This is a genomic window from Inquilinus sp. YAF38, assembly GCF_052113205.1.
Lineage (GTDB): Bacteria > Pseudomonadota > Alphaproteobacteria > DSM-16000 > Inquilinaceae > Inquilinus.
The window spans coordinates 1-56,959 of sequence record NZ_JBFRCU010000043.1 but is presented as its reverse complement, the minus strand read 5'-3'; the positions used below and the strand labels follow the sequence as shown (position 1 = coordinate 56,959).

Below are 56,959 nucleotides of genomic sequence, written 5' to 3'. Positions count from 1 at the left end.
ATGCGGATCTCGCCGCCGTCGATCTCCTCCAGCCCCGCGATCATGCGCAGCGTGGTCGACTTGCCGCAGCCGGACGGGCCGACCAGCACGACGAATTCGCCATCGGCGATGTCCAGGTCGAGGCCATGGATGACCGGGGTCTTGCCGTAGCTCTTGACGATGCGGCGCAGCGAGACGTCGGCCATGTCAGCCCTGACCCTTCAGCACGATGTCGAAACAGGAATCGAGCATGGCGGACGCCCCCTTCTCGCGATCGGCCGCGGTGGCGGCGTTGGCCGCGAACGTCTCCAGCACCGCGGCGTAGCCGGCGAAGGCCTTGTCCAGCGGCTCCGGCGCCGGGCCGCCGAAGCGGGCGCGAACGGCGACGAAATGCTCCGGCGAGACGATCTCGCGGAACTGGGTCTCGTCCACGGTGGACGGCTGCCCGCAGGTCGCGGCGAAGGCCTGCGCGAAGGGCGCGAAGCCGGCCTCGGCCAGGCTGGCGCCGGCGGCGACCACCGCCTTCGCCGTGGCCGCGGCGATCTCATGCGCCTGGCGGAAGGACAGGCCTTCGATCCGCACCAGGCTGTCCGCCAGCTCGGTCACGGTGATGCAGCTACGGTCGACGTTGCGGCGGACCTTGTCGCCGTCGATCGACACGGCGGCGACCAGGCCGGACAGCAGGTCCAGCACGCGGCCGGCGAGGTCGAAGGCGGCATAACCCTGGCCCTGGGTCTCGCCCTCGCTGTCGTTCATGTCGGTGAAGGGCGTGTTGTGCATCACCGTCAGCATCGACCGCGCCCGGGTCATGGCGTGCGATGCCAGGAGGCGGAGATGCTCGATCGGCACCGGGTTGCGCTTCTGCGGCATGATCGAGCTGATCTGCACGAAGGCGTTCGGCACGTAGAGCTGCCCGACCTCGAAGCTGGACCAGAACTGGAGGTCCTGCACCAGCCGGCCGAGATGCAGCATCATCAGCTCCAGCGCGGCATAGGTCGAGGTGACGTAGTCGACCGCGGCGATGCAGCTGTAGGAGTTCTGCAGCGGTGCCGAGAAGCCCAGCAGCTCCGCCATGCGGTGCCGGGCGATCGGGAAGCCGGTGGTGGTGATCGCGGCCGCCCCCATCGGGCAGAGGTCGACGATGGCGCGCGCCGCCTGCAGCCGTGCCAGGTCGCGCAGCAGCACCTCGATCGCCGCCGCCAGGTAGTGACCGAAGGTGGTCGGCTGCGCCGGCTGACCGTGGGTGTAGGCGACGATCAGCGTCGCCCGTTCCCGCCGGGCGGTGTCCAGCAGGCTTTGCGCCAGGCCGCGCGTCTTGGCCGCCAGCGTGTCGATCCGCCCCTTCAGCGCCAGCTTGAACAGGGTGTGGTCGATGTCGTTGCGCGACCGGCCGGTGTGCAGCCGGCCGGCGATGTCGGCGCCCAGCCGGCGCTTCAGCTCGGCCTCGATCAGGAAGAAGAAGTCCTCGACCTCGCCGGTATAGGTCAGCGCCTCGACATCGAGGTCGCGCTCGATGTCGACCAACGCCCCGCCGATGGCGGCGGCGGTGGCGGCGTCGAGCACGCCGGTCTCGGCCAGCATCACCAGATGGGCGCGGTCGACGCGCTGGAAATGGTCGCGATAGTGCCGCTTCGCCCCCTCGAACAGCGGCGCCAGCACCGTCTCGGCATAGACCGGCGCCGGGAAGCGGCTTTCGTCCTTGATCGCCATGATCACCCCTTCAGCCCGGCGAGAACCACGCCGCGGACGATGTAGCGCTGGAACACCAGGAACACGATCAGGGTCGGCAGCGTCGCGATGGCGGCGCCGGTCATGATCACTTCCCACTGGACGCCCTGCTCGAACGAGAAGCTCGTGAGGCCGACGGGAACGGTATAGTGCTCCTTGCTGGTGGTCACGATCAGCGGCCAGATGAAGGCGGTCCAGTTGCCCAGGAAGGTGAAGATCGCCAGCGCCGACAGGGCCGGCGTCACCAGCGGCATGGCGATCTGCCACCAGATCTGGAGCTCGTTCAGCCCGTCGATCCGCGCCGCCTCCAGGAAGTCGTCCGGCACCGTCTCGAAGAACTGCTTCATCAGGAAGGTGCCGAAGGCCGTCATCAGGCCGGGGAACATGATGCCCCAGTAGCTGTCCAGCCAGCCGAAGGTCTTCGCCATCACGTACCAGGGGATCACCAGCATCTCGGTCGGGATCATCAGGGTCGACAGGATGGCGATGAAAACCACGTAGCGGCCGCGGAAGCGGAACTTGGCCAGGGTGTAGCCGACCAGGCTGTCGAAGAAGACGTTCGATAGGGTGACGATGACGGCGATGCCGAGCGAATTGAGGAACCAGCGGAAGAAGCGCCCGTCCCCGAGGACATAGATGTAGTTCTCGAGCGTCGGCTCCTTGGGGATCAGCGACAGCTCGCCGACCTCATGCGGGAATTTGAACGAGGTGGCGAACATGTAGAGGATCGGCATCACCATGACGATCCCGCCCATCAGCAGCAGCGTCCAGGCCACCACCCGGCCGGGCCGGATCCGCCGCCCCATGATCAGGGTCGCGGTCGCCATCAGCGGCTCCTCAGGATGCGGAGCTGCACGATGGAGATGGCGAGCAGGACCAGGAACAGGATCACGGTCTGCGCCGCGGCATAGCCCATGTCGAAGGAGCGGAACGCGGTCTGGTAGATCATCAGCACCAGCGGCTTGGTCGAATTCAGCGGGCCGCCCGGATCGTTCAGGGTGATGTTGTAGACCTGGTCGAAGATGCGCAGGAACCCGATCGAGCTGAACACCACCAGGAACACGAAGGTCGGCTTGAGCAATGGCAGCGTGATCTCCCACAGGATGGTCCAGCGCGACACGCCGTCGACCCGCGCGGCCTCGTAGTAGCTGATCGGGATCGCCCGCAGCCCGGCCATGAAGATCACCACCTGGAAGCCGAGGCCGGCCCAGATCGCCGGCGCCAGCACCGCCGGCAGCGCCTGGACGGTGGAGCGCAGGAAGGGCTGCTGCGGCAGGCCGATGCTGGCCAGGGCGTTGTTGAACACGCCGATCGGCACCGGCTGGTAGAACCAGCGCCACACCCAGGCCATCGCCACCGCCGTGGTCAGGAACGGCAGGAAGTACAGCGCCCGGATGAAGCCGTGCATGACGCGGACCTTGTCGAGCTGGTAGGCCACGACGAAAGCGATCACCAGGCTGAGCGGCGTGCCGATCAGCAGGTACAGGAAGGTGTTGCCGAACACCTTCCAGAACAGCGGGTCCTGGACCAGCCGGATATAGTTCCGGAACCCGACGAAATTCGGGGTGCCGAGCAGGTTCCAGTCGGTGAAGGACAGCCAGAAGGCGTCCAGCGTTGGCCAGAACCGGATGACGGCGTAGAACAGCACCGGCACGGCCAGGAAGCTCCAGGCCCAGACCACCTGCTTGGCCCTCACCGACAGGCCCGCGACGGGGGATCTCATGCCGGCCCCCATGCCGTTTCCCGCATCGTCACGCTCCGCGTCCCGATCCGGTCACTTGGCCAGGTAATGGCGGTCGAGGATCTCCTGCTCGGCCTTGGCGGCCTCGGCCAGGGCGGCGTCGACCGGCTGGTTCTGCAGCACCACGCGATTGACCATGTCCATCGACACCTGCCGCTCCGCCGACTCATCCACGAACAGCGTGGTGTGGGCGTAGTCGAGGCCCTTGATGAAGGGGGCATAGACCGGGTTGGCGATGTTCTTGTCGCTGAGCGCGACCGACCGGCGGGCCGGCAGCTCGCCCACCGTCTCGAGCCAGATCTGCATGGCTTCGGGCGAGGTCAGGAAGGCCAGGAACTTCTTCGACGCCTCCAGCTTCTCGCCCTGGGCCTTGGTGGTGATCGCGTTCACCCAGTAGCTGGCGTAGTTCGAGCGCGTGCCGTCCGGCCCGGCCGGCAGCTCGGCGACGCCGTATTTCAGCCCACGCACGGCGTCGAAGGAGCCGAGGCGGAACGAGCCATCGATGGTCATGCCGGCGCGGCCGGCCTTGAAGGCGGCCTGACCCTCATCCATGAAGCCGAGCTGGCTGACGCCCCACTTGGTCTGGAAGTCGAGATAGTATTGCAGCGCCTTGGCGCCGGCCGCATCGGCGTAGTTCACCGTCTTGTAGTCGTTCAGATACGGCTCGCCGCCGAACTGGCGGACCAGCACCTCGCGCCACCACTGGTGGTCCTGGCCGTTCATGTCCATGGTGATGCCGACCTGGGTGAGGTTGCCGCCGTCGTCCTTCTTGGTCAGCTTCTGGGCGAACTGGACCAACTCGTCGAGATTGGCCGGGGCCTTCTCGGGGTCGAGCCCAGCGTCCTCGAACAGCCGCTTGTTCCAGAAGATGGCGAGCGAGCGGACCGCCGTCGGCAGGCCGTAATAGTCGTCGCCGCGCTTCATCGCCTTCACCATCGGGAAGAAATCGGCCTCGATGGCGTCATGCGGGAAGGTGTCGGTCGGCAGCGGCTGGATCAGCTTGGCCGCCACGAAATTGTCGAGCCAGCCGTAGAACAGCTGCACCACGTCCGGCCCTTCGCCGGCCGGGATCGCGGCCGCGACCTTGGTCTGGTAGTCGGCATAGGGGAAGTTGGTGTGCTTGACCGTGATGCCGGGATTGTCGGCCTCGAACTTCGCGATCAGCGTATCGATCGCCTTGACCCGGGAATCGTAGAAGTACTGCCAGTATTCGATCTCGACCGCCTGCGCCGCCGAAGCCGCGCCGCACAGGCCGAGCGCGAAGGCCGTCGCCAGCGCCATGCGCCGGATGCCGCCGAACCGTGCCATCTCCCCTCCTCCATCCCTGTCTTGTTCGGGGACCGAAGCCCCATTGGTCTCGTTCCCAGTCGAACACGGGCCGAAAGTCCGAGTCAATAACTCAACACAGTTGAATTATTGTAATGGCCGCAGCACCCTGTACCGGAGACTCCGGGGAGACGGGCCGCATGGCGATCGGCAACAATTCGGGCAAGACCCGATCCTACAACCGCCGGGTGGTGCTGGAGACCGTGCGGCTGCAGGGCACGGTCAGCCGCACCGAGATCGCGCGCCGCACCGCCCTGACCACGCAGGCCGTGTCGAACATCACGGCCGCGCTGCTGGCCGAAGGGCTGCTGCGCGATGCCGGCCGCCGGCGCAGCGGGCGGGGCCAGCCGCCGATCGAGTACGAGGTCAATCCGGATGGCGGCTTCACCATCGGCGTCGAGATCGCGCCGCGGTTCCAGCAATCCATCCTGGTCAATCTGGCCGGGCGCGTCCTGGCGAGCCGCACGTCTGCGCTCGACGACCCCACCCCCGCCGCCATCGGCCCGTGCCTGCGGCGCGAGATCGATGCGCTGCTGAGCTCGGCCGGCGTCGACCGCGCCGCTATCCTCGGCGCCGGGGTGGTCATGCCGGGCCCTTTCGGGATCGAGGGGCTGAGCTCGGTCGGCCCGACCGCCATGCCCGGCTGGCTGGCAATCGATGCCGCCGCCTTCCTCGGCGAGGCGATCGGGCTGCCGGTCCTGGTCGAGAACGACGCCACGGCGGCGGCGGTGGGCGAACGGCTGCACGGCGCCGCGCGCGAGCTGCGGGATTTCTGCCTGGTCCATTTCGGCACCGGCATCGGCCTCGGGCTGGTGCTGGGGGGGCAGCCATACACCGGCGCCTTCGGCAATGCCGGGGAGCTGGGCCATGTCACGGTCGAGCCGCGCGGCCGCCCCTGCCCTTGCGGCGGGCATGGCTGTCTCGAACGCTACGCCTCGCTGCATTCACTGGCCGAGCAGCTGGGCGGCGCGGCCGATGTCGACGCCCTGATCCGCGACGGGGACCCGCGGCTCRATGCCTGGATCGAGATCGCCGCCGAGAAGCTGCTGATCATCATCGGCATGCTCGAGAACCTGTTCGATCCCGAGGCCATCGTGTTCGGCGGACGCCTGCCGGATGCCGTGCTGGACCGGCTGATCACCAGGATCGGGCCGTTGCCGAACACCGTGTCGCATCGCTCCGGCCGGACGGTCCCGCGCCTGCTGCGGGGCACCACCGGCGGGCTGACGCCGGCGCTGGGCGCCGCGGCGCTGCCCGTGTTCGAAACCCTGACACCCGATTTCGGCGCCGTGCTTCGCGCCCGTGACACCGCCCGAGACTCTGGAGGATCGTCCCATGCCCGCCGATGAGGCCCTCATCCGCCGCCAGATGGCCGAGCCGAGCGTGCTGCAGCTCCATCGCGCCCTGTCGCGGCTGAAGAGCACCGTCACCCTGCTCGACACCGGCGCCCATCCGGACGACGAGAGCAGCGCCATGCTGGCCGCCCTGTCGCTGCGCGACGGCGTTCGCGTGGCGCTGCTGTGCTCGACCCGCGGCGAGGGCGGCCAGAACGCGACCGGGCCGGAGCGCGGCAGCGACCTGGCGGCGCTGCGCAGCCGGGAGATGGAGGAAGCGGCCCGCGTTCTCGATGCCGGCGTCACCTGGATCGGCCACGGGCCGGACGATCCGGTACATGATTTCGGCTTCTCCAAGAGCGGCATCGACACGCTGCGCCGCTGGGGCCATGAGCGGGTGGTGGAGCGGCTGGTTCGCGCCATCCGGACCGAGCGGCCCGACATCGTCATTCCGACCTTCCTCGACGTTCCGGGCCAGCACGGGCACCACCGCGCGATGACGCAGGCGAGCCGGGAGGCCGTCGAGCTGGCCGGCGATCCCGCCGCCTTCCCGGAGCACCTGGCCGCCGGCCTGTCGCCGTGGACCGTCGCGAAATTCTATCTGCCCGCCTGGTCGGGCAAGAGCGCGTCCTATGACGATGACCTGCCGCCGCCGAATGCGACCGTGGCGGTGCAGGCCGGCGATCGCGATCCGGTCACCGGCGCCACCTACGCCCAGATCGGCCAGTGGTCGCGGCTGGCGCACCGCACCCAGGGCATGGGGGTGTGGCGCGAGKCAGGCCCCTCCCCCTGGCCGCTGCATCGGGCCCATGCCGTGCCCGGAATGCCGGCGGCGGAGGCTTCCATCGTGGATGGGCTGCCCGCCACGGTCGCTGCCCTGGCCGACGCCGTCGACGACATCGCGTGCAAGACATGGCTGCGGACCGCCCAGGCCGCGATCGACCGGGCCATCGCTGCCTGGCCGGACAGCGATGCCGTCGCTGCGGCGGCGGCCCAGGCCCTGACCGCGACCCGCGCGGCCCTGGCATCCCGCCCCGAACACGCCGCGTCCGTCCTGGACCATCGGCTGCGTCGCAAGGAACGCGAGCTCGGACAGGTCCTGTTCGTGACGTCAGGGCTGGATGCTCGCGCCTTTGCCGAGCCTGTCGAGATCGAGCCCGGCGGGACTGTCGGCATCACGGCACTGCATGCCGCCGAGACAGGCGCCACGGAGATTGTGACGTCGCCGCAGCTCCCGAGCGGCTGGGCCTGGGAGACCGGCAGTGCAGCGGGCCAATTCCGGATCCGCGTTCCCGACGACGCCCCGATCACCCTGCCCTTCGCGCCGGGCTTCGATCCGCTGGGCGGCAATGGCCTGGTCTCGGTCGAGATCGCCTTCACCCTGGCCGGGGTCCGGGCGACGGCGATCATCGATCTCGACGAGCCGGTCCGGGTCCTGCCCGCCGCCGCCGTGTCCCCGGCATCCGATGCCATCGTCGTCAACCTGGCCCGGCCGTCGGCCCCACGATCCCTGGGCCTGACGCTGCAGAGCCTTCGCGGGACGGCAGCGGCGCAGCGGAGGGTCGGCGTCATGGCACCTAGGGGCTGGGAGACGTCGGCGGCCGTTTCGATCGCTGTGCCCGGGAATGCCGGAGTCGCATCGATCGAGGCGGTTCTGACCCCGCCCGTCACTGCCGGCCTTCACGAGGCCGTTATCACCGTCGACGGCCAGCCGGGCTGGAGCGTCCGGCGCATGAACCACCCCCATCATGGGGCAGTGGTTCGCGCGGCCCCGGCGATCCTGCGGCTGCGCACGCTCGAGGTCGGGCTGCCGGACGATGTTCGCGTCGGTGTGGTCGGCGGCGGCAGCGACCGCGCCGATGCCTGGCTGCGCCAAGTCGGCCTTGTCGTCGACCCGCTCGATGCCGCAACCCTGACGGGCGGCGACCTCGGCGCCTGGGACACCATCCTGGTCGGCGTCTTCGCGTTCCGCACCCGGCCGGACCTGGCCGCCGCGACCGCGCGCCTGCATCGCTGGGTCCGGGACGGCGGCCACCTCGTCACGTTGTATCATCGCCCGATCGACGCCTGGACTCCGCAGTCGACGCCGTTGGCGCCCTTGACCATCGGCCACCCCTCCTATCGCTGGCGGGTGACCGATCCGGGAGCCCCGGTCCGGGTGCTGCGACCGGATCACCCGCTGCTGACCGGTCCCAATCCGATCGGGGAGGCGGACTGGGCCGGCTGGGAGAAGGAGCGCGGGCTGTATTTCGCCAGCGGGTGGGACCCCGCTTACGAGGCGCTGCTCGCCATGGCCGATCCGGGCGAGGCACCGCTGGAAGGCGGACTGCTGTCGGGCCGCTTCGGGCGGGGGCGTCACACTCATGCCGCCCTGGCCCTGCATCACCAGCTGGATCGGCTGGTGCCCGGCGCCTTCCGGCTGATGGCCAACCTGATGCAGCGGGCGTGACCGTCGCAGCCAGGCGCTCGGTGAAGCTGCTGTCTGGCATGAGGCGGCGGCGGATGTGCCACCGGGCCGGCCACAGAACAGCCGGTCTAGCGATCAGTGCGAACCCAGGATGATGCTGCAGAGATCGCCCCGCCGGAAGGTCGGGTCCTTGAACGCGAGAATGTCGTCGTTGAAGGTGCCGAACGTGCTGTCGGGCCGATGCTTCATCCCCTGGTAGAACGCCTCGATCATCTCGTGCTTGAACCCGCGGCCGCGGGGATGGGCGGCCATCACAGCCTCGCGCTGCTCCTCCGCAAGCTCGTGATAGCCGCGGCCCACGACATCCATCGCCGCGCCTGCCTGCACCAGGGCGATCTCCGGATGCATGTGCTCCGGGATGCCCGGTGTGGTGTGTAGGGCGACGGCGGCCCAGACCCTCTCGATGTCGGGCTCGGAGATGCCGTGGCCTCGCAGAAAGTCGCGCGCGGCATTCGCGCCGTCCACTTCGAAGCGAAGCTGGCTGTCCCGATAGCGCGGCGTCAGGCCGATGTCGTGGAACATGGCCGCGACGTAGAGCAGCTCAGGATCGAACGCCAAGCCCTTCCGCGTCCCGACCAAGGCCCCCCAGAAATAGACCCGGGTGGAATGGTGGAACAGCAGGTCGCTCTCGGTGTCGCGGACAAGCTGCGTCGCCTCGCGCGCCAGTCTGCTGTCGGGAATCCCAATGCCGGCAATGGGGGTCGCTGTCGCCAATTCGTCCTCCGTTGCCGGAGCCTCCGATGCGCGACCGCGCGGCCCCGGCTGATGATCGTGGCGGAGAGATGCGCATCGCCCTCCGCCCGGAACAGCACCAAGACCGGCGTTTCCGGCTGCACCATCGGGTGACGGCTCTCTGCACCGGCCTCGCCGGCGCCCGGGCTCCGTCACGCAAAGCGCGCGATGACCTGGCGCAGCTGGTCGCACGACCTCTCGAGCTGCTTCTGCGGCGCCGTCGCGATGCCCAGCAGCAATCCGGATCGCGCGGAAGCCGGCGACGAGTACCAGAGCGACAGCGGGACCGGCGCCAGCCCGAAGGCCTGCGCCTCGCGGGCGATGGCCAGGTCCGGTGCGCCGTCCGGAAGCCGCATCAGCGCGGCCAGCCCGGCGACCGTGATGCTGTCGGTGTGCGGCTGCAGGCATGTCAGCAACGCGTCCCGCTGTGCGGAGTAGGCGCGCTTGGTGCGGCGGAGATGCCGCATGTAGTGCCCGTCCCGCATGAACGCCGCGGTCGCGAGCTGCAGCGACGGCCCGGGCGCCGGGGCCAGGCACGCGGCGGCTTCGGCAAACCGGGACGCCAGCGGCGCGGGCGCGACCAGAAAGCCCAGGCGCAGCGTCGGGCTGATGGTCTTGCTGAACGAGCCGATATGGATGACCCGCCCGGCGCGGTCGAGCGCGGCGAGCGCCGGCGTCGCCCGCCCCTTCAGCTGCAGCTCGCTCAGATAATCGTCCTCGATGATCCAGGCGCCTGCCTGGGCGGCCCAGTCGAGCAGGCGCAGGCGCCTGGCCAGCGACAGCGTCGACCCGAGCGGCGCCTGCTGGCCCGGGGTCACGACGGCCAGCGCCGCATCCGGGGCGTGCCGCAGTCCGTGGTCGACGTCGATGCCGTCGTCATCGACCGGGACCGGAACCAGCGCCAATCGCGCGAGCTCCAGGCCGCGCCGGGTGAAGAAGAAACCGGGCTCCTCCATCCAGGCCCTCCGCCCCTCGACGCCGAGCACCCGGAGCGCCAGGCCGAGGCCGCCGCCGAAGCCGCCGGTGATGATGACCTGTGTGGGCGAGCATTCGACCCCGCGCGCGATGGCAAGATAGGCGGCGATCTCCCGCCGCAGCTCCGACTCTCCCCGCGGATCGGGATACAGGGCCGGCGCGCCCGATTCCGCACGGACGGCCTGTGAGCGGATCCGGGCGAACAGCTTGGCGGGAAAGGTCGACCGGGCCGGCACGCCCATCTGGAAGATCGCCGGCCCGGCGGTCAGCTCCCGGTACATCTCCATGAACGACCCGGGGTCGGGCGGCGCTTCCTGGCGAACGGCCAGGGGCGGCCGATCCGCCACATGGGTCCCGGCGGCGCGGGAAGCGACGATCAGCTGGGCCGCGGTCAGCTTCTCGTAGGCCGACCGCACCGTGCCCCGGGCGACGCCGAGCTGCGCCGCGAGGTCGACCCAGGAGGGCAGGCGTGCCCCCGGCGCCAGCGCGCCGTTCTCGATCGCGGCGCCGATGCCGTTGCGGATCTGCTCGGCCAATGGCGCCTTGGCGGACCGGTCGAGGTCCAGCGGCAGAAGCTTGGTCATGCCCCTTGGTACACGAGTTTTATCGATTCCTGGTGCTTATCTTTGAACCATCGAAGGGTCAATTCAGCGGCGAAGGAGAACAGCCGCCATGATCGTCAGATCCCTCATCGCCGCCATTTTCGTCGCCATTGCAGCACCGGCCGCGGCCCATGGCCCGGGAGAGACCGTCAGCCCGAATTTCGAGCATGCGATCCCCAACATCCCGGGCAAGTCGCTGATCGCCGTCGTCGTCGACTATCCGCCGGGCGCGGCGTCGTCCCCGCACACCCATGCGAAATCGGCGTTCATCTACGGCTATGTCGTCTCGGGCGCGATCGAATCGCAGGTGAATGACGGGCCCAGGCAGGTCTACCGCGCGGGCGAGAGCTTCTATGAGCCGCCCGGGGCCAGCCACCTCGTCAGCCGGAATGCGAGTGCCACCGAGCCCGCGAAACTGCTGGCGGTGTTCGTCGTCGATACCGGCGACAAGGCCCTGACGAGCCCCCTCAACTAGCCCGTCTGTCCAGGAGTACGCTCACATGAGCATCGCCGCGCCATCAGRGAATCGTCCGATGACCTCCACCGCGTCCCCCGCCTCGCTGCCCCGCACCATCAAGGCCGCGCGAGTCCACCGCTTCGGCCCGCCGGAAGCGATCCTCCTCGAGGACATCGACCTGCCCGAGCCGGGCGAAGGCGAAGTGCTGATTCGCGTCGCCGCGGCCGGCGTCGGCCCCTGGGACGGCTGGATCCGGGCCGGCAAGAGCGTGTTGCCGCAACCTCTGCCGCTGACCCTCGGCTCGGACCTGTCCGGCACCGTCGCGGCGGTCGGCCCCGGCGTCACCGGCTTCGCCCCGGGCGACGAGGTGTTCGGCGTGACCAACGCCCGCTTCACCGACGCCTATGCCGAATACGCCGTCGCCGCGGCCGGCATGATCGCCCGCAAGCCCGCCCGGATCGGCCATGTCGACGCCGCCTCGCTGCCGGTGGTGGCGGTCACCGCCTGGCAGGCGCTGTTCGGGCAGGCCCGGATCGGCCGCGGCCAGACCGTGCTCGTCCTCGGCGGCGCCGGCAGTGTCGGCGCCTATGCGGTGCAGATCGCCCACCGCGCCGGGGCGCGGGTGATCGCCACCGCCAGCGCCGGCGACCTCGATTACGTCCGCAGCCTGGGGGCCGATGAGGCGGTGGACCGCAACGAGCGGCTCGAGGACCGGGTCACGGCGGTCGATGCCGTGGTCGACCTCGTCGGCGGCGAGGCGCAGGCCGGCTCCTTCGCTGTGCTCAAGCGCGGCGGTGTCCTGGTCTCGGCGGTGTCGCAGCCGGATCAGGAGGAGGCCGCGCACCGCGGCGTGACGGCGGGCTTCTTCCTGGTGCAGGTGAACACCGCGGATCTCGAGCGGATCGCCGCCATGGTCGACGCCGGGGAGTTGCTCACCCGGATCGGCACGGTCCTGCCGCTGGCCGAGGCGCGGGCCGCGCATGAGATGCTGGACGGCACCCGACCGCATCCGGGTGGTAAGATCGTGCTGCGCATCGGCTTATAGGCGGCGACCAGCGCGGCCGGGGTGCCGACGCGAAGGACTGCCGCGCTCCTGACGAGGCAGTTCGGCACGAAGCGACCCCGCTGCAATGCCAAATGCCGCCTGACCCTGTCAGGATGCCAAGTTCATCACGCTTGGGCTTGCGTGCCTATGCCGCCACGGTGCCCTTGCGGATGATGACATTGCCGTAGAAGAGCCGCTCGCCGGTGGCGATCACCAGCGAGGCCTGCTTCGCCCGATCGTAGAAGGCGAAGCGCTCCAGCAGCGTCAGCCGATGGTTGCCGGCCACCCGGCCGAGCGCCTCGCGGATCAAGGTGTGCGCCGGCATCACCTCGGCCGGGTTGCCGATCACCTCCATCCCCATCACCGGGTCGGGCTCGGACTCGTCGATCGGCAGCACGCTGAGCACGGCGCCGAGCATGCGCCGCAGGTCGGCCGCCTCCATCCGCACCAGGCGTCGGGCCATGGTCTCGGCCGGGAAGCTGCCATCGGCGATGACGACCTCGTCGCCATGCCCCATCGCCCGCAGGCCGTGCAAGATGTCGGGGCCGAGGATGGGGTCGATACCGATCAGCATGGCGCGGGTCCTTCGTATCGGTGATGGCGAGGCAGGATGGGAATCACGGGGTCGGCGCCGCCCGGGCGATCAGCCCCTCGGCGCGCAGCTCGGCCCACAGACCGGCCGGGATCGGGTGGCGGAAAAGCGCCTCATTCTCCTCCAGCTCCGCCGGCGTGCGGGCGCCGGTCAGGATCGAGGCGACGGCCGGATGCGCCGTCGGGAACTGGATCGCCGCGGCCTTCAGCGGCACGCCGTGGCGCCGGCACACCACGTCCAGCGCCTGGGCCCGGGCGATCAGCGCCGGGTCCGCGTCCTGGTAATTGAACTTGGCGCCGGCATTCGGGTTGGCCAGGATGCCGCTGTTGTAGACGCCGCCGATGATCACGCCGACGCCGCGTGCCTCGCACAGCGGCATGAAGTCGTCGAGCGAGTTCTGCTCCAGCAGCGTGTAGCGGCCGGCCAGCAGGAAGCAGTCGAACACGCCGTCGCGGGCGAAGCGGGCCAGCATCTCGGCCTGGTTCATGCCGGCGCCGACCGCGCCGATCACCCCGTCGGCGCGCAGCCGGTCGAGGGCGCGATAGGCGCCGGAGACGGCGGCGTCGTAATGGTCGTCCGGGTCGTGGATGTGCAGCACATCGACCCGGTCCAGCCCCAGCCGCTCCAGGCTCTCCTCCAGCGACCGCATCACCCCGTCATAGGAGAAGTCGAAGACCGGCCGCTCCGGCGGGGTGCCCTTGTAGAACGCATCCTCCTGCGCCTCGGGCTGCGGCGGCACGCGCAGCAGGCGGCCGACCTTGGTCGCCAGCACGTAGCTGTCGCGCGGCTTGCCGCCCAGGAACCGGCCCAGCCGCCGCTCCGACAGGCCGTTGCCGTATTGCGGCGCGGTGTCGAAGAAGCGCAGGCCCAGGTCCCAGGCCCGGGCGATCGTGGTTTCGGCCTGCCCCTCCTCCACCGGCGCGTAGAGCCCGCCGAGCGGCGCGGTGCCGAGGCCGAGCCGCGTGACCTTGAGGCGCGTCGGGCCGAGCCCGGCCATGTCCGTCGCTGAAACCATTGTGCATCCCTGTTCGGTCGTCTGACGCCGGCCCTTCGCGGGGGCTTGGCAGCTGTGGCAGAGGATGTGTCGCCGATTTCCAAAGATCAATATAAAATTCGTATACGAAATTTCTATTGCCAATGAGAGATTCGTTGCGCATCCTGCAGGCCAATCCGGACAACACGGGACCGGCCGAAGGGCCGCGCAGACGGGGACGGCGCATGACCGCGAGCCAGCAGGACTACTCGGCCGGGGCGGCCTTTGTCGGCGGCGCCTATGTGCCGATCGCCGAGGCCAAGATCTCGGTGCTGGACTGGGGCTTCACCCGGTCCGACGTCACCTATGACGTGGTGCATGTGCGCGACGGCGGCTTCTTCCGTCTGGGCGACCATCTCGACCGGTTCGAGCGGTCGCTGGCCGGGATGCGGCTGGCGCCGCCGCACGACCGGGCGGAGATCGCAGCGATCCTGGCCCGCTGCGTCGCCCTGACCGGGCTGCGCGACGCCTATGTGGCGATGATCTGCACCCGCGGCCGTCCGCGCATCTTCGGGTCGCGCCGGCCGGCCGATTGCGACAACGCCTTCGTCGCCTATGCCATCCCCTGGATCGATGTGATCCCGCACGCGGTGCAGGAGCGCGGGGCGCATCTGCATGTCGCCTCCACCCCGCGCGTCGCCAGCGCCTCGGTCGACCCGACGATCAAGAACTACCAGTGGGGCGACCTGACCCGCGGCCTGCTGGAGGCGCATGACCGCGGCGCCGACACCGCCGTGCTGCTGGATGCGGAGGGCTTCGTCACCGAGGGGCCGGGCTTCAACGTCTTCGTGGTCCGCGACGGCCAGGTGCTGACGCCGGACCGCGGGTCGCTGGAGGGCATCACCCGCCGGTCGGTGATCGAGCTGTGCGAAGAGATCGGCGTGCCGGCCCGGATCGCGCCGCTACGGCACGAGGATCTGCTGCAGGCCGACGAGATGTTCTGCACCACCACCGCCGGCGGCGTCATGCCGGTGTCGCGCGTCGACGGCCATGTCATGGGCAACGACCGGCCGGGCCCGGTCAGCGCCCGGCTGAAGGCGCTGTATTGGGACAAGCACGCAGCCGGCTGGCACCGCACGCCGGTCGACTATGCCGACCCGGACCGCCCCCTGGGCGGACCCGTGGTCTGAACCGACAAGAACATAGAGATAACAGGAGGCTGAGATGGTGAGACGGCGTGAGTTCGTCATGGGCGCCTGCATCCTGGCGGCGCTGAGTTCGGCCCTGCCCGCCGCGGCGGCAGAGAAGGAACTGCGGGTGCTGACCTGGGAGGGCTATGCCGACGAGCCCTGGGTCAAGGCGTTCGAGGAGAGGACCGGCGCCAAGGCCAAGATCAGCTACACCGGCAGTGTCGACGAGATCTTCGCCAAGATGACCGCCAGCAAGGGCGAGGATTACGACGTCATCGCCATCGAGACCTCGTCCTACAAGCGGCTGGTGCAGGAGAAGCTGGTCCAGCCGGTGGACCTGTCGAAGATCCCGAACGCCGCCAACCTGCTGCCGGCGTTCCGCGACGTCTCGGCCATCGTGTTCGACGGCAAGACCTATGCCGTGCCCTTTGCCTGGGGGTCGATCCCGCTGATCTACGACAAGAAGGCCTTCCCCACCCCGCCGGACAGCTGGTCGGTGCTGTGGGACGACAAATATGCTGGCCGGGTGCTGGCGATGGACGACGCCAACAACGCCATCGTCACCACCGCGCTGGCGCTGGGCATAAAAGACCCGTTCAACCTGACCGACGACCAGTTCGCCGCGATCAAGGCCAAGCTGATCGACCAGAAGCGCACCGTGCTGTCCTACTATGCCGGCTTCGACGACGGCGTCAGCATCTTCGCCCAGGGCGGCATCGACCTGATGATGTCGATGGGCGAGCCGCAGGTGCCGCAGCTGCAGAAGAAGGGCATCGACGCGGCGCTGACCATCCCGAAGGAAGGGGCGATCGGCTGGATCGACTGCTGGGCGATCAGCGCCGGCGCGCGCGACACCGCTTTGGCCCAGGCCTGGATCGATACCATGCTGGATAAGAAGGTCGGCACCTACATCAGCGAGAAGACCGGCTACGGCAACACCACCGACGCCGGCGCCAACCAGGCGATCGGCCTGACCTATGCCGACAGGCTGGTGTTCCTGCAGGCGCCGGAGAGCTTCTCCAGGCGCATCGACCTGTGGAACGAGATCAAGGCCACACCCGCCAACTGAGCGCCAGGCCGAGGGCCGTCATGACATTCCGAAGCCTCATTCGCCTTGCCGGCATCGGCAAATCCTACGGCGCGGTCACCGTGCTGCAGCCCTTCGACCTGGAGATCGGCGACGGCGAGTTCCTGACCATCCTCGGCCCCTCCGGCTCCGGCAAGACCACGATCCTGCGGATGCTCGGCGGCTTCACCGCCCCGAGCACCGGCCGGATTCTGCTGGACGGGACCGACATCACCGACACGCCGATCTTCCGGCGGCCGTTCAACACGGTGTTCCAGGACTACGCGCTGTTCCCGCACATGACCGTGGCCCGCAATGTCGGCTATGGCCTGCGGATGCGGCGCCGGCCCCGGACCGAGGTCGAGAAGCGGGTGGCCGAGGCGCTGGCCGTGGTCGGCTTGGCCGACAAGGCCGGCCGCCATCCCGGCGAGTTGAGCGGCGGCCAGCGCCAGCGCGTGGCCCTGGCCCGCGCCATCATCTGCGAGCCCCGCGTGGTGCTGCTGGACGAGCCGCTGGCGGCGCTGGATGCCGGGCTGCGCCGGTCGATGCAGGAGTTCCTGAAGGACCTGCAGCGCCGCATCCGCACCACCTTCGTCTTCATCACCCACGACCAGGAAGAGGCGATCGCCATGTCCGACCGGATCGTGGTGATGGACCATGGCCGGGTCGAGCAGGTCGGCACGCCGAAGGAGATCTACTACCGGCCGCGCAGCGAGTTCGTCGCCCGGTTCTTCGGCGAGAACAATCTGCTGCCGGCCAGCGCCGCCGGGGCCGCGGCGGTCGACAGCCCGCTGGGCCGGCACGCCGTCACGCCGGCCGGAAGCCCGTCCGCCATCGCCATCCGGCCGGAGAGCCTCAGCCTGCGGCCGGGCGCGGAGCGGCGGTCGGCCGAGGGCGCGGTGGAAAGCCTGACCTTCCTCGGCGCCACCACCCAGATCGTGGTGCGGCTGGGCGGCACCGGCTCCACCATCAAGATCCGCCTGCCGACGCCGGAGTTCGACGGCCGCGCCGATGTCGGCGACCCGATCTCGGTGTTCTGGTCCGACGCCGATGTCAGCGTGCTGGGGGCGTGAGGATGGCCATGGCCGACACCTTGCCCGTGGACCCGGCCCAGCGCCTCGGCGCCGGGTCGCCCGCCGCCCGCGCCTTGGGCCGCTGGCTGCCGCGGCTCGCCGTCTACGGCCTGCCGACGGCGCTGATCCTGGCGCCGCTGGCCGCCTTCCTGCTGACCGGCTTCTGGTCGATGGCGGACGGCCGGGTGGTACATGACTTCACCCTGGCCAACTACGCCGCCTTCCTGGCCCAGCCCAGCTACATCCGGGTGTTCCTCGGCACGCTGCAGCTGGCCGGCATCGTTGCCGCGATCGGCCTCGTCTTCGGCTACATCATCGCCTATCTGATCTGGCGGCTGGAGGGGCGGATCCGCTACTTCATGCTGCTGTTCAGCGTGATCCCGCTGGCGATGAACTACATCGTCAAGATCTACGCCATGCGCGGCATCCTGGGCTATAACGGCTTCCTGAACTGGGCCCTGGTCTCGACCGGCATCATCGACGCGCCGAGCAAGCTGTTCATCTTCAACCAGACCGCCGTGATGATCACCATGGCGGTGATCTACCTGCCCTACGCCATCCTGCCGATCTTCCTGTCGCTGGAGCGGATCCCGCCGTCGCTGGCCGCCGCCTCGGCCGATCTCGGCGCCCGGCCGGGCCAGACCTTCCGCACCGTGGTGCTGCCGCTGAGCCTCCCCGGGTCGATCGTCGGCGGGCTGTTCGTGATGGTGCTGGCGCTGGGCGACTTCCTGACGCCGCAGATGGTCGGCGGCAACCAGGGCTTCACCTTCGGCCGCGCGATCTGGAGCCAGTTCGGCATGGCTTTCAACTGGCCCTTCGGCGCCGCCCTGGCCGTGGTGCTGCTGCTGGCCGTGGCCGCGGTGATCGGCTTGGCCGCGCTCGTCTCCCGCCATGCGAGGGTGAAATGACCGCGCCGGAACGCATCGTCATCACCGCCCTGTGGCTGGTCGCCGCCCTGGTCTTCGCCGCGCTGTACGGCCCGGCCCTGGCGGTGGTGACCACCAGCTTCTTCGACCTCAAGGGCCAGTCGATCGACTGGTCCAGCTTCAGCCTGCACTGGTATGCCGGCCTGACCGACAATCCGGAGATGCTGGCGGCCCTGGGCCACACCCTGGTGGTGGCCGCGGCCGCCGTGCTGCTGGCGCTGGTCCTGGCGCTGGGCCTGGCCTGGTACATGAAGACCGGGACCCGGCGCGGCCGGCCCTTCGTCGAATTCGTGATCTTCCTGCCCTTCGTGCTGCCCGGCATCATCACCGGCATCTCGCTGCTGGTGGCGTTCCGCGAGCTGGGCATCGAGCGCAGCCTGGTCACCGTCACCATCGGGCACACGGTGCTGGTGCTGGCGATCCTCTACCGCATGGTCTCGGTCCGGCTCGACAGCCTGGAGACCAGCCAGATCGAGGCCTCGCTGGACCTCGGCGCCACTGGGCTGCAGACCTTCCTGTTCGTGGTGCTGCCGCAGCTGCGCTCGGCCATCGTCACCGGCGCCTTGCTGGCCTTCACCCTGTCCTTCGACGAAACCCTGGTGACCTTCTTCCTGGTCGGCGGCGACGCCACATTGCCGATCCGGCTGTGGGCGATGATGCGCGTCGGCTTCACGCCGGAGGTGAACGCGCTGGTCGCCCTGGTGCTGCTGGCGACGATGACGCTTGCGGTGCTGGGCGCGTTGTCGTTGAAGGACAGCATGGCGGCGCGCCGATGAGCCGCCCGGATGCCTGGAGGGCCGCTGCGCCGGATGACCGAGCTCAATCCATGACCGACGACCTGCCGCCGCTGGGCCGGGTGCTGCGCGAGCGCCGCGCCCATCACGGCTGGACCCTGGCCGATGTCGCCACGATGACCGGCATCTCCGCCTCGACCCTGTCGAAGATCGAGAACGGCCTCTTGTCCCCGACCTATGACAAGATCCTGCAACTGGCCCRCGGCCTGGGGGTGGAGATCGCCGACCTGTTCGCGCCCGGCGAGGCCAGCAAGCCGGCCGTGGTGGTGGCCCGCCGCAGCGTCAGCCGCCAGCATGAGGGCCAGCGGCTGGACACCGAGTTCTACAGCTACACCTATCTGTGTTCCGACGTGGCCCACAAGCGGATCATCCCGATCCGGATCGAGGTGCGCGCCACCGAGCCGGAGCAGATGGGGGGCCTGAGCTCCCATGTCGGCGAGGAGTTCGTCGAGGTGCTGCAGGGCCGGATGCGGCTCTACAGCGACTATTACGAGCCGATCGAGCTGGAGCCGGGCGACAGCGTCTATCTCGACAGCACCATGAAGCACGGCTACCTGGCGGTCGGCGACGCGCCTTGCGTGATCATGGTGATGTGCTCCAGCGCCACGCCGAACCTGGCGCAGACCCTGCGCGAGATCATCAAGCAGCGGATGCTCGATGAGCAGGCGCGCCCTGCCCCGAAGGCCTGACCGCCCTTCCCCTCTCCCCACCGACGACGCCCAGGAGCTTCCATGTTCGACCTGACCGGTAAGGTCGCCATCGTCACTGGCGGCAATGGCGGCATCGGCCTGGGCATCGCCCGCGGCCTGGCCCGGGCCGGCGCCGCGCTGCTGCTGGTCGGCCGCGACGCCGCCAAGACCGAACGCGCAGTGGCCGAGATCGAGGCACTGGGCGGCCGGGCCTCCGGCGCCGCCGCCGACGTGACTGTGGAGGCGGAGTGCCGGGCCTTCGCCGAGGCGGCGCTGCAGCGCCACGGCCGGATCGACATCCTGGTCAACAACGCCGGCACCAACTGGCGCAAGGCGCCCGAGGCCTATTCGCTGGAGGAGTGGCGGGCCCTGATCGATGCCAACCTGACCAGCGCCTTCCTGGCCACCATGGCGGTGTTCCCGGCGATGCGGCGGCAGGGCGCCGGCAAGATCGTCAACATCGGGTCGATGACCTCGATCTTCGGCGCCTCCTTCGCCGCGCCCTACAGCGCCAGCAAGGGGGGCGTGGTGCAGTTCACCAAGGCCTGCGCCACCGCCTGGGCGCAGCACGGCATCCAGGTCAACGCCATCCTGCCCGGCTGGATCGACACCGAGCTGACGCAGCAGGGCAAGGTCGAGGTGCCCGACCTGCACGAGCGGGTGGTGACGCGCACCCCGGCCGGGCGCTGGGGCGTTCCGGACGACATGGCGGGCACCGCGGTGTTCCTGTCCAGCCGCGCCTCGGATTTCGTCACCGGCGCCGCCATTCCGGTGGACGGCGGCTACTCGGCGCAGGCTTAGCCACTCAGGCACCGGCATCTACGAATGGGACGCTAGTCTGATACAAGGGCAAACCTGCCGCGCCGCTTCGCAGAATCCCAGCCGATCGGTCCGACCACGTTGATCTGCCGGCGGCTGAAGTGCGCCAGAATCGGACTCGTCTTGGAAGCGGACGTTTCCGGGTCGCCCTTCACCAGGCTGATCTGGAAGTCGCTACACCCCTCGCCGCGGACCAGCCGCGACAAAGCGGGCGTCCCGCTCCTCGTCTCCGAGCGACACCAGGCGGCCGGCGGCGGCATTCCCGCGCCGGATGGCATCCTCCAGCAGCAGGCCGCTGGCCAGGGCGGCGGCGAGCACGCCGATGAAGCAGTCGCCGGCGCCATGGGTCGACCGCACCATGGCCGGAACGGCCGCAACCCGGCCGCTTCCGTCCGGCGCGGCATAGGCGACGCCGGCGCCTCCGGCAGTAACGACCACGGTGCCGACCGTGCTGCGCAGGCGGCCGGCGGCAATGCTGGCGGTCTCAAGATCCAAGACCGCCACCCCGCTCAGCATCTCGGCCTCGATCGCGTTCACGACCAGAATGTCGATCATGGCGGCCAGTTCCGTTTCCAGCGACAGCACCGGTGCGGCGTTGAGCAGGACGTGCAGACCGCGCCGGTGGGCCAGGCGCGCGGCATCGAGGTTTACCGCGGCGGGCACCTCGTTCTGCAGCACCAGCCAGTCCCCCGGCTGCCAGTCCGACGCCGCCTCGTCAGTCAAACGGATGGCGCGATTCACCCCGGAGACGACAACCGCGCCGTAATCGCCGGCGGCATCGAGAACGGCGACGCTCATGCCCGAGGCCGCTCCCGGCACCACCGCGACGGCACCGGCCTCGACCCCCGCCCTGTGCAGATGGGCGAGCAGCGCCGCGCCGAAAGCGTCGTCGCCGACCGCACCGACCATGACGGCCCTGACGCCGGCCAGCGCCGCCTCGACCGCCTGATTTCCGCCCTTGCCCCCGCATTTCGGCCACCACGCGTCGCCGAGCACAGTCTCGCCCCGGCGCGGCCGGTCGGGGGCGCTGACCATGATGTCGTAATGCAGGCTGCCGACGACGATGACCTTGGGCTCGGGCACGAATCCTCCTCAGCGGCGCTTGTCTTTCACCGACGCCATGGTCGCGGCGAGGTTTCTCTCGGCCGTGTCGTAATCGCGCTGCGCCAGCGCCACGAACACGGCATCGAGAATGTTCAGCTGCGCGATGCGCGCCGCGGCGTTCTCACCCAGCAGCGGCGATCCGCGCGCCGTGGACAGGAGGACGGCATCGGCGAGATCGACCAGCGGGGACGCGGGATAGTTGGTGACGGCGATCACCCGAGCGCCGCGGCGGCGAGCTTGCTGCACCGCCTCGAGCACGACAGCCGAGCGGCCGGAATGCGAGAAGGCGACGACCACGTCGTCGGGCCCGAGGACCGAGGCCGACATCAGCATCATGTGGGCGTCGTCGAAGACATTGGCCCTGATGCCGATGCGCAGGAACTTGTGCGCGACGTCGCGGGCGATCTGGGCCGAGCCGCCGACGCCGTAGAAGTCGCGGATCCGCGCCCGGTGCAGGAACTCGACGGCACGGACGAAGGCGTCGCGGTCCAGGATCGCCAGCGTCTCCTCCAGCGCCTGGATTGCCGTGCGGAACACCTTGTCGATGATCTCGGAGGGGCTGTCGTCGACTGACACCTCCTGGTGCATCTCCGTCGTCGGCAGGCGGTTGTAATCGACCAGGCCGACCCGCAGCTCGCGGAAGCCGGCGAAGCCGAGCTTCTTGCAGATCTTGACGATCATCGCGTCGGAGACGCCGGTGGCCTCGGCGACCTGCTTCAGCGTCGTGCCGAGGTCGAGCGACTTCCAGTCGAGCAGCGCTCGCGTGACCTTGGCCTCGAGCGGCGTCAGCGTCGGCAGGATCATCCGGATCATCGGGCCTACGGCCCGAGGATCCCTGGCGTCGAAGTTCATCCGGCTCCCCGTGCGGCGCGATCGATCAGCATGGCCAGGATGATGATAAGTCCGGTGGCGAGGAGTTGATAGAACGCCTGGACGTTCAACAGCGTCAGGCCGTTGCGCATGGCCCCGAGAATGACCGCGCCCAGGATGGTGCCGAAGATCGATCCCTTCCCGCCCATCAGCGACGCCCCACCGATCGCCGCGGCGGCGATGGCGTCGAGCTCCCACAGATTGCCGAGGATCGGCTCGGCGGCGCCGAGCCGGCCGACCAGGATCAGGGAGGCGAGCGCGGCCAGAACCGCGGAGACGACATAGGCCGCGATCTTGGTGGCGCGGATCGGGACGCCGGCGATGTAGGCGGCCTCCTCGTTGCCGCCGACGGCGAGGAGGTACTCGCCGAGCGGCGTCTTGCGCAGCATCAGCCCGGCCGCGGCGGCGATCGCGGCGACGATGACGACCGGCGTCGGGATGCCAGCACCGTGCCGTTGAAGATGGCGCGGAACTCCGCCGGCACGCCGAGGACCGGATTGCCGCCGGTGTAGATCAGCGCCAGCGCCCGGAACAGGCTGAGCGTGCCCAGCGTCACGATGAAGGGCTGCAGCCCGCCATAGGCAACCAGCAACCCGTTGACCAGGCCACAGCCGGCGCCGATCAACAGCCCGGCCGCAATCGCCATCGGGACCGGATAGCCGGCGACCAGCAGCGACGTCGACAGTACGGCCGACAGTGCCGCCACCGGCCCGACCGACAGGTCGATCCCGCCCTGGATGATGACCAGGGTCATGCCGATGGCTATGCAGGCGTTGATGCTGGATTGCTGCAGGATGTTGATCAGGTTGCGCTCAGTCAGGAAGCTGGGCGCCAGGGAGGCGAACACGACCACGATGAGCGCCAGCCCGATCAGCGTGCCGGCGTCGCGCAGGCTCGGCAGCGCGCGCAGGGCGGGGCGGGGCCCGGTGTCGGCTTCCGGAACGGCGGACATCAGGCGGCTTCCTCTTTCAGGGCTGCTGCGGAGACCGGCACCGCGTGCCGCATGATCGCCTCTTCGGACAGCTCGGCGCGGTCGAGCATGGCGGCCGCCGCCCCTGCGCGCATGACCAGCACGCGGTCGGAGACGCGCAGGATTTCCATCATATCGGAGGAGACGACGATGACGGCGCGGCCCTCGCGGGCGAACTGCTCGATCAGTCCATAGATCTCCGCCTTGGCGCCGACATCGATGCCCCGGGTCGGCTCGTCGAACAGCAGGATGCGGGCCTCGGCGGCCAGCCAGCGGGCGATGATGGCCTTCTGCTGGTTGCCGCCGGAGAACAGGCGGATCGGGCGGTCGATGTCGAGCGGCCGCAACGCCATGCGCTGGACCAGGGCGGTAACCGCGGCCCGCAGCGGCGACCGGTGGATGCATCCCGCAATCGTGAAGCGGCCGAGCGTCGCAATCGCGACGTTGGACGCGATCGGTCGCAGCGGCACGATGCCGTCCCGCTTCCGCTCCTCCGGCACCAGCCCGATCCCTGCAGCGATCGCCGCCCGCGGGCTGCGCGGCAGGAATGGCTTGCCATCCAGCACCATGCTGCCCGCGGAGGGCCGGTCGGCACCCGCGATCAGGCGCAGCAGCTCGGTGCGGCCGGAGCCGACGAGGCCAGCGATGCCCAGCACCTCCCCGGCACGGAGGTCGAAGCCGACGTCGCTCACGGCTGCACCGCGGCCGAAGCCGCGCACGGACAGCAGCGTCTGCGGCTGGACGAAGCTGGAATGTTCCGCCGCCGCCAAGTCGCGTCCGACCATCATCGAGACCAAGACCGGGATGGTGGTGCCGGCGAGATCGACCCGGCCGACCACCCTGCCGTCGCGCAGCACGGTGGCGCGGCTGCAGACGCGCTTCACCTCGTCCAGCTTGTGGCTGACATAGATCACGGCGACGCCGCGCGCCCGCAGATTCGCGATCACCTCGGCCAGCCTCTCGAATTCCGCCGGGGTCAGGCTGGAGGTCGGCTCGTCCATGGCGATGATGCGGGCGTCGTCCAGCAGCGCGCGCCCGATCTCGACCAGTTGGCGCCGGGCCACGGTCAGGTCGCGGATCCGGGCGGCGGGATCGATGCCGGGGTCGAGCCCGGCCAGGATCGTGCGGCAGCGCGCCTCCTGCGCCGCCCGGTCGACGAAGAGGCCCGCGCGCACCAACTGCCGGCCGAGGAACATGGTCTGCACCACGGTCAGCTCGGGGACCTGCTGCAGCTCCTGGTGGATCATCGCGATCCCGGCGCGGCGGGCGGCGACCGGAGAGGTCGGCGCCACCACGGCGCCGTCGATCCGGATCTCGCCGAACTCGGCCATCTGGACCCCGGACAGGATCTTCAGCAGGGTCGACTTGCCGGCGCCGTTCTCGCCCAGGAGCCCGTGCACCTCCCCGGCCGCGACCTCGAACGACACGCTATCGAGGGCCTTCACGCCGGGGAAGCTGCGCGACAAGTTGCTGATGCCGAGGCGGGCGGGTGGTGCCATGAAACCCTCGTCGGAGCGTTCGGACCCGGCCAAGCCGGCCCCTGCAGCGTTCGTCAGTTGCTCTTGGCGTCCTCGGTCAGCACGGCGCGCAGTTCGACGCCGTCGCCGTAGTAGCGGCCGAGATTGTCCTTGGTGATCAGCGCCTGCGGCGTCGCTACCACGCGGGGCAGCTTCTGGCCGCCGAGGATGCGCAGCGCCGCCTCCACCGCGACCTCGCCGGTCAGCACCGGGAAGCTGTCGACGGTGCCGGTCAGCTCGCCGGCGCGGATCGAGGCATAGGCGTCGGAAATGCCGTCGGTGCCGATCACCGCCACCTTGCCGAGCAGCCCGGCAGCCTTCACCGCCTCGACCACGCCGAGCGCCATGCCGTCATTGTTGCAGTAGAAGCCGATCAGATCCGGATGCTGCTGCAGCAGCGTCGCGGCGGCGTCGTTGGAGAGCTGGCGGTCCCAGTTGCCGGGAATGCTGGCCACGACCTGGAACTTGCTGCTGCCGCCGGTGATGGTCGACTTGAAGCCCTCGGTGCGCTGGACCGCAGCGTAGACGCCGGCCATGCCCTCGATCACCGCCACCTTGCCGCCGTCCGGCCGGTTCTTGATGAACCAGCGGGCGGCGCGCACGCCGTTGTCGCGTTGGACGTTGCCGACGTAATGCTCGGCCGAGGGGATGACGGCGTCGTTCACGTTCACCACCGGGATGCCGGCGGCGGCCGCCTGCTCGATCGCCGGCTGCAGGTTGGCGTCGGTCTGCGGCGAGACCAGCAGGACCTTGTAGCCTTGGGTGATCATGGTCTCCGCGATCGAGAGCTGGCCCAGTTGGTCGCCCTCGCTCTGCGCGGCCTGCAGATCGACCTTCAGCCCCAGTCGCCCGCCGCCCTTGGTGTAGCCGTCGCCGAGCAGGCGCCAGTACTCGTTGGTCAGCGTCTTGGCGACGGCACCGGCCGTCGTGCCGTCCGCCGGCTTCGGCACCGGGCCGAACTTCGCGCTCATGTCGAACCAGTCGACCCGGTCGGGTTCGCTGTCGGAATTGAGCGGCGCCAGGCTGGCGGCGAACGTCGATGTGGCGAAGGCGGCGCAGGCGATGACGCCGGCTATCAGGAGCTTGCGCATTTGATTGTTCCTCCCTGCAAGGCGGCCCGATGCCGCCGGTTCGTGCTTCAACGGCCTCCGCCGACACGGAGGCTTGGGCCCCCCGCGGTTCAGCCGCGGTGGTTGCCGAAGATCGCGTCGTTGACGATGGCCTGGGCGGCGACGGCGTCCTGCCGCCCGAGCGCGTCGACCAGCCCGTTGTCCCGTTCCAGCCGGTCGGCCACGGCCAAGAGGCGTTCGACCGTCTTGATGTTCACCGCACATTCACGAACCGGGTCCAGACCCGTGAAGTCCGGGAAGGTGTCGAAGTAGATGGCGCCGTCATAGCCGTCGCGCCGGACCTGCATCAGCAGCTCGAGCGTCTGCTGCGGATGGACGCTGGCGACCATCAGCCCGTCATCGCGCTTGCCGTAGCCGTCATTGAGATGGACCCCGAGCACCCGCGCATGGCGGGCGGCCAACGCCGCGACGAAGGCCGGCTGCTCGTCGGCATAGAGCACATGGGCGAGGTCGAGGGTGACGCCGAGATTGGCCGCGCCGATCTCGCGGATCGCAAGCAAGGTCGTGGCGCAGTCCGGCAGCACGCTGAAGGAGCGCGGCTCGTTCGGCTTGTACTCGATCGAGATCAGGCAGTCCGGATCGTGCTCGGCGACCTCGCGGATGCCGTCCAGCTCCATCTCCCAGAGCCGGCGGTAATCGGCCTGGAACGCATAGTCCCAGCCATCCTGGCCGAGCCAGACGGTCATCAGGTTGCAGCCGATCGCCCGCGCGGCGTCGATGCCCCGCCTGGTCAGGTCGATGGCCTCGCGGCGCACCTTCGGATCGGGGTTGGTGAAGGCCCCGATCTTGAAATCGGGGTTGGTGTAGTACCGCATCGCCAGCCCGTTGACCGACAGGCCGAGATCCGACAATCCGCGGGCGGTCTCGCGGACCGTGTCGAAGGTCACGTGGTCCGGAAAGTTCAGGTCCAGGTCGGTCAGGCCGGGAACCTTCGCGGCGCGCTCCGCCAGCTGAAGGGTGCCGGGCTTGCCTTCCAGACCTGGCCAATAGGCATGCGCGCCGCTGGCGAAGGAGTTCAGCCTGGTGGCAAAGCGCCTGGTCGTCTCACCGATCACGTCGTCCTCCTTGCAGAGAGCGATATTTATATCTTTACTATTATCTAGTCTATCAGTAAAATTTGTGAAGTCTGACGTAACAAAAATAACGGGCGATCGGCTGCCCGGCTGGCTCCGAAAGCGAGGCAGTCCCAATGGCCTTTCGATCCATCTTGTGCCGAAGCATCCGGCCGGCTGGAGCGCACCATTTCCGGCCGCCACACTGCCGCCCCGATACCGGACGCAGCCCAAACCCGACGGATCCAGCCGTTTGCGGACGGGCGGCGCAGGCACGGCTGCGCCAGAAGGCGGTCATCGAAGCGCCATCCCGGTTGCGGACATAGGGACTGTCGGCCGCGAGCTTTCTCGCCCGCCATCACCGATGGCGATCAGGGTCTTCGTTGGTGGCCTTGCTCCCGATTCCGTGAATCGTCTCAGCCGCCCGATCCTCAACCGCAGCCCCAAGCATCGGCATTCGAGCGCTCAAGCTTTCCTTCCACCACTCGGCAACGATACGCGGCAATTCGTCGGTGACAGCCTCATTGAGCTCGCCGGTCCGGCGAACCCGTTCCAGCTCCGCCTTGAGGACGCGATGTGCATACGATCGAGCGGAGAGGATTGGCACGCAACTATCTGCCCTCTCGCACGCCGACGGGCGATCGTCGGACCGCCCGCCCGGTCTCAACGGCGGTTGATGCTTCGGTGCGAACCATCTTGCTATCGCGGCCGGCGCCCCGAAGCGGACGCGACGGCAGGCGGATCAATCCTCGAGGTCACTCCTGACTTCGCGCCAAGACTGAATGGATCTGCGCGATGACGGCGGCCCCCTCACCGACGGCGGCGGCGACCCGCTTGGTCGAGCCGGCACGCACATCTCCAACTGCAAAGATGCCGGGGCAGCTGGTCTCGAGCGGCAGCCGCTCGCCGTCGCCAGCGTGCTCCCCTGTGAGAACGAAGCCCTTTCCATCAAGCGTGACACAGCCGTCGAGCCAGTGCGTATTGGGATCGGCACCGATGAACAGGAAGAGGTGGCGCGAGGCACACTCCCGGGTCGCACCGGTCCGGTTGTCCCGGAATGTCGCGCCGGACAAGCCTGTCGCCCGGTCGCCGTGCAAGCCGGCAATCTCGCTGCCCACATGCATCTCGACATTGGGCAGCGCCGTGATCCGATCGATCAGATATCGCGACATGGTCTGCTCGAGAGGGCGGCGTACCACCAGGTGCAGGTGCCGGACCTGCGGCGCGAGATAGGCGACGGCCTGGCCTGCCGAGTTTCCTCCGCCGACCAGGGTGACGTCCTCTCCGGCACACAGGCGCGCCTCAATGGGTGATGCCCAGTAGGAGACGCCGGCTCCTTCCAGCTCTTCGACGTTGGGAATGTCGGGCTGCCGATAGCGCGCTCCCGAAGCGATCACGATGGTGCGCGCCCGCGCGGTGCCGCCGTTGCTGAGCTCGAGCGTGAATGGGACGTCCGCATCCGTTCCGTGACAGCGGAGCAGCTCGACCGTCAACGGAATGGCAAGCTGGGCGCCGAACTTCGCCGCCTGATTGAAGGCCCGGCCCGCCAGAGCCTGTCCGGATATGCCGGTTGGAAAACCGAGATAGTTCTCGATCCGGGCGGATGCGCCCGCTTGGCCGCCGAAGGCGCGGCTGTCCAGGACCAGGACTGACAATCCTTCGGATGCGCCGTAGACGGCCGTGGCAAGACCGGCCGGTCCGGCCCCGATGACGGCCACGTCATGGACGGTCTCCGGATCGAGATCCGGCGTGATGCCGAGGCAGGACGCCGCATCCGTATTGCTCGGGTTTCTGAGCAACGTGCCGTTCGGGCAGATCATCAGCGGCAGATCTTCGGGGTTAACGCCGAGCCGTTCGACCAGTTCGCGCCCCTCGGCCTCGCATGCGGCGATCACCGTGTGGGGATAGCCGTTGCGGGTGAGAAATCCCGACAGCCTGACGATGTCCGGGGCATCCCGGCGTCCGATCAGGATCGACCCTGCGCCGCCGGCCTGGCCCTCCTCGATCAGCATGACGCGCCGGAGAATGAAGGCGCGCATGATCGTCTCACCGACATCGGCCGATCCGATGACCAGCGCGCGGAGATGCGGTGCATCGAAGGGCAGCGCGAGCGCGCCGGCGTCACCCGCGACAACCGACATGAGGGTCGGACGGCCCGAAAGCTGATTGGTCTCTCCGGTGAACTGGCCGGGACCGTAGGTGGTGACAACCGTCGACCTGCCGGCCGCGCCACGCCGGATCGCGTCGGCCGAGCCCTCGAGCATCAACCAGGAGGGGGCGTTGCGCGCACCAATCTCGTAGACGGTCTCATATGCCCGGAAACGGCGTGGTTCGCCGCTAGCAAAACGGTGCGCTGCGCTGATCTGCAGATGGGACAAAGTCGGGAACATCTGTTCTCGACGGGCTTCACTGATTGCCATGACCGAACTCCCTGTCTACGTCTTCGAAGCGAGCCGCTTTCCGAGCGCCTTGAGGCCGTCCTCATAGATGCCATGGAACAGGGTGGACGCCTCGTCGTCGCTCACGTCCTTTGGCGTGAACTGGCCCGACCACTCGACGCGCGAGCTCTTGCCGGCATCGGCATCCTTGACCCGCAGCGTGGAGAGGTACTCTGTCACAGGGAAAGGTGCTTCGACGATCGCATAGCTGTAGCTTCGGCCGGGATGGTCGAAGGTGATCAACCGCTCGACGATCGCAGCGCCGTGGGGATCTGCGAGGTGGCGAACGCGACCGCCCTCGCTCAGCTCCGATTGCGGGATATAGGGCAGCCGATCGGGAAGCGAGCCGAAGCCACCAATCAGCGCCCAGACCTGGTCAGCGGAAACCGGCAGATCGATAGTTGCAGCAGCCCGTGCCATGTCAGCAGCACCTCTCTTCAGCGGTCGATTGGAAGGGGGGCGTTCGAGGCGACCAGGCCCTCTTTCCGCAGCTCACGCCAGAAGTCGTCCGGGATCTTCGCTTTCATCGCATCATGGTCTTCCTTGATGCGATCGGGCTTGCTCGCGCCCGGGATGACAGAGACCACTGCCGGATGCGCGAGCGAGAACTGCAGCGCGGCCGCCTTGATCGGTACGCTGTGCCGTTGCGCCAGCGCCTTGATCTTCGCGACCCTGGCGAGGATCTCGGAAGACGCGTCCGCATATTCGAAATGGCTGCCGCCAGCGAGAACACCCGAGCTGTAAGGGCCGCCGATCACGATCTGGACTCCCTTCGCCTCCGCGGCGGGCATGAGGCGTTGGAGGGCATGCTCATGGTCGAGCAGCGTGTACCGCCCCGCCAGCAAGGTTCCCTGGGGCTTCGCCTCCGACAGGCCGAGCATCAACTCGACTGGCTCGATGCGATTGACGCCCAGGCCCCAGCCCTTGATGACACCTTCCTCGCGCAGCTTCGTCAGCACACGCATGGCGCCGGTGCGCGCGACCTCGAACTGCGCCAGCCATTCATCGCCGTGGAAGTCGGGCGCGATGTCGTGAATCCAGACAAAATCGATCCGGTCCACCCCCATCCGTTTCAGGCTGTCCTCGATCGAGCGCTTTGTGCCATCCGCAGAGTAGTCGTAGATGATCTTGTTCTTGCGGCCGTACTGGAAGAGCGTGCCCTTCTCGCCAAATTCCTGCGGACCGATGACAACCTCGTCGAGAATGATGCGTCCAACCTTGGTGCTGAGCACGTATTCATCGCGCCTGTGCTTCACCAGCTCCCGGCCGAGCCGGATTTCTGCCAAGCCTGCGCCGTAGAACGGCGCGGTGTCGAAATAGCGTGTGCCTGCCTCCCAAGCCGCCGCGACGGTGGCGCTGGCTTCCTCCTCGGGAATGTTCCGGAACATGTTTCCGAGCGGCGCTGTTCCGAAGCCCAGCGGGCCATTCAGGAGGGTGCTCTCGATGATCACAGAATCCTCCACCTTTGAGGTTTCGCCGCTCGGGGACGTACCGTTCGACCCTTCGCCGGCCAGGTTGAATTGATGCCGGCGCAATTGGTCACGGCGGCCTGGAACCCAGTGGCGACAGGAGCTACGCAGGCGCGAGCTGTGGCGACTTCGGCAGAGTCAGTGCGAAGACGAGAAGGCCCAGAAGCGTCAGCCCGAACCCCGCCCACACGGCAGACAGCAAGCCGTAGCCGGCTGCGATGGCCATGCTTCCCGCCCAGGCGCCGACGGCGTTGGCGACGTTGAGCGCGGCAAGGTTCATGGCGCCCATCAGCGTGGGAGCCTCGGGGGCGAGGCGCGTGAGGCGCACCTGGATCGTGGGGATCGCGACCATCATCGTGGTGCCGACGCCGAACAGCGCCGGCATCAGGATCCACAGATCGCCGCCGCCGGCCGCCATGAGCGCAAGCACGACCAGGGCGCTGCCGAAGCCGATGACCAATCCCCGCGCGGGATAGGCATCCGCAAGCCTGCCGCCGATCAGGTTGCCTGTCGTCATGCCGAGGCCGAACAGCGCGAGCGCCGCCGGAACCCAGGCTCGATCGAGCGCCGCCACATCGGTGACGAAAGGACCAATGAACGTGTAGACGGCGAAGATGCTGGCAACGCCGAGCGCCGCGACGAGCATCATGGCCCAGACGGCCGGCCTGCGCAGCGAGGCCAGCTCCTGCACGACGGGTCCGCCGCGAAGCGCCTCGGTTCGAGGCACCCAGCTCCACAAGGCGAGGAAGGCCAGGCCAGCCGCTGCGGCGACGATGAAATAGGTGTTTCGCCAGCCGAGGGTCTGACCGAGGAAGGTCGCCAACGGCGAGCCGATGATCGTCGCGACCGTCAGTCCGGTCATGACCAGGGCGAACGCCTTTCCCGCGTGGCCGGGGCCGACGATGTAGGACGCCACCACGGCCCCGGCACCGAAATAGGCCCCTTGCGGCAGGCCACTGACAAAGCGCGCCAGGGCGAGCATGCCGAGATCCGTGGCGACCGCCGACAGCACGTTGCCGAGGATGAACAGACCCATGAGACACAGCAGCAGCGTTCGCCGGTTCAGCCGTGCTGCGACCAGTGTCACGAGAGGAGCGCCGATGACGACGCCGAAGGCATAGGCCGCGATCGCATTCGTCGCCGTGGGGATGTCGATGCCGAAGCTCGCCGAGAACAACTGGAGAATCCCCATGCTCGCGAACTCGGACGTCCCGATGCAGAAGCTGCCGAGCGCCAGGGCGAACAGAGTGAGGCCCCGCTTGCGCCGCTGCGCTTCATCCGTGCAATGCGCCGTCACGGCGGCGCATTGACCGCGATAGGCCTTGTCCAGCATTCCTGCCTCCCATTCGCGATGGCTGTACGAATCCATGCCGATCCGGCGCTCAGCGCCTCGCTGCTCCCTATCCGGGAGACCCCGCGAGGATCTCCATCTTCATGACCTTGACACCGCCGTCGGCGAGCTCGGGCAGCTTGGCGAACCACTCCTTCACGTAGGGCATGGCGTTGTGCGCGTCGAAATCAGCCTGATTGGCGAAGATCTCGTAGAAGATGAAGTGGCCGGGCGCCGCGCGGTCCTCTTGCAGGAAATAGACCAGATTCTTCGGGTCGCTCCGGACGAGCGCGACAAGCGGCAGTGTCGCGGCGCGCAGCTCGGCTTCCTTGCCGGGCTTTGCCCGCACCTCCGCGACGATCGAATAGGCGCCGTGCGGTATCTGCGAATAACCCTTGCCCGGCCCTTCCTGCGCCATCGCCGAAGTCGCGGCTGCAGCGCAGGCGAGACCTGCAAGCACGGGAAGGCCAGTACCCGGGCGCGTCGTCTTCGACATGGTTGATCACCCCTTGCGTCTTCGGACGGCTCAAAGGCCGTGCGGACTGGACATGTGGCGTTCCTGCGCCGCCGCTTTGCACGCTGGCCGAAGGAATCCGTAGCCCGTCAGCCTCCGGCAGCGGCGAGCATGCGCCGACGGTCTGCCATGGCGTCCTCGAACGTCTTCTTCACGGGGCCGAGCGCCTGGACGAATTCGAGCTGCTCGCCCTCCGGCCCCTTGCAATAGATCAGGGACCATCCGTTCGATTTGCCTTCGTTGATCCTGTTGGTGTTCGCGTCCAGCGGGGCGGCCAGGCGCTCTTGTTCCGACGTCACCGCGATCACGCGATTGGCCTTCACTTGCGTCATGCCGCGGCGCGTCGATTCCGCCTCGAGGTCGTGGATGAACTTGTTAAAGTCGACATCGTCGCGGATGTAGAAGCAGATGTGCATCGACCGCGGATAGCCGGGCTCATATGGTCGCGCGGCTCCGCCCAGCTGTCCCCGCTGCCCATCGGCTGCTGGGCATCGCGGTACTGCAGGAGCTCGATCACGACATTGTCGAACTGCACGAAGCGCACGTCGAGGCGCTGCCCGCCATCCTTCAGGTCCGGCACGCCGATCGTTCGCGGATTGACCCCGCGCTCCCGAGCCAGGATCTCCTGATCGGTCAGCAGCGTGTTGTGGATCTTCTCGCCTCGGAAATCGCCATCGCGCATCACTTCGTTGCCGCCGAGCACCTCGGTGTAGAACGCGAACGCGCGGTCCATGTTCTGGACCGTGAGGCCGAAGTGCTGCACGCCTTGGAGCCGCGCACCGAGCGGCGCGTCGTTGCGATCTCCCGTCACGGCGCGCGGGTCTGCCCCGGCGGACTTCTGGGCAAAGGCCGGGCTGTCGAGCGCCATGGCGGCAGCGGAAATTCCGGCGATCGCGGCACCGCTGGCGACGCGCAGGATCTCCCGGCGATCGGGGTCTGCCGGCTCATGGGTGTCATCGGGCTCGTTGGACATGTGGTCTCCCTTTTCTTTGCGGGCCTGTCGCTGGTCCAGGGGTGTCCAATCCTTAAGCCGGCCGGGGCTTTGCCAAGCGTAAAGAATGGTCAAATTTCGATGAACCGACCTCCGCTGACCCGTGGTCTCCCAACGAATTCAATAGGGCCGCCGGTTGCCGGCGGCCCTTCCTTTCATCGTTCCGCCCGCGCCGAAAGCCGGCAGCCTCTGCGTTGGGTCGTTCGAACGATGACTCTCCGGTGCCGGGGATGCTGAACTGTCCGCTCAACTCGGCATGGCGGGAAATTGCGGGATGTCCAGCGCCTTCGTCCATCCGAGGCGACGCTTGGTGAACATCTCGAGCTTCGGCTCAATACCTTCGGGCCTGTCCAGGCTCCCGATCATCACGAAGACCAAGCCGGGAAAGCCTATCAGATTGCTGCTGAAGAGACGGGACCCGCAATCCGGACAAAAGTTCCGATCAAGCCCATTCCCGGACTCCGCTGTGTAATGGAACGATTTCGGGCTACCGCTGAGCAGGGTGAAATCAGCCTCGGGCACCCCAAAGAACGTCGCCATCGCACCTCCGGAAGCCTTTTGGCAATCCTTGCAGTAGCAGTCGGCGACAAAGGTCGGCTCGGCGTCGAATTCGAACTTGATCGCCCCGCATGCACACTGGGCGGTATATTTCTTTGCCATGTTCTCACGTCCTCGGTGATTGGGGAGGCTTCGCTCTCCGCAACCGCCTGCAGAGAATGCCTCGGCGAGGCTTTTTTGGATCAGAGGAATGGGGCGGTTGCCGAGCAAACCGCTCATAAAGCATCGCGACAGCGATGACCGGTTAAGAAAGGTGAAGTTTCGGCGAAGGGACGGCGGTCTCTTCGACTGTGTTTGCGTCATCGCCAGCCGAGGCTGCGCCGGTCTTGGCTGACTATTCCCCGTCCGCTCAAGAGCCCGGCGAATTCGCAGCATCAAGGGACGTTGCACCTTGAGTTAAGGAGCAGTGCGCCTCAGGAGTCTCACCGGGCCTGCCCCTCACCCGGCAATCGAGCATCAGTGCACGGGCGGTCTTGAGATCAACTGTTCCAAATCCCTCGCCGAACCGGCAGTACACCGCAGAGAGGAGGGCATCCGCCTCTCCGCTTCTGCCCTGCAGGCGCCAAAGCCGGGCGAGGCTGGTGGCGACGCGCAGCTCCCATGACAGTGCCTCCTGCCGGCGTGCCATTTCGAGAGCTTGCCGAAAGTCGTCCTCTGCCGCGGCGATCGCCACGGCAGATCCCTCCAGTCGATGGATCTCGCCTCTGATGCGAAGGAGCTCCGGCATGGACCAACGCTCCTCGTTCCGCCCGCACCACTCCAGCGCATCCTCGATCGTGCTGCGGGCCTCGTCCGGCCGACCGCCGGCGCCGAGCCCGTGGGCGAGGATGCCACAATAGGATGCGTAGCGAAGCCCGAATCTCGCGTCGCGAAGCTCGTCAAGAGCGGACCGAAGCAGCGACAGGCCGGCCCCGTCTCCCGACTCGATGAGGAGTGCCCCCCGCAAACAGCGGCCCACGGCGTTCCAGACCCTCAACCCATGACTTGCCGAATGGTCGAGAAGCATGGTCACCAGTTGCTCCGCCGCGACCCGGTCTCCGACATACATGGCGATCGGAAAGGCCGCGTGGCCGAGCGCGTTGCACACGGAAAGCGGATGGCTGGTGGCCTGGGCTTCGTCAAGCGCGCTCCGGGCCGTGTCGACCGCCTGGTCCGGAAGGCCCTGGAGCCAGAGGATGACCGATAATGTGCCGAGGGCCACCGCCCGCTGGTCCCATTGCAAGCGCGCGATGTGCGAGCTCTGCACAGGGGCCACGTATCTGCCGAGCATGCGATCCAGGCGGCGGCGTGCGCTTGTGTGACGCCCCAGGTAGTGCAGCGCGGTCGCGATCAGCCTGTCCCCGCTCAGCCGAGCGACGGTGTCGTCCTTCTTCTGCGCGACGGCGCGAAACCGTCGTGCGAACGCCAGGGCGGCTCGGTAGCGTCCGACATAGACGCGATACAGGGACAAACCCCACAGCACACGCAACTGATAGTCGCTGTCGGAGAGCCGTTCGGCAATCTCGAGAGCTCTCCCCCAGGCGACATCGATCTCGAGCACCGGCCCTCTCACATACAGAAGTGCGGTGCCGAGGGCGGTATGGAGCTTCATGTCGTCCCGGTCACCGAGAACTCCGGCCTTGCCGCATGCGAGCGCCCTTTCGACGCAGGCTCGGCATTCCTCCAGCAGCGACAGATGCGTCCACAGAGGAATCGCCGCGACAGTCAGGGATATTCCGAGGGCTTCGTCGCCGGACGGCGAGAAAGCCCAGTTCAGCGCATGGCGGACATCATCGACCCTGCGGGCGTGGTCGGCCCACCACTCGGCCGCAGATCGCGATTCTGCCTCGACCCCGGCTCGCTCCAACAGATCCCGGTGGTGTTCGGCATGACGCTGCAGAACGGCATCGATCTCGCCGCTCTCGACAAGCTTTTGCCGAGCGTAGGCGCGGGTCGTGTCGAGCAGCCGGTATTGTACCTTGGCGCCGCCGATGTCTGCCGAAATGAGCGACTTGGCCACCAGGCTCCCCACGCCGTCGACGACATCGGGAACGGGGATCCGATCGCTCGCCGCGATCGCGCTGGCCAATTGGAGAGTGAAGCTGCCGGCAAACACCGAGAGGCGGCGCAAAATGGTGCGCTCTCCTTCGGGCAAGAATTCGTAGCTCCAGTCGAGCGCCGCCGCCAGGGATTGATGCCGCGGCATGGCCGTGCGTCGCCCATGCCTCAGCAGCCGGAATCGATCCTCGAGAAGGGCTGACAGCTCCCTTAGGCCGAAGGCGTCGACGCGAGTGGCCGCGAGCTCGATTGCAAGCGCGATCCCATCCAGTGTGCGGCAGATCTCGGCGACGACCAGGGCATCGGCATCTTTCAGCTCGAACCCTTCCAGACTCTCTGCCGCCCGCTCGACAAACAGCTGAATGGCCGGGAACGTGAGCGCTTCCGCGGCCGTCAAACTGGACGGGTCGGCCGGGGCCTCCAACGGCGAGAGCCGCTGCAGGCGCTCGCCTCGCGCCCGCAGCGGCTCGCGGCTCGTGGCCAGGACGTGGACGCCGGGAGCAGCGCTGATGATCTGCTCCGCCAGAAGGGCAGCCTCGTCGATCACGTGCTCGCAGCTATCGAGCACGATCAGCATTTGCTTGTCCCGGAGACAGGCGATGAGTGCGGCAGTGACGTCCAGCGAATGGGTCGTCAGGCCGAGCACCGAAGCAAGCGCACTCGCGACCAGTTTCGGGTGGCCCGTCGGCGCCAAGTCGACGAACCAAGTCCCGTGCTCATAGGCGGAGACACGCATGTGGGCCGCAGCGACGGCCACTGTCGTCTTGCCGATCCCACCTGGGCCAACGACGGTCATGAACCGGTGCTTTGCCAGCTGACGCAGGAGCGTGTCGATCACACCCGCACGGCCGATGATCCGGATCACGGAGGCAGGCAGATTGTGCGCGCTCTCCGCTTCGATGCGCTCTTGCGCCTGCAGTCCTTCGGGCCCGAAGGCCTCCACCGGCGCCACAAAGCGATATCCTCGGCCGGATACCGTCACGACGTAGCGACGACCAGGCTGCCCTTCGCCGAGCGCCCTTCGAAGGGCTGCGATATGGACTTTGAGATTCCCGTCCGTCACGAGGGTGTCAGGCCATACTCGGGTCATGAGGGTCTGCTTGGTGATCACCTCGCCGGCGCGCTCGACGAGCGCGGTCAAGATCTCCAGGGCGCGACTGCCGAGGTGAATGCGGGCATCACCCTCCAGAAGCAGTTGCTGGGCCGGATAGAGGCGGAAAGGGCCGAACGAAAATGCGCGCCCGCCCGACATTGATGAGCGGCCGATCATTCATCGAGATCGGAAAACGGATCGGGTCCCGCGTGCCTCCGCGACGGGACGCCATCGCTGATCGGGCTAGTCCCCCTGCAGCCCAGGCTGCTTCCGGTCACGATACACCACACTGCAGAGAATCCAGGTCCGACATGACGTCCTATATTACTCGCTGCGGGTGCACTCTGCTCGGTCTTGCACTGCTGCCGATCGGCCGCGCTTCAGCATTCCCATCCGCCGACGGCAATCACGGAGTCGATCCCACATGATCGCCGATCTTCGCGAACGGATTTTACATGACCAGCCTCGGGCCATGTATAGGAATATGGTGATACAGCGGGGTGCTCACGGTGTGATTGTATCCATGGAAACCAGCGGATCGGCAGAGGCTTGGCCCAAGATTTTCAATGAGATGGCAGTCCCCAGAATGCAGGGGCCATAACCAGCCTCACGACGGCGTAGAGCTCATCGACGACCTCGGCGCGGGGTATAGCTGGTGCGGCCAACGGCTCCAGCCAGTATCGGTCATCGGCATAGATCAAGACCCCATCCGCCATCGGCCGAAGATCGGCTCTCTCGCACTACGCGACGGTATGGCCGAAATGGTTGTGCCCCGCCGCGGCGGACGGCGCCGAGGCGACGTCGTTCGCGACGCCGTAGGTGCGGGTGTTCTTGAGCGACGCCTCCTCTGGCTTGGCGCCGGGGCTTGCGATCCACGAGCGGGTTTGTGTTATTTTTCCAACTTCATCGTTGACAGAAGTTATCTATATCACATAACTCTGCCTCATGCCAAAAGGCACAAGTGAAATATCGGGAGGAGAACAGGATGAATTCCTCGAGCGGATCCCGCACGCGGGCTGCGGGCGCGGTGTTGCACGGAACTGCCCTCGCGATGGGTTTGTTTTGGGCCGCTCCGGCCTTCGCCGACGACGTCATCCGCATCGTTTCGCCTTACCAGACGACGACGCTCGATCCGATGCGCTCCGCGGCGGCCGGCAACATCGAAACCTACGGCCAGCTTTATTCGCGCCTGCTGCGCCGCAACTCCGAAACCGGCGCGCTGGAGCCCGGGCTCGCCGAGAAATGGGAGATTTCGCCGGACGGTAAGACCTACACCTTCCATCTGCGCGATGGCCAGTTCTCGGACGGTTCGCCGATCACGGCTGGCGACGTGGCCTTCAGCCTCGACCGTATCCGGAGCGACAAGAAATCGGCCTATCCTGCGCCGCTGGGCTCCGTGGAATCGGTGACCGCGGCGGACGCGAAAACCGTGGTGATCACGCTCAAGTCGGCCTTCGCGCCGTTCCTCGGCAATGCCGAAATCTGGAACATGGGCATCGTCTCGAAGGCCGATGTGGAGAAGCGCGGCGAGGAGTCGGCTTTCGCCACGGTCCCGGTCACGTCCGGCCCCTATGAGGTCAAGCAGTGGAAGCCGAACGAGAAGCTCGTTCTCGAACCCAATCCGCACTACTGGCGCAAGGGCTATCCGAAGTCGGACGCCACGGTCGAGCTGATCGAGATCGCATCGCCCGAAACCCGCATCGCCATGCTGAAGGCCGGCGAGATCGACGTGGTGCGCGCGGTGCCGTGGGCGCAGATCGACGAGCTGAAGGCGGCCGAGGCGGTGGATATGCGGCTCGAGCCTTCGACCACCATCTACATGATCCTGCTCAACCACAAGCGCGAGCCCTTCTCCAATCTGAAGGCGCGGCAGGCGGCCGGCATGGCGATCGACAACAAGGCCATGGCCGCGGCCATCACGCGTGGCTATGCCGAACCGGCAAACACCACGCTGCCGGGCAGCGTCGATTTCCATGACAAGGATTATCCGGGGATTCCGCACGAGCCCGCCAAGGCAAAGGAATTACTGGCCGAATCCGGCATGGCGGGGCGCGAGGTAAAGATCCTGGCGACCGCCGATGCGCCGTCGCAGCAGACGGCACTGCTGATCCAGGCCCAATGGCAGGCGATCGGGTTGAAGCCGGTGATCGTCAATGTCGATGGCGGCGCCTGGTGGGATGCCACCGGCAAGGGCGATTACGACGCTGCTGCCAACTGGTGGTACAACGAGACTCCCGATCCTGACCTTGCCGTGCGCTGGGCCGTGTGCGGATCCTGCGGCTCGAACTCCTACAACACCTTCTATGCGAACCCGAAGGTGGACGCGCTCGTGGAGCAGGGCACCAAGGAGGCCGATCAGGCCAAGCGCGCGGAAATCTACAAAGAGATTCAGAAGATCACCACCGAAGAGGTCGCGCAGATCCCCCTTTATTATGCGCCGAACGCGGTCGCCTATTCCAAGCGTCTCCAGGGTCTCGAGCTGACGCCCTCGCTGCAATGGACGCTGGAAGAAACCTCCATCGGCCAGTGAGCCGCCTCAACCGCGCCCCGCGACAGGGGCGCGCCCTTGACGCTGGAACCGGAGAACCGGATTGCCCCTTCTGCAACTCATTGCGCGGCGCCTGCTGCAATTGATCGGTGTGCTTGCCGGTATCAGCCTGATGACGTTTCTTTTGGTGCACATGGCCCCGGGCGATCCCGCGCGGCTTCTTGCCGGCGAGAGGGCGAGTGCTGAAACCATCGCGGCGATCCGTTCGCAATATGGGCTCGACCTGCCGCTCTGGCGGCAGTTCCTGACCTATCTCATCAACCTCGTTTCGGGCGATATCGGCCTGTCGCTGCGCTTTCAGCGGCCGGTGAGCCAGCTTGTCGAACAGTTCATGTGGCCGACGCTGTTCCTGACCGGCTATGTGCTGTGCCTTGCCATCCCGCCGACGGTCGTGCTCGCCATCCTCGGCGCCCGCCGTCCCGGCGGCATCGCCGACCAGATCATTCGTCTGGTGGGGATTGCCGGCCTCACCATCCCGGTGTTCTGGCTGGGCATCATGATGTCGCGCTTCTTCGGCGTCAGCCTCGGCTGGTTCCCCGTCTCGGGCTACGGCACCGGTTTCACCGGCCATCTCCACCACCTTTTCCTGCCGGCCGTGTCGACGGCCATCTGGCTGGTGCCGGTTCTGACGCAGAGCCTGCGCGCCGCCCTCATCGAAAAGACGACGGCCGATTTCGTCACGGCCGCGCGGGCGCAGGGCGCCACGGAACGGCAGATCTTCTGGCAGACCATGCTGCCGAACGCCGTGCTGCCGACGCTCAACCTGCTCGGCGTCATGGTGGCCTTCATGATCGGCGGCGCCATCATCGTCGAAACCGTTTACGCGGTGCCCGGCCTCGGCACGCTGATGGTCAACGCGCTGCTCGGCCGCGACTACTACGTCGTGCAGGGGCTGACTCTGGTCTTCGCGGTCTCGACCGTCCTGATCACGCTGCTCGTGGATTTGCTCACCGCCTTCATCGATCCGCGCGTCCGGCTCTGAGGAGATCGCGCATGGCTGAAAGCCCCGTTCTGGCGCAGACCGCGCCCTCCATCGGCCGCATCATGCCCACCATGCTGGTCGCGCTCGTCGTCCTGTTCGGATGGCTGGTGCTGGCGCTGGCGGCCCCGATGATCGCGCCCTATGACCCCGATGCCATCGACATCGTGAACATGCTTTCGCCGCCGAGCGCGGCCCATTGGTTCGGCACGGACCAGGTCGGCCGCGACGTCTTCTCGCGGGTTCTCTTCGCAAGCCGCGTCGATCTGCTGCTGTGCGTGGCCGGCGTGCTTCCACCGCTGCTGATCGGCACGACCATCGGGCTGCTGAGCGGCTATTTCGGTGGTGTGGTCGACAATGTCTTCATGCGCATCTACGACCTCACTGTTGCGTTTCCCTTCTTCGTGCTGGTGCTGGCCATTGTCGGCGTGCTCGGGCCAGGGCTTCTCAACTTCATCCTGGCGCTGACGCTGGTCGGCTGGGTCAGCTACGCGCGGCTGGTACGGGCGCAGGTGCTGACGATCCGCGAAAGCGAGTATATCCAGGCGGCCAAGTGCCTCGGCTATTCGCCGGCCGCCATCCTCGGCCATCATGTGCTGCCGAACGCCATAGGGCCCGTCATCGCCTACGCGGTCAGCGATGCGGTGCTCGTCATGCTGGCCGGTGCGAGCTTCGGGTTTCTCGGCATGGGCGCGCAGCCGCCGCTGGCCGAATGGGGCGTGATGATCGCCGACGGCCAGGCTTTCGTGCAGCAGGCCTGGTGGATCTGCCTGTTCCCGGGATTGGCCGCGATTTCGCTCGGCCTCGGTTTTGCTCTGCTTGGCGATGGACTGGGGCAGTTGCAACGGAAGGGAGTTGCGGCATGAGCGGGCTGGAAACCGGCAAGCCGCCGCTGCTCGACGTCAAGGACCTCTCCGTCAGCTTCGGCGGCTTTGCGGCGATCAAGAACGTTTCGTTCACGCTCCAGCAGGGAGAGATCCTCGGCATCGTCGGCGAAAGCGGCTCGGGCAAGTCCGTGACCTGCCGTGCCGTGATGCGGCTGCTGACCGGCGCGGCGCGCGCCGAGGGTACGGTGGCGCTCGACGGGCAGGATCTTCTGGCGCTCGGGGAGGACGAACTGTGCGTCATTCGCGGCCGCGACATCGGCATGATTTTTCAGAACCCGGCATCGCATCTCGATCCGCTGCGCCGCATTGGCCAGCAGGTCGCGGCGCCGATGATCCGGCATCTCGGCATCGGCAAACGCGAAGGTCTGCAGCGGGCGGTCAAGCTGCTGGAGGACGTTGGCATCCGCGAACCGGAAAAGCGTGCGCGCTCCTATCCGCATGAATTTTCCGGTGGAATGAAACAACGGGCGATGATCGCCGCCGCCATCGGCTGCCAGCCGAAGCTGCTGATCGCCGACGAGCCGACGACCGCGCTCGACGTCACCGTGCAGGCCCGCATTCTTGAGTTACTCAAGGAGCTTAACCGCAAGACCGGGCTGGCGATGATCCTCATTTCGCACGATCTCGGCGTCGTCGCGGATATCTGCTCGCGCGTCGTGGTCATGCGCAACGGCGAGATTGTGGAGCAGGGGCCGATCGACGACGTCATCAACCGGCCGCGCCATCCCTATACAAGACTGCTGATCGAATCCCAGCCCGGCCGCAAGAGCTATGGCGCGGCCGGCAGCCCGGATCGGGCAACATCGCTGCTTCGCGTCGAAAACCTTTCGGTGACGTTCCCCGCCGGGCAGGGCCTGCTCGGCGGCTTCGGAAGCAGCAATTCCTTCCGCGCCCTCGACGGCGTCGATCTGGAGATCAATACGGGCGAAACGGTCGGCATCGTCGGCGAAAGCGGTTCGGGCAAGAGCACGCTCGCCCGGTCGATCATTCGCCTGAACACGCCGAGCGGCGGCACGATCCGTCTGGACGGACAGAATGTCGGGGCGCTCGGCGGCGAGGCGCTGACGGCGTTCCGCCGCCGCGTGCAGATGGTGTTCCAGAACCCGTACGATTCGCTCAATCCGCGCCTGACGGTTGCCGAGGCCGTCGCGGAGCCGATCTGGCGGCATGGTATCGCGGACCGAAAAACGGCGCGGAAGGAAGCCGATGCGGTGCTGGAGATGGTGGAGTTGCCGAGCAGCCTGCGCAATCGCAAGCCGCGGCAGCTTTCCGGCGGGCAATGCCAGCGCGTTGGCCTTGCACGGGCGCTGGCGCTGAAGCCGCAGCTTCTCATCGCGGACGAAATCACCTCGGCGCTCGATGTCACGACGCAGGCGCAGATCCTGGAACTGCTCGTGCGGCTCCAGCGCGAGCGCTCGCTGACGCTGCTCTACATTTCGCACGATCTCGCCGTGGTGAGCAGCCTTTGCCAGCGCGTCTATGTCTTCAAGGCCGGGCGCGTCGTCGAGCAAGGCGTGGCACAGCAGGTTCTGTCCAAACCGCAGGATCCCTATACGCAGGCGCTGGTCGGTTCGCTGGCCCGGCTGCCGATGACCCAGACAATCCCTCATTCACAACCGTTAGCGACCTATGCGTCTTGATGAATATGCGGCTCACGACGGAACCGGCCTCGCCCGCCTGCTGGCGAAAGGCGAGGTCACGCCGAGGGAACTCGGCCGATGCGTCGTACGGGCCGTCGCGGCGGTGAACCCTGCGCTGAACGCCGTCATCGAACTCTATCCGGACGCGCTGGAGAGCCTGCCGGAGGGCGCGTCCGCCACCACTTTCGGCGGCATTCCCACCCTGACCAAGGACTTTCCGGTCGAGGCGGGCCGGCCCGCCGAGTTCGGCAGCCGCCTTGCACGGGGTTTCAGGGCCGGCCACGATGCCGTCTACTGGATCCGTTTGCGCGAGGGCGGGCTGGTCAATGCCGGACGCACGGCCAGTTCCGAATTCGGCGTGCCGGCGGCGACGGAATCGCCACTCTATGGCGCCACCCGCAATCCGTGGAACCCGGACCGTGGCGTTGCCGGCTCCAGCGGCGGGGCGGCGGCCGCCGTTGCTGCGGGCATCGTGCCTTTCGCGCAGGGCAGCGACGGCGGCGGATCGATCCGCAACCCGGCCGCGTTCTGCGGCTTGATCGGTCTGAAACCTTCACGCGGGCGGGTCACCGGCGCGCCGAATGCGAATGCCCCGCTTCTGGGACTGGCGACGACCTTCATGCTCACCCGCTCTGTCCGCGATACGGCTGTGCTGCTCGACCTGTGCCACGGTCCCGATGCCGGCGACGGCTATGAAATCGCGGCGCCGGCGGGCACCTATCGCGATGCCATGCAGCGCACCCCGCGGGGGCTGCGGATCGCTCTGTGTACAAAGTCGTGGTCGGACGTGCAGCTCGACCCTGAGGTTGCGGCAGCGACAAGGTCTGCCGCGGAACGGTTCGCACGCCTCGGTCACCATGTCGAGGAAGCGTCGCCGGACTTCGATTATCCCGCCTTCCTCCATGCGCAGAAGGTCATCTGGGCCGCGGATGCCGCCGCGCATATGCCGGCCATGGCGCGGCAGATGAACCGCTCGCTGGAGGAAGCGCTTGGCGCAAGCGTATATGCTCTTTATCGCTGGGGGCTCGGCATCAGCGGCGCACAGCTTATCGACGCGCTTGCCGTCTACGATCGGGTGACGCGGCAGGTCGGGCGCTTCCTCGCCGGATATGATCTCTTGCTGACGCCGACCAGCGTCATGCTACCGGAACCGATCGGCACCTTCGATCCCAATCGCGCCGGCATCGACGCGGATGGCGTGTTCGACGATCTGGCGCCGAAGGAGACGTTCACGGCGCTGTTCAATGCGACAGGACAGCCCGCGATATCCCTGCCGCTCGGGCGCAGCCGCGACGGCCTACCCATCGGCATCCAGCTCGTGGCCCGCTTCGGACGGGAGGACCTGCTGCTTGCGGCTGCGCGGCAAGTCGAGGAGGCCGCAGAAAGCGCTCCCGGCATCTGGGGACAGGGGCGTCCGGCCATTCACGCCGGCAATTTCTAGGAGTCTGTCACTGTGGCGAAAGCACGAAGCGGCAAAGATGCCAAGGGATCGAACGGCGTCGAGGAGAAGATCGACATCGAAGCGATCCTGCGCGACCGCATGTCCGGTTTTTCGCCCTCGGAGCAAAGCCTTGCGGCCTACATCCTGGACAATGTCCAGATATTGCCCTTCGAGACCGGCAGCAGCATAGCGCAGGCGGTCGGCGTCAGCGAGATGACCGTCACGCGGTTCGTTCGCGGCCTCGGCTTCGAGAATTTGCGCGACCTCAAGAAACGCCTGCGCGTGGCGGTCACCGAGAAGGACAGCGAAATCGATGACTACATGGCCCGCTTTCAGATGCGCGAAGGCCGGCAGCAGATGCTGCAGGAAAGCCTGCGGCTGGAGCTGGATGCCATCGTGAAGGCCTATGCCTTGACCACGTCCGAAGTGTGGGACGAGGCGGCGAGCTTGCTGGTGAAGGCGCGCACCATCTATGTCGTCGGTTTCCAGGCCTCGAAGGGCCTGGCGCTGGATTTCGCCAGCCGCCTGCTCTGGGCGCGTTCCAACGTCATTTTCATCGACAACGCCTCGGGCACGTTCGGCGAGATCATCAATGCAGATCCCAAGCAGAGCGCCGTCGTCCTCGTTGACACGGCCTCCTACGCGACGCGCGGCATCAAGCTGGTGGAGAAGCTGAAGTCGATGGACATGCCGTTGGTCATCGTCACCGACAAGTTCAGTCACTGGGCCTTCGCCTATACGCGCTTCGTCTTCGAGGCGCATACGCATGTGAAAACCTTCTGGGATTCTACGGCAAGCCTCAGTGTCGTGCTCAATCTGCTCATCGACGCCGTTGCCACCAAACTCGGGCCGAGGGCTAAGCGTAACTTCGCCATGATGAGCGACATGGGCAACCTCTTCGGAGAATTCGTCGGCGGCAGCTATCTCCGCCGCAACGATTGATCCATTCCAAACCGCAAACGAGAGCATGCATGACCAGTATGCCGCCATTCCGTGATCCGACTGCACCCGGCAATTCTCTCATTCCAAGGCAAGACTGGGACCGCGCGCCCTGGAACCGCTGGACCTTCCAGCATGTCCGGGACCTGCTGCCGACCACGCAGGTCTGGCGCGGAGCGGGGCCGGCAAGCCTGCTGCCGGCCGATCTGCAGGATATCGACGCCATTCCCTTCGCGGCGGAGGGGCAGGCCTATACCATTGGCAGCTTCCTCGAGACGAACTATGCCGATGGCCTCCTGGTGCTCCATGGCGGCAAGATCGTCGCCGAGCGCTACCTGAATGGCATGACACCGCATAGCCAGCATCTGTCGCAATCGGTCGCCAAGTCGGTTGTCGGCACCATGGCGGGCATCCTGATCGGCCGCGGAGTGGTCGACCCGGCCGCGTCCCTGACGCACTATCTGCCGGAGCTGGAGGCGACGGCCTACCGCGGCGCGACCGTCCAGCACGTGCTCGACATGACCAGCGGCGTGGTCTTCGACGAGACCTATACCGCGCTCGATTCCCACATGGCGCAGCTGGATGTCGCCAGCGGCTGGAAGGAGCGTTGGAACCCGAACTGGCCCACGAATGTCTGGGACCTGATCCTGTCTTTGAAGGATCTGGAGTGCCCGCACGGTACCTCCTTCCGCTATCGCTCGATCGAGACGGATGTCCTGTCCTTCGTTCTACAGCGCGCCGCCGCTACCCCGCTTGCAGAACTCGTCAGCCGTGAATTGTGGGCGCCGATGGGGGCGGAGGAAGACGCCTATTTCACCGTGGACGCTGCTGGCTATGCTCTGGGTGACGGCGGGTTCAATGCGACTCTTCGCGACTATGCTCGTTTCGCCCTGCTGCATCTTCGCGGCGGCGAGATCGACGGCCGGCGTGTCGTGTCGACCGAGTGGATTGCCGGGACACGGTTCGGTGCTGATCCGACACTCTTCGGCGGCATCTATCGGGAGGTTCTGCCCGCCGGGGCATATCATAACCAGTTCTGGATCGAGGATACCGCACGCGGCGTCTATATGGCCCGCGGCGTCTTCGGACAACTGATCTACATCGACCCGGTGGCGGATTTCGCGGCGGTCGTCCTGTCGAGCTGGCCGGAATTCGTCAGCGCGGCGCGGATGCGGACAGCGTTGGCGGCGGTCAGGGCTATCCGAGGGGCGCTGTCGTCATAGCGAGCGGGCTATTCCCCGTTCGCGTCCGCAGCCGCGCCGCCTGGGCGGGATCGTCCGGACGCGGAGCGCGAGAGATCGGAGACGCCGGTGCGGTCGGCCACGGCCAGTTCGTGCCGGCGCGGCTGCCGCCCCCTCCCCTCGGGTGCGGACCGCGGCGGTCCGGGACATCAGCACGGCGCCGAATCCGGTCCCGCCCGTGCACAGATTTGACAACGAAAACGACAAAGCCCCGCGCGAGGCGAGGCCAAGCTGTTGAATTTGGCGGCAATTTCAGAGATCGTGGGGAAGAACCATGGCGGCAAGGGTTCGGAAGGCATCGCTGGAGAGCCGGGCGGCTAGGGCGAAGCTGCCGCTCGAAGAGCGCACATGGGCCGTGATCCAGCCGGGCCTGCAGATCGGATACCGGCGTGGCAAGCGCGGCGGCGTCTGGCTGACCGTCTGCCGGGCCGACGACGGCCGGCGGCTGCAGGAGAAGATCGGCACCGCCGACGGCCGGCTCGACGCCGATGGCGAGGCGGTTCTGAATTTCTGACAGGTACAGGAGAAGGCCAGGGCGTGGTGGCCGATCGCCCGGCGCCGGTTGGACGGAGACGACACGACGCCGGCGAAGCGTGACGGGCCGTACACGGTCGGCGACGCGCTCGACGACTATTTCACCGATCATGGGGTCGCGATGAAGTCGAAGCGCGAGACCGAGCGGCGGGCGGCGGCATTCATCCGCCCGGCGCTCGGCGGGATCGCCGTCATCAAGCTGACGCCGCAGCGGATCAAGAAGTGGCATGTCGAGTTGTCCGAGCAGGGCAAGCGGGTTCGGACCAAGATCGGCGCAGCCCCCAAGGTCCTCGCCGCCGATCTCAATGATCCGGACGCGCAGCGCGCGCGGCGCGACAGCGCCAATCGCGTGCTGACGATCCTGAAGGCCGCGCTCAACCACGCGTGGCGCGAGGGCAAGGTCATCGATGACGGTCCTTGGCGGAAGGTTCGCCCGTTCCCGGCGACGACCAAGGCGCGGGTTCGGTTCCTGGTGCCTGCTGAGCAACAGCGGCTGCTGAACGCCTGTCACGATCCGGATCTGCGCGACCTGGCCGCCGCCGGGCTGCTGACGGGCTGCCGCTTCGGCGAGCTGGCGCGACTGCATGCCGAAGACTGGCATCGCAACAGGGACACGGTGTTCGTGGCTCAGAGCAAGAGCGGCCGCGCCCGTCACGTTCCGGTCGGCAACAGCGGAAAGGCGCTGTTCGATCGCCTCTCGGCCGGCAAGACCACGGGAGCGCGGCTGCTCATCCGTGCAAACGGCGATGCGTGGGGGAAGTCGGTCTACACCCGCGAGTTTCGGGCTGCGGCCGCGCGGGCGAAGGTGACGCCCCTCACCTTCCATGAATTGCGACACAGCTTCGCCTCGACGCTCCTGGCTGGCGCCACCCCGCTGATGATGGTGGCCGAAGCCTTGGGCCATGCGGACAGCCGGATGTGTGAGAAACATTACGGGCATCTGGCGAAGGAGCACGTTTTCGAGCGTTTGCGAGCCGCGGCGCCGATGCTGGATGTTGGGCGAACGGCGGTTGCGCGGATCGATTGACGGCAACCGCAAACCAAGTGGTGAAAATCTGACGCTTGGCACCCGAGACGGGATTCCGCTTTCGACCCTAAGCGGCCTCTCGGTAGCGAAGGTCGGATCTTCCGGTAAGCACCCATTTGCGGACATTCGAGTCTGCCAATGCGCGACAACTGTCGTCGTTATCGCGCGCTGATCGCCGGTCTGGCGGGCTTCGACGGTCGAAGACCGTTACTTGCCATTGCGGTCCCGGCCCGGCATGGTGGAGCTGATCCGAATAGGTACAAATTCGGACGTGCGGGGGACGGTTCGGAGCATGCACCGTGTGGGGAAGGCCGGCTGGCTTGCCGGTTTGCGTGTTGTTGCGATTTTGGCAGCAGCGCTGGGCGTGATGAGTTGCCAGCAGAAGGGCCAGGACTCCCTCCCACGGTACAATCCGCTGGCCACGGCGAACTTCGACGTGCCGTCGAAACTGGCGCGGCAGCCTTCGGGCTCGGTCGCGGTGTCGTCCGCGCCGAACGACCTCCGCGCGCCGCAGCTGTATTTCGGGGCCGACGGCGCCCCGCTCCCGGCCGGAGCCGCAGGCGCGCCGGTCGTCGTCACCGGCCAGGGCGCGCAGATCAATTTCGAGAATGCGGACATCCGCGACTTCCTGAAGGCCGTGCTCGCAGACACACTGAAGACGTCCTACAGCGTCGATCCGCGGATCCAGGGAACCGCGACGGTCTCCAGCAGCGCCGCCCTCAGCCGGCAGGACCTGCTCGCGACGGTCGAAACCGTGCTGCGGATGAACGGCGCCGCCCTGATCGCCGATGGTTCCACTTATCGGATCGTACCCGCCGGCGAGGCCGCGGGCGGGCGGGTGATGGTGCAGCTGGGATCGGACCCGACGCCCCTGCCGGCCGGCTACGGCGTGTCGATCATCCCGCTGCGCTTCGTCCAGGCGGCCACCATCGCGCCGCTGATCAGCCCGGTGGCGAACAGCAACATGGTCCGGACCGACCCGGCGAGGAACCTCGTGGTGATCTCCGGGCCGAGCAGCGACCGCGCCGCGATCGCCGAAATGGTCGCGGCCTTCGACGTGGACGCGATGCGCGGCGTCTCCGCAGGTCTGTTCCCCCTGCGCCGCTCCGATCCCAACTCGATGATCCAGGAGCTCCGCTCCGTCTTCAAGCTGGGCGCCGAGGGCACGCCGATGCAAGGCGGCATCGACTTCATCCCGGTGCGCAGGCTCAACGCCGTCATGGTCGTCGCAAAGCAGCCGGTGCGTCTGCGCCAGGCCGAGACCTGGATCAACCGGCTCGACCAGGGCGACAAGCAGGGCGTCCAGCTCTACGTCTATCGGGTCGAGAACGGCACAGCCGAGAACCTCGCCTCGATCATGGGCCAGTTCATGGGTGGGGGACGCGGCGGTTCGTCGGGCGGGGGCAGCAGTCCGGTCGCCCCATCGCTGCCGGTTCAGACCGCGTCCACCGGCGGGTCGTCGATCCCCTCGCGCGCCGATGGTGGTGGGACGGATGCGAGCGCGGTCATGTCGGCCGGCGAGAAGCTCGGCATCCTGTCGGATGATCTGAACAGCATGGTCGGCAACGGCGCCGGCGGAGGCGGATCGGGAAGTGCGGGACGCGGTCCCGATCCGTTCGACGGCGCCCAGATCGTCGCCAACAAGGAGCGCAACTCGCTCATGGTCATGGCGACGCCGGAGGCCTGGCGGAAGATCGAGGCCGCGATCCGGCTGATGGACACGCCGCAGTACCAAGTCCTGATCGAGGCGACGATCGCCGAGGTCACGCTGACCGACCAGCTGCGCTACGGGGTGCATTTCTGGCTGGAGAGCGGGAATTTCTCGAGCGTCTTCACCCAGAACAATGCTTTCGGGGTCAACCCGTCCGTACCCGGCTTCAACTTCATCATCAGCAGCGGCAATTTCCGGGTCATCCTGGACGCGCTCGCCAGCATCACCAATGTCCGGGTGGTGTCGTCGCCTTCGCTGGCGGTGCTGGACAACCAGACCGCGCAGTTGAAGGTCGGTGACCAGGTGCCGGTGATCACCCGGCAGCAGCAATCCTCCGACAACTCGGACGCGCCGATCGTCAATAATGTCGAATACCGCGACACCGGCGTGATCCTGCAGGTGACGCCCCGGATCAACCCCGACGGCCAGGTCAATCTCGACATCCGGCAGGAGGTCAGCAACGTCGTGGAGGGCGCGCCCGACGCGATCAACCCGACGATCGCGCAGCGGGAGGTCGGGACCTCGGTGTCGGTGGCGAGCGGCCAGACCGTCATTCTCGGCGGCCTGATCTCCGACCGCCAGAGCAACGGCAGGTCCGGCGTCCCGGTGCTGCGCGACATCCCTCTGGTCGGCAATCTCTTCAGCGGCGTCTCGGACAACGATCAGCGCACCGAGTTGGTGATCCTGATCACGCCGAAGGTGATCCGCAATGCCGCTGACGCGAAGGCGATCGCCGAGGAGTTCCGGAGTCGTATGCAGCTGTTCGGCGCCCCTCCTCCCAAGAAATAGACCATGCAGGACCGGCCGCGGATCGACAATCGGGTGCGGATGGCCGGCTTCACCCTGATCGAGATGCTGATCGTGCTGGTGATCCTGGGGCTGGCGGCGGCCGTGGTCGGGCTGGCGGTGCCGGAGTGGCGGGCCCGGTCGGCCCTGCGCGAGGCCGGCGCCAGTGTGGAGCGGCTGCTGGCGCAAGCGCGCGACGCCGCCTTGCGGCAGCAAAGCCCGGTGCTGGTCCGCTTCGAGCCCGAGGACCGGCGCATCGGCATCCCAGCGCTCGACCGCTGGCAGTCGGTGCCGGATGGGGTCGATCTCACGCTCACTGGGGCCGCGATCGCGCCGGGCGGCGACGCCCCTGCCCTGCTGTTCCTCGGCGACGGGTCGAGCAGCGGCGGCGTCCTAACGCTGAACCGCGGCGGCCACCGCCTGGCCCTGCGCGTCGCCTGGCTGACCGGCACCGTCCGCCAGGAGGATGCGCCGTGACCGGGCGCCAGGCCGGCTTCACCCTGGTCGAGGTGCTTGTGGCGCTGGCCGTGCTCGGCGCCATCACCGCAACCGCACTGGTGCTGCTGGTGTCGAGCCGCGACCGCGACGCCCGCGCGACGGCGCAGACCCGCGCCACTCTGGCCGCCGAAGCGATCCTGGAGCGGGTCGGGCTCGACCTGCCGCTCGCGCCGCGCAACGTCAACGGCCGCCTCGGCGACGGCAGCGCCTGGTCGCTCGCCATCGCCCCCTGGCGCGAGGAGGGCATGCCGCAGGCGGCCGGCCAGCCCGGCCTGCTGTCGGTCACCGTCCGCGTGGCGCCGCGGCGCGGGCCGGCGGTCCAGCTGGTCACCCTGCGCGCCGCCGGGCTGCCGCCGTGACCCGCGCCCCGCCCCGTCAGCGCGGCTTCACCCTGGTCGAGGTGCTGGTGGCGCTGGTGCTGGCCGGGCTGGCGGCATCCGCCGCCGTCGGCCTGCCGAACCTGTTCGCCCGCTTCGACCAGAAATCCCGCACCGAAGCAGAGCTGCGCGACAGCGTGGCCGCCGCCGGCCGGCTGCTGCGCGCCCTGGCCGAAGGTGCGGTGCCGGACCTGTCGCGCGACGAGGCGGCCGATCCGGCCGATGCGACTGCGCTGACCCTCCTGTCCTGGGGGCCGCCGATCCTGGCGCTGGACCGGCCGGTCCCGCTGACCCTGCGGGTCGTGCAGGCGGACGGCCGGGCCGCGCTGCGGCTGGCCTGGACCGATCCCGGAACCGGGGCAGCGCGGGAGGAGACGGTGATGGAGGGCGCCCGCTCGATCCGGCTGAGCTATTTCGCGGCCGGGAGCAGCGGTGGAGCGTGGCGGTCCGAATGGGCCCGTCCCTGGGCGCTGCCGGCGGCGGTGCTGCTGCGCGTCGATGTGCCGGAACTCGGAGCCCCGATCGACCTGATCGGCCGCACCCGCGCCCGGTTGCCCGAAGCCTGCCTGGCCCTGCCGCAGGAGCCGGCCTGCCGGCCGGGATAGCGGGCACCGTCAGTCGCAGGCGATCGCCGCCGGCTCGGCGAGGTCGCGCTGCGACAGGATCCGGATCATGGGCTGGCGCGCCGAGAGCAGGATCACCGCTTCGCGGACGAAATGGGCGCCGCGCGGTGTGGCCGCCTCGGCCCGCAGCCGATAGACCGGCTCCTCATCCGCCAGGAAGCGCTGCAGATGGGCCAGCCGCGGATCGTCGGCCGGGGACGCCCGGCCCCGCAGGGTCTCGATGTCCGTGCTGGTCAGGCCGGGCAACCGGCGCAGCTGCTCGTCCGCCAGGCCGGCGGCGGAGATGCCGAGGCTGCCGGTCAGCACCGTGAAGCGGTCCTCGAACAGCCGCGCCACCGGCGTCAGCCGGGTGCAGGGCGGCAGCAGGGCGAGCACGCTCGGCACGAGCATGCTCGGTGGCGGCGCCGGCTGCCGCCGCGCCGCCTCGATCCGCTCCAGCGCCTGCAGGCGGAGACCCGGCGGCACCGGCATCCCGTCGAGCAGGGCCTGGATCAGCTCCAGCGATCCCGCGTTGAGGTCGGCCTTGCCGCTTTCGCGCAGGAAGGACAGGCGGATCTCCGTATCGGCGAAGCGCCACGGCACCGGCACCGACGAGGCCAGGAGGCGCTTCAGCAGCGGGTCGTCCTCGGCCCGCAGCGCCTGGACCAGCCGGGCGACCCCGGCATCAGCGAGGGCGCGGGCCTTGGCCACCTCGACCGCCGCGCTGGCGGAGCCGACCGCGCTGCGGCTCCGCTCCAGCAGCACCAGCGCCGCGGTCGCGACCACGCCGACGATCACCAGCACCAGGATCAGCACGAAGCCGCGCTGTCGGTCGCGGCCGGCTCTGTCGCCTGATCGGCCCGGAAGATCGCGCATGCGGGTCAGAGCGCCAAGTCGTTGATGCTGAGGATCGCCGTCAGGATGGACATGACGATGCCCCCGACGGCCAGGCCCAGGACGATGATCAGGGTCGGCTCCAGCAGACCGACCAGGCGCTTGACCGAGGTCTCCAGCTCCTGCTCGTAGGCGTCGGCCACATGACCGGCGGTGAGGTCGATGCGGCCGGTCTCCTCGCCCACCTTCAGCATCTGCACCGCGAAATCGGGGAACAGCCCGGTCGCCGCCAGCGGCTCGGACAGGCCGCGGCCCTGGCGCACGCCGGTGACCACGGTGTCGAGCGCCTCGGCCACCGCCCGGTTCGGCACCACGTCGCGCGACAGCATCAGCGCGTTCGGCAGGTCGACGCCGTTGCCGGCCAGGGTCGCCAGCGTCCGGCAGAACCGCGCCGTCACCAGGATCCGCAGCAGGCCGCCCAGGAAGGGCAGGCGCAGCAGCATCCGGTCCCAGGCCAGGCGCGGGCCGGAGAGGGTCAGCGCCTGGCGCAGCAGCAGGAGGCCGGCAAGGGCGGAGAGCAGGACCAGCCAGCCCCAGCCTTGAAGGAAGCGGCCGAGGGCGACGACGATCGCGGTCGACACCGGCAGCTCGGCCCCGGCGTCGTGGAACACGGTCTCGAACTGCGGCACGACGAAGGTGAGGAGCAGGGCGATCGAGGCCAGCGCCACGATGACCAGCAGCACCGGGTACAGCATCGCCGAGGCGACGGTGGCGCGGATCTTCTCCGACCGCTCGCGCAGATCGGCCAGCCTGTCCAACACCTGGGCCAGCTTGCCCGAGGTCTCGCCGGCCCGGATCATGTTGACCGCGAGGCGCGGGAAGGCCCGGGCGTCGACCGCGGCGCTGAGGCTGTGGCCTCCGCGCACGCTATCGAGGATCGGCTGCGCCAGCCGGGCGATGGCGCCGCCGCGCCGGCTGGTCGTCCCAGCGGTGCCGGCCATGGTCATCAGCGCCCGCTCCAGCGGCTGGCCGGCGGTGAGCAGGATGGCCAGCTGGCGGAGGAAGGTGGTCACCTCCTTCGCCCGGAGCCGTCCGCGCCCCAGGGCACTTCGTGTCTGCGCCCGGGCGCCGCGGACCGGCCGCGCCTCCAGCGGGAACTGGCCGAGCTGCTGCAGGTGCCGGATTGCCGCCGCCTCATCCGCGGCCTCGAGCTGCCCCTCGACCAGGTTGCCGGCCGCGTCGGCGGCCTTGAAGGCGAAGAGCGGCATGGCTACCCCTCCTCGGTGACGCGGCGCACTTCCTCCAGCGTCGTCTGCCCGGCCAGGGCCTTGGCGACGCCGTCCTGGAACATGCTGCGCATCCCGGCGGCGCCGGCGATGCGGGTCAGCTCGGCGGTCGAGATCCGCTGGTGCAGCGCCTCGCGGACGGCATCGGTCAGCTCGAAGAACTCGAAGATGCCGATCCGGCTGGTGTAGCCGATGCCGTCGCAGGACGGGCAGCCGACGGCGCGATGCAGGATGGTGTCGGACTCCGCCGGACGCCCGAGCTGCGCCAGTTCCTCGGCCGAGGCCCGGTACGGGGCGCGGCAGGCGGGGCAGAGCTGGCGCACCAGGCGCTGGCCGATCACGCCGCGGATGGTCGAGGTCAGCAGATAGCCGTCAACGCCCATGTCGAGCAGCCGGTTGATCGACCCGGTGGCGCTGTTAGTGTGCAGCGTCGACAGCACCAGGTGCCCGGTCAGCGCCGCGTGGACCGCGATGTTGGCGGTCTCGCCGTCGCGGATCTCGCCGACCATGATGACGTCCGGATCGTGCCGCAGGCTGGAGCGCAGCACCCGGGCGAAGTCCAGCCCGATCTGCGGCTGGACATTGGTCTGGTTGATGCCGGGGATCTGGTACTCGATCGGGTCCTCAACGGTTAGGATCTTGCGGCTCGGCTGGTTCAGGATGCGCAGCGCGGCGTAGAGCGTCGTGGTCTTGCCGCTGCCGGTCGGCCCGGTGACCAGCAGGATGCCATGCGGATGCGCCAGGTGCCGCCGGATGCCGGCCTCCTCGGCCTGGGCGAGGCCGAGCTCGCCAAGGTCGAGCGCCATGCCCTTGGTGTCGAGCAGGCGGATGACGACGGCCTCGCCATGCATCGTCGGCATGGTGGCGACGCGCATGTCGACCTTCTGGCCGCCCGCGGTGAAGCGCGCGCGCCCGTCCTGCGGCAGCCGGCGCTCGGCGATGTCCAGCCGCGCCAGGATCTTGATCCGGCTGATCAGGGCCGGGCCCAGCTTCGCCGGCGGCGCCTTCATGTCCTTCAGCAGGCCGTGGATCCGGTAGCGCAGCTTGAGCTGCTCGCGATAGGTCTCGAGATGGATGTCCGACGCCTGCAGCCGCATCGCGTCGGCGATGATCTGGTTGACCAGGCGGATCACCGGCGCCTCCTGCGCCAGGTCCTTGAGCTGCTCGACATCGGGATCGCCCGCCGTGTCGGCCTCGATCTCGGCGCCGTCGGCGATCCGCTCGACGCTGGACCGGCCGCTCTCGTACCAGCGGGCGAAGACATCGGCGAGGTCCTCCTCGGCCACGATCACCGGAGTGACCGGCCGGCCGAGCGCCATCGCCACCGCCCGCAGGGCGAAGCCGTCGCCGGGGTCGGCCATGGCCAGGGTCACGCCGCCTTCGCTCTCGGCCAGCGGCAGGATCTTGGAGTCCTTCAGGAACCGGACCGGCAGTTGGTCGGCCAACACCGGCGCCTCGGGGAAGTCGCCGCGCCCGGCGAGCGGCAGGCCGTGCAAGATCGACAGGGCGTGGGCATAGTCCCGGCCCGACACCAGCCCCAGCCGCGTGACCAGCGTCGCCGCCGGCTCGGCCGACGCCAGCCGCGACAGCCGGGCGACGTCGTCGGGGCCGAGCTTGCCGAGCTCGACCAGGATGTCGACCAGGGACCGGACCTGATCCATCAGCGATCCCCCGTCATTGCACTGGCACCCCGGGACTGGCCGCATCGCCGACCGAGCGCGGGGCGAACAGAACGTGCTTGGCGTCGCCGGCCGGGCTGGTCAGGCGCACCGCCGTCGGGCTGATGGTCTCGACATGCCAGCCGCCGGCATCGTCGCCCTGCCGGGCGGTGACGACGGGGCCGCCGGCCCGGGGCTTCAACAGGACGAAGGGTCCGTCCGGCTGCTGCACGATGCCGACCAGCACGAACTCCGTCCGCTCGACCGGCGGCGGCGCGGGCTCCGGCACCGCCTCGACCACCGGGGCAGGCGCCGGCTCGGCGACGGGCTCGGGCGGCGGCGGGCGCCGGGTCGCGGCGAAGAGCGGCCGGGCGGTGGTCTCCGTCAGCG

General features: G+C 68.1%; 53 protein-coding genes (1 of these 53 cut by a window edge). 24 read left to right on the top strand and 29 right to left on the bottom strand.

From position 1 onward, the window contains the following. From AB4Z01_RS19795 to AB4Z01_RS19775, 5 genes are all read right to left on the bottom strand, one after another. On the bottom strand, positions 1-185 hold part of the coding region annotated (locus AB4Z01_RS19795; RefSeq protein ID WP_441696450.1) for an ABC transporter ATP-binding protein (this coding region is incomplete at its 3' end). 874 nt of the annotated region lie to the left of the window's left edge; 185 of 1,059 annotated nt are visible. Between the two features lies 1 nt (position 186). Continuing rightward, positions 187-1,689 carry an argininosuccinate lyase gene (argH, locus tag AB4Z01_RS19790; protein ID WP_441696447.1) on the bottom strand — a complete coding sequence of 501 codons (1,503 nt, stop codon included), beginning with the start codon at positions 1,687-1,689 and terminating at the stop codon, positions 187-189. 2 nt (positions 1,690-1,691) lie between these two features. Beyond that, positions 1,692-2,534, bottom strand: a complete 843-nt coding sequence (locus AB4Z01_RS19785; protein WP_441696444.1) for a carbohydrate ABC transporter permease — start codon at positions 2,532-2,534, stop codon at positions 1,692-1,694. Further along, positions 2,534-3,430, bottom strand: a complete 897-nt coding sequence (locus tag AB4Z01_RS19780; protein WP_441696441.1) for a carbohydrate ABC transporter permease — start codon at positions 3,428-3,430, stop codon at positions 2,534-2,536. Before AB4Z01_RS19780 ends, AB4Z01_RS19785 begins: the two co-directional genes overlap by 1 nt. A gap of 51 nt (positions 3,431-3,481) precedes the next feature. Next, on the bottom strand, positions 3,482-4,756 hold the full coding sequence (locus AB4Z01_RS19775) for an extracellular solute-binding protein (protein WP_441696438.1): 1,275 nt from the start codon (positions 4,754-4,756) through the stop codon (positions 3,482-3,484). Between the two features lie 158 nt (positions 4,757-4,914). On the opposite strand from AB4Z01_RS19775, the gene AB4Z01_RS19770 reads away from it, so the two are divergent. Together AB4Z01_RS19770 and AB4Z01_RS19765 are read left to right on the top strand one after the other, a co-directional pair. Next, a complete protein-coding gene (locus tag AB4Z01_RS19770; RefSeq protein ID WP_441696436.1) occupies positions 4,915-6,123 on the top strand; it encodes an ROK family protein in 1,209 nt (402 codons plus the stop codon). Continuing rightward, positions 6,110-8,557, top strand: coding sequence for a PIG-L family deacetylase (locus tag AB4Z01_RS19765; protein ID WP_441696433.1), 2,448 nt, complete (start codon positions 6,110-6,112; stop codon positions 8,555-8,557). Before AB4Z01_RS19770 ends, AB4Z01_RS19765 begins: the two co-directional genes overlap by 14 nt. 93 nt (positions 8,558-8,650) lie before the next feature. Here the strand turns inward: AB4Z01_RS19765 and AB4Z01_RS19760 are convergent, their stop codons facing one another. After that, positions 8,651-9,289 carry an HD domain-containing protein gene (locus AB4Z01_RS19760; protein ID WP_441696430.1) on the bottom strand — a complete coding sequence of 213 codons (639 nt, stop codon included), beginning with the start codon at positions 9,287-9,289 and terminating at the stop codon, positions 8,651-8,653. Between the two features lie 170 nt (positions 9,290-9,459). Further along, positions 9,460-10,866: a MocR-like pyridoxine biosynthesis transcription factor PdxR gene (pdxR, locus tag AB4Z01_RS19755; RefSeq protein ID WP_441696428.1), complete on the bottom strand. Its 1,407-nt coding sequence runs from the start codon at positions 10,864-10,866 to the stop codon at positions 9,460-9,462. Positions 10,867-10,954: 88 nt separating this feature from the next. Here pdxR and AB4Z01_RS19750 point away from each other — a divergent pair, with 88 nt between their 5' ends. Further along, positions 10,955-11,359, top strand: coding sequence for a cupin domain-containing protein (locus tag AB4Z01_RS19750; protein WP_441696425.1), 405 nt, complete (start codon positions 10,955-10,957; stop codon positions 11,357-11,359). Positions 11,360-11,417: 58 nt separating this feature from the next. Next, positions 11,418-12,386: an NADP-dependent oxidoreductase gene (locus tag AB4Z01_RS19745; RefSeq protein WP_441696423.1), complete on the top strand. Its 969-nt coding sequence runs from the start codon at positions 11,418-11,420 to the stop codon at positions 12,384-12,386. Positions 12,387-12,531: 145 nt separating this feature from the next. On the opposite strand, the gene AB4Z01_RS19740 is transcribed toward AB4Z01_RS19745, so the two are convergent. After that, positions 12,532-12,960 (bottom strand): RbsD/FucU family protein, encoded by a 429-nt coding sequence (locus AB4Z01_RS19740; protein ID WP_441696421.1) that lies wholly within the window; start codon positions 12,958-12,960, stop codon positions 12,532-12,534. 43 nt (positions 12,961-13,003) lie between these two features. Next, positions 13,004-13,993 carry an aldo/keto reductase gene (locus AB4Z01_RS19735; protein WP_441696419.1) on the bottom strand — a complete coding sequence of 330 codons (990 nt, stop codon included), beginning with the start codon at positions 13,991-13,993 and terminating at the stop codon, positions 13,004-13,006. Between the two features lie 203 nt (positions 13,994-14,196). Between AB4Z01_RS19735 and AB4Z01_RS19730 the strand changes: the two genes are divergently transcribed. From AB4Z01_RS19730 to AB4Z01_RS19700, 7 genes are read left to right on the top strand one after another with little or no spacing between them, the layout of a single operon-like run. Continuing rightward, on the top strand, positions 14,197-15,141 hold the full coding sequence (locus tag AB4Z01_RS19730) for an aminotransferase class IV (RefSeq protein WP_441696416.1): 945 nt from the start codon (positions 14,197-14,199) through the stop codon (positions 15,139-15,141). A gap of 34 nt (positions 15,142-15,175) precedes the next feature. Continuing rightward, positions 15,176-16,210, top strand: coding sequence for an ABC transporter substrate-binding protein (locus AB4Z01_RS19725; RefSeq protein WP_441696413.1), 1,035 nt, complete (start codon positions 15,176-15,178; stop codon positions 16,208-16,210). A 20-nt stretch (positions 16,211-16,230) separates the two neighbouring features. Then, positions 16,231-17,280, top strand: a complete 1,050-nt coding sequence (locus AB4Z01_RS19720; protein ID WP_441696410.1) for an ABC transporter ATP-binding protein — start codon at positions 16,231-16,233, stop codon at positions 17,278-17,280. 8 nt (positions 17,281-17,288) lie between these two features. Continuing rightward, entirely contained in the window at positions 17,289-18,188 is a 900-nt protein-coding gene (locus tag AB4Z01_RS19715; RefSeq protein WP_441696407.1) for an ABC transporter permease, read from the top strand. Next, the gene (locus AB4Z01_RS19710) at positions 18,185-18,982 is read left to right on the top strand and encodes an ABC transporter permease (RefSeq protein WP_441696405.1); all 798 of its coding nucleotides are present in this window, start codon (positions 18,185-18,187) and stop codon (positions 18,980-18,982) included. The genes AB4Z01_RS19715 and AB4Z01_RS19710 overlap by 4 nt, the downstream gene beginning before the upstream one ends. Before the next feature lie 50 nt (positions 18,983-19,032). Beyond that, entirely contained in the window at positions 19,033-19,689 is a 657-nt protein-coding gene (locus AB4Z01_RS19705; protein ID WP_441696402.1) for a helix-turn-helix domain-containing protein, read from the top strand. Positions 19,690-19,731: 42 nt separating this feature from the next. Next, positions 19,732-20,490 carry a glucose 1-dehydrogenase gene (locus AB4Z01_RS19700; RefSeq protein WP_441696399.1) on the top strand — a complete coding sequence of 253 codons (759 nt, stop codon included), beginning with the start codon at positions 19,732-19,734 and terminating at the stop codon, positions 20,488-20,490. A 192-nt stretch (positions 20,491-20,682) separates the two neighbouring features. Here AB4Z01_RS19700 and AB4Z01_RS19695 read toward each other — a convergent pair whose 3' ends face one another. The 16 genes from AB4Z01_RS19695 to AB4Z01_RS19620 form a co-directional block, all read right to left on the bottom strand. Further along, complete coding sequence (locus tag AB4Z01_RS19695) at positions 20,683-21,591, bottom strand: PfkB family carbohydrate kinase (protein ID WP_441696397.1); 909 nt, start codon at positions 21,589-21,591, stop codon at positions 20,683-20,685. 9 nt (positions 21,592-21,600) lie between these two features. Then, complete coding sequence (locus AB4Z01_RS19690; protein WP_441696394.1) at positions 21,601-22,425, bottom strand: MurR/RpiR family transcriptional regulator; 825 nt, start codon at positions 22,423-22,425, stop codon at positions 21,601-21,603. 35 nt (positions 22,426-22,460) lie between these two features. Continuing rightward, entirely contained in the window at positions 22,461-22,871 is a 411-nt protein-coding gene (locus AB4Z01_RS19685) for an ABC transporter permease (RefSeq protein ID WP_441696391.1), read from the bottom strand. Further along, positions 22,871-23,434 (bottom strand): ABC transporter permease, encoded by a 564-nt coding sequence (locus tag AB4Z01_RS19680; protein ID WP_441696388.1) that lies wholly within the window; start codon positions 23,432-23,434, stop codon positions 22,871-22,873. The genes AB4Z01_RS19685 and AB4Z01_RS19680 overlap by 1 nt, the downstream gene beginning before the upstream one ends. After that, positions 23,434-24,951, bottom strand: coding sequence for a sugar ABC transporter ATP-binding protein (locus tag AB4Z01_RS19675; RefSeq protein ID WP_441696385.1), 1,518 nt, complete (start codon positions 24,949-24,951; stop codon positions 23,434-23,436). The genes AB4Z01_RS19680 and AB4Z01_RS19675 overlap by 1 nt, the downstream gene beginning before the upstream one ends. Before the next feature lie 53 nt (positions 24,952-25,004). Next, the gene (locus AB4Z01_RS19670; RefSeq protein ID WP_441696382.1) at positions 25,005-26,060 is read right to left on the bottom strand and encodes a sugar ABC transporter substrate-binding protein; all 1,056 of its coding nucleotides are present in this window, start codon (positions 26,058-26,060) and stop codon (positions 25,005-25,007) included. Between the two features lie 89 nt (positions 26,061-26,149). Further along, positions 26,150-27,154 carry a TIM barrel protein gene (locus tag AB4Z01_RS19665; protein WP_441696379.1) on the bottom strand — a complete coding sequence of 335 codons (1,005 nt, stop codon included), beginning with the start codon at positions 27,152-27,154 and terminating at the stop codon, positions 26,150-26,152. 752 nt (positions 27,155-27,906) lie between these two features. Further along, a complete protein-coding gene (locus AB4Z01_RS19660; RefSeq protein ID WP_441696377.1) occupies positions 27,907-29,571 on the bottom strand; it encodes an FAD-dependent oxidoreductase in 1,665 nt (554 codons plus the stop codon). 15 nt (positions 29,572-29,586) lie between these two features. Beyond that, complete coding sequence (locus AB4Z01_RS19655) at positions 29,587-30,009, bottom strand: SRPBCC family protein (protein WP_441696374.1); 423 nt, start codon at positions 30,007-30,009, stop codon at positions 29,587-29,589. Between the two features lie 17 nt (positions 30,010-30,026). Beyond that, complete coding sequence (locus AB4Z01_RS19650) at positions 30,027-31,040, bottom strand: aldo/keto reductase (RefSeq protein ID WP_441696371.1); 1,014 nt, start codon at positions 31,038-31,040, stop codon at positions 30,027-30,029. Between the two features lie 121 nt (positions 31,041-31,161). Continuing rightward, on the bottom strand, positions 31,162-32,391 hold the full coding sequence (locus tag AB4Z01_RS19645; protein WP_441696368.1) for an MFS transporter: 1,230 nt from the start codon (positions 32,389-32,391) through the stop codon (positions 31,162-31,164). A 67-nt stretch (positions 32,392-32,458) separates the two neighbouring features. Further along, positions 32,459-32,884, bottom strand: a complete 426-nt coding sequence (locus AB4Z01_RS19640) for a putative quinol monooxygenase (RefSeq protein WP_441696365.1) — start codon at positions 32,882-32,884, stop codon at positions 32,459-32,461. A 107-nt stretch (positions 32,885-32,991) separates the two neighbouring features. Then, positions 32,992-33,234: a hypothetical protein gene (locus tag AB4Z01_RS19635; protein WP_441696362.1), complete on the bottom strand. Its 243-nt coding sequence runs from the start codon at positions 33,232-33,234 to the stop codon at positions 32,992-32,994. Then, a complete protein-coding gene (locus AB4Z01_RS19630) occupies positions 33,231-33,875 on the bottom strand; it encodes a VOC family protein (protein WP_441696360.1) in 645 nt (214 codons plus the stop codon). Before AB4Z01_RS19630 ends, AB4Z01_RS19635 begins: the two co-directional genes overlap by 4 nt. Positions 33,876-34,139: 264 nt before the next feature. Further along, positions 34,140-34,670 carry a GFA family protein gene (locus AB4Z01_RS19625; RefSeq protein ID WP_441696357.1) on the bottom strand — a complete coding sequence of 177 codons (531 nt, stop codon included), beginning with the start codon at positions 34,668-34,670 and terminating at the stop codon, positions 34,140-34,142. A 130-nt stretch (positions 34,671-34,800) separates the two neighbouring features. Then, positions 34,801-37,758, bottom strand: coding sequence for an ATP-binding protein (locus AB4Z01_RS19620; RefSeq protein ID WP_441696355.1), 2,958 nt, complete (start codon positions 37,756-37,758; stop codon positions 34,801-34,803). An 808-nt stretch (positions 37,759-38,566) separates the two neighbouring features. Between AB4Z01_RS19620 and AB4Z01_RS19615 the strand changes: the two genes are divergently transcribed. The 13 genes from AB4Z01_RS19615 (at position 38,567) to AB4Z01_RS19555 (ending at position 52,794) form a co-directional block, all read left to right on the top strand. Next, positions 38,567-40,111, top strand: a complete 1,545-nt coding sequence (locus tag AB4Z01_RS19615; protein WP_441696353.1) for an ABC transporter substrate-binding protein — start codon at positions 38,567-38,569, stop codon at positions 40,109-40,111. Between the two features lie 61 nt (positions 40,112-40,172). Next, entirely contained in the window at positions 40,173-41,111 is a 939-nt protein-coding gene (locus AB4Z01_RS19610; RefSeq protein WP_441696350.1) for an ABC transporter permease, read from the top strand. Between the two features lie 11 nt (positions 41,112-41,122). Beyond that, a complete protein-coding gene (locus AB4Z01_RS19605) occupies positions 41,123-41,974 on the top strand; it encodes an ABC transporter permease (protein ID WP_441696348.1) in 852 nt (283 codons plus the stop codon). Then, entirely contained in the window at positions 41,971-43,635 is a 1,665-nt protein-coding gene (locus tag AB4Z01_RS19600) for an ABC transporter ATP-binding protein (protein ID WP_441696345.1), read from the top strand. The genes AB4Z01_RS19605 and AB4Z01_RS19600 overlap by 4 nt, the downstream gene beginning before the upstream one ends. Continuing rightward, the gene (locus tag AB4Z01_RS19595; protein WP_441696343.1) at positions 43,625-45,076 is read left to right on the top strand and encodes an amidase; all 1,452 of its coding nucleotides are present in this window, start codon (positions 43,625-43,627) and stop codon (positions 45,074-45,076) included. Before AB4Z01_RS19600 ends, AB4Z01_RS19595 begins: the two co-directional genes overlap by 11 nt. A 12-nt stretch (positions 45,077-45,088) precedes the next feature. Further along, the gene (locus tag AB4Z01_RS19590) at positions 45,089-46,018 is read left to right on the top strand and encodes a MurR/RpiR family transcriptional regulator (RefSeq protein WP_441696341.1); all 930 of its coding nucleotides are present in this window, start codon (positions 45,089-45,091) and stop codon (positions 46,016-46,018) included. A 29-nt stretch (positions 46,019-46,047) separates the two neighbouring features. Beyond that, the gene (locus AB4Z01_RS19585; RefSeq protein ID WP_441696338.1) at positions 46,048-47,238 is read left to right on the top strand and encodes a serine hydrolase domain-containing protein; all 1,191 of its coding nucleotides are present in this window, start codon (positions 46,048-46,050) and stop codon (positions 47,236-47,238) included. 292 nt (positions 47,239-47,530) lie between these two features. Beyond that, on the top strand, positions 47,531-47,770 hold the full coding sequence (locus AB4Z01_RS19580) for a hypothetical protein (protein ID WP_441696335.1): 240 nt from the start codon (positions 47,531-47,533) through the stop codon (positions 47,768-47,770). Positions 47,771-47,818: 48 nt separating this feature from the next. Then, a complete protein-coding gene (locus tag AB4Z01_RS19575; RefSeq protein WP_441696332.1) occupies positions 47,819-48,817 on the top strand; it encodes a tyrosine-type recombinase/integrase in 999 nt (332 codons plus the stop codon). A 367-nt stretch (positions 48,818-49,184) separates the two neighbouring features. Further along, positions 49,185-51,317, top strand: coding sequence for a type II secretion system secretin GspD (gspD, locus tag AB4Z01_RS19570; protein ID WP_441696330.1), 2,133 nt, complete (start codon positions 49,185-49,187; stop codon positions 51,315-51,317). Positions 51,318-51,320: 3 nt separating this feature from the next. Next, positions 51,321-51,791 (top strand): pilus assembly FimT family protein, encoded by a 471-nt coding sequence (locus AB4Z01_RS19565; RefSeq protein ID WP_441696327.1) that lies wholly within the window; start codon positions 51,321-51,323, stop codon positions 51,789-51,791. Continuing rightward, positions 51,788-52,171: a type II secretion system protein gene (locus AB4Z01_RS19560; RefSeq protein WP_441696325.1), complete on the top strand. Its 384-nt coding sequence runs from the start codon at positions 51,788-51,790 to the stop codon at positions 52,169-52,171. Before AB4Z01_RS19565 ends, AB4Z01_RS19560 begins: the two co-directional genes overlap by 4 nt. Further along, positions 52,168-52,794 carry a prepilin-type N-terminal cleavage/methylation domain-containing protein gene (locus AB4Z01_RS19555; RefSeq protein ID WP_441696322.1) on the top strand — a complete coding sequence of 209 codons (627 nt, stop codon included), beginning with the start codon at positions 52,168-52,170 and terminating at the stop codon, positions 52,792-52,794. Before AB4Z01_RS19560 ends, AB4Z01_RS19555 begins: the two co-directional genes overlap by 4 nt. A gap of 9 nt (positions 52,795-52,803) precedes the next feature. Here the strand turns inward: AB4Z01_RS19555 and AB4Z01_RS19550 are convergent, their stop codons facing one another. The 4 genes from AB4Z01_RS19550 to AB4Z01_RS19535 form a co-directional block, all read right to left on the bottom strand. Further along, the gene (locus AB4Z01_RS19550) at positions 52,804-53,667 is read right to left on the bottom strand and encodes a hypothetical protein (RefSeq protein ID WP_441696319.1); all 864 of its coding nucleotides are present in this window, start codon (positions 53,665-53,667) and stop codon (positions 52,804-52,806) included. A 5-nt stretch (positions 53,668-53,672) separates the two neighbouring features. Then, positions 53,673-54,893 (bottom strand): type II secretion system F family protein, encoded by a 1,221-nt coding sequence (locus AB4Z01_RS19545; RefSeq protein ID WP_441696316.1) that lies wholly within the window; start codon positions 54,891-54,893, stop codon positions 53,673-53,675. Positions 54,894-54,895: 2 nt separating this feature from the next. Next, on the bottom strand, positions 54,896-56,572 hold the full coding sequence (locus AB4Z01_RS19540; protein ID WP_441696313.1) for a GspE/PulE family protein: 1,677 nt from the start codon (positions 56,570-56,572) through the stop codon (positions 54,896-54,898). A 13-nt stretch (positions 56,573-56,585) separates the two neighbouring features. Beyond that, a partial coding sequence (locus AB4Z01_RS19535) for a hypothetical protein (protein ID WP_441696311.1) occupies positions 56,586-56,959 on the bottom strand: 374 nt, incomplete at its 5' end.

What these genes read in the sequence shown, in the direction of transcription:
- AB4Z01_RS19545 (WP_441696316.1), bottom strand. Translation starts at nt 54,893, where the DNA reads ATGCCGCTCTTCGCCTTCAAGGCCGCCGACGCGGCCGGCAACCTGGTC.
- AB4Z01_RS19605 (WP_441696348.1), top strand. Translation starts at nt 41,123, where the DNA reads ATGGCTGAAAGCCCCGTTCTGGCGCAGACCGCGCCCTCCATCGGCCGC.
- pdxR (WP_441696428.1), bottom strand. Translation starts at nt 10,866, where the DNA reads ATGACCAAGCTTCTGCCGCTGGACCTCGACCGGTCCGCCAAGGCGCCA.
- gspD (WP_441696330.1), top strand. Translation starts at nt 49,185, where the DNA reads ATGAGTTGCCAGCAGAAGGGCCAGGACTCCCTCCCACGGTACAATCCG.
- AB4Z01_RS19580 (WP_441696335.1), top strand. Translation starts at nt 47,531, where the DNA reads ATGGCGGCAAGGGTTCGGAAGGCATCGCTGGAGAGCCGGGCGGCTAGG.
- AB4Z01_RS19700 (WP_441696399.1), top strand. Translation starts at nt 19,732, where the DNA reads ATGTTCGACCTGACCGGTAAGGTCGCCATCGTCACTGGCGGCAATGGC.
- AB4Z01_RS19715 (WP_441696407.1), top strand. Translation starts at nt 17,289, where the DNA reads ATGGCCGACACCTTGCCCGTGGACCCGGCCCAGCGCCTCGGCGCCGGG.
- AB4Z01_RS19685 (WP_441696391.1), bottom strand. Translation starts at nt 22,871, where the DNA reads ATGCTGCGCAAGACGCCGCTCGGCGAGTACCTCCTCGCCGTCGGCGGC.
- AB4Z01_RS19630 (WP_441696360.1), bottom strand. Translation starts at nt 33,875, where the DNA reads ATGTCCAACGAGCCCGATGACACCCATGAGCCGGCAGACCCCGATCGC.
- AB4Z01_RS19670 (WP_441696382.1), bottom strand. Translation starts at nt 26,060, where the DNA reads ATGCGCAAGCTCCTGATAGCCGGCGTCATCGCCTGCGCCGCCTTCGCC.
- AB4Z01_RS19565 (WP_441696327.1), top strand. Translation starts at nt 51,321, where the DNA reads ATGCAGGACCGGCCGCGGATCGACAATCGGGTGCGGATGGCCGGCTTC.
- AB4Z01_RS19645 (WP_441696368.1), bottom strand. Translation starts at nt 32,391, where the DNA reads ATGCTGGACAAGGCCTATCGCGGTCAATGCGCCGCCGTGACGGCGCAT.
- AB4Z01_RS19625 (WP_441696357.1), bottom strand. Translation starts at nt 34,670, where the DNA reads ATGAGCGGTTTGCTCGGCAACCGCCCCATTCCTCTGATCCAAAAAAGC.
- AB4Z01_RS19600 (WP_441696345.1), top strand. Translation starts at nt 41,971, where the DNA reads ATGAGCGGGCTGGAAACCGGCAAGCCGCCGCTGCTCGACGTCAAGGAC.
- AB4Z01_RS19690 (WP_441696394.1), bottom strand. Translation starts at nt 22,425, where the DNA reads ATGATCCGGATGATCCTGCCGACGCTGACGCCGCTCGAGGCCAAGGTC.
- AB4Z01_RS19635 (WP_441696362.1), bottom strand. Translation starts at nt 33,234, where the DNA reads ATGACGCAAGTGAAGGCCAATCGCGTGATCGCGGTGACGTCGGAACAA.
- AB4Z01_RS19550 (WP_441696319.1), bottom strand. Translation starts at nt 53,667, where the DNA reads ATGCGCGATCTTCCGGGCCGATCAGGCGACAGAGCCGGCCGCGACCGA.
- AB4Z01_RS19735 (WP_441696419.1), bottom strand. Translation starts at nt 13,993, where the DNA reads ATGGTTTCAGCGACGGACATGGCCGGGCTCGGCCCGACGCGCCTCAAG.
- AB4Z01_RS19615 (WP_441696353.1), top strand. Translation starts at nt 38,567, where the DNA reads ATGAATTCCTCGAGCGGATCCCGCACGCGGGCTGCGGGCGCGGTGTTG.
- AB4Z01_RS19640 (WP_441696365.1), bottom strand. Translation starts at nt 32,884, where the DNA reads ATGTCGAAGACGACGCGCCCGGGTACTGGCCTTCCCGTGCTTGCAGGT.
- AB4Z01_RS19675 (WP_441696385.1), bottom strand. Translation starts at nt 24,951, where the DNA reads ATGGCACCACCCGCCCGCCTCGGCATCAGCAACTTGTCGCGCAGCTTC.
- AB4Z01_RS19660 (WP_441696377.1), bottom strand. Translation starts at nt 29,571, where the DNA reads ATGGCAATCAGTGAAGCCCGTCGAGAACAGATGTTCCCGACTTTGTCC.
- AB4Z01_RS19740 (WP_441696421.1), bottom strand. Translation starts at nt 12,960, where the DNA reads ATGCTGATCGGTATCGACCCCATCCTCGGCCCCGACATCTTGCACGGC.
- AB4Z01_RS19620 (WP_441696355.1), bottom strand. Translation starts at nt 37,758, where the DNA reads ATGATCGGCCGCTCATCAATGTCGGGCGGGCGCGCATTTTCGTTCGGC.
- AB4Z01_RS19680 (WP_441696388.1), bottom strand. Translation starts at nt 23,434, where the DNA reads ATGTCCGCCGTTCCGGAAGCCGACACCGGGCCCCGCCCCGCCCTGCGC.
- AB4Z01_RS19780 (WP_441696441.1), bottom strand. Translation starts at nt 3,430, where the DNA reads ATGAGATCCCCCGTCGCGGGCCTGTCGGTGAGGGCCAAGCAGGTGGTC.
- AB4Z01_RS19540 (WP_441696313.1), bottom strand. Translation starts at nt 56,572, where the DNA reads ATGGATCAGGTCCGGTCCCTGGTCGACATCCTGGTCGAGCTCGGCAAG.
- AB4Z01_RS19595 (WP_441696343.1), top strand. Translation starts at nt 43,625, where the DNA reads ATGCGTCTTGATGAATATGCGGCTCACGACGGAACCGGCCTCGCCCGC.
- AB4Z01_RS19785 (WP_441696444.1), bottom strand. Translation starts at nt 2,534, where the DNA reads ATGGCGACCGCGACCCTGATCATGGGGCGGCGGATCCGGCCCGGCCGG.
- AB4Z01_RS19750 (WP_441696425.1), top strand. Translation starts at nt 10,955, where the DNA reads ATGATCGTCAGATCCCTCATCGCCGCCATTTTCGTCGCCATTGCAGCA.
- AB4Z01_RS19585 (WP_441696338.1), top strand. Translation starts at nt 46,048, where the DNA reads ATGACCAGTATGCCGCCATTCCGTGATCCGACTGCACCCGGCAATTCT.
- AB4Z01_RS19725 (WP_441696413.1), top strand. Translation starts at nt 15,176, where the DNA reads ATGGTGAGACGGCGTGAGTTCGTCATGGGCGCCTGCATCCTGGCGGCG.
- argH (WP_441696447.1), bottom strand. Translation starts at nt 1,689, where the DNA reads ATGGCGATCAAGGACGAAAGCCGCTTCCCGGCGCCGGTCTATGCCGAG.
- AB4Z01_RS19720 (WP_441696410.1), top strand. Translation starts at nt 16,231, where the DNA reads ATGACATTCCGAAGCCTCATTCGCCTTGCCGGCATCGGCAAATCCTAC.
- AB4Z01_RS19655 (WP_441696374.1), bottom strand. Translation starts at nt 30,009, where the DNA reads ATGGCACGGGCTGCTGCAACTATCGATCTGCCGGTTTCCGCTGACCAG.
- AB4Z01_RS19730 (WP_441696416.1), top strand. Translation starts at nt 14,197, where the DNA reads ATGACCGCGAGCCAGCAGGACTACTCGGCCGGGGCGGCCTTTGTCGGC.
- AB4Z01_RS19745 (WP_441696423.1), top strand. Translation starts at nt 11,418, where the DNA reads ATGACCTCCACCGCGTCCCCCGCCTCGCTGCCCCGCACCATCAAGGCC.
- AB4Z01_RS19710 (WP_441696405.1), top strand. Translation starts at nt 18,185, where the DNA reads ATGACCGCGCCGGAACGCATCGTCATCACCGCCCTGTGGCTGGTCGCC.
- AB4Z01_RS19775 (WP_441696438.1), bottom strand. Translation starts at nt 4,756, where the DNA reads ATGGCACGGTTCGGCGGCATCCGGCGCATGGCGCTGGCGACGGCCTTC.